At 42.3% G+C, this 53256-nt stretch carries 47 protein-coding genes, 1 tRNA gene and 1 pseudogene; 12 read left to right on the top strand and 37 right to left on the bottom strand.

Features of this window, described 5'->3' with window-relative positions; all coding sequences use genetic code 11:
- Nucleotides 1–229: 229 nt before the first annotated feature.
- Nucleotides 230–1525, top strand: a pseudogene (locus tag L4C32_RS10545) (MFS transporter); the annotation flags it as partial.
- 17 nt (nt 1526–1542) lie between these two features.
- Here the strand turns inward: L4C32_RS10545 and menE are convergent.
- Genes menE through L4C32_RS10515 form a run of 6 tightly spaced genes read right to left on the bottom strand, consistent with a single transcriptional unit; the run spans nt 1543 to nt 8616 of the window.
- Complete coding sequence (gene menE / locus L4C32_RS10540) at nt 1543–2934, bottom strand: o-succinylbenzoate--CoA ligase (protein WP_428196841.1); 1392 nt, start codon at nt 2932–2934, stop codon at nt 1543–1545.
- A gap of 3 nt (nt 2935–2937) precedes the next feature.
- The gene (gene menC / locus L4C32_RS10535) at nt 2938–3912 is read right to left on the bottom strand and encodes an o-succinylbenzoate synthase (RefSeq protein ID WP_428196840.1); all 975 of its coding nucleotides are present in this window, start codon (nt 3910–3912) and stop codon (nt 2938–2940) included.
- Nucleotides 3913–3926: 14 nt separating this feature from the next.
- On the bottom strand, nt 3927–4793 hold the full coding sequence (gene menB, locus L4C32_RS10530) for a 1,4-dihydroxy-2-naphthoyl-CoA synthase (RefSeq protein ID WP_428196839.1): 867 nt from the start codon (nt 4791–4793) through the stop codon (nt 3927–3929).
- Between the two features lies 1 nt (nt 4794).
- Nucleotides 4795–5586: a 2-succinyl-6-hydroxy-2,4-cyclohexadiene-1-carboxylate synthase gene (gene menH, locus L4C32_RS10525; protein WP_428196838.1), complete on the bottom strand. Its 792-nt coding sequence runs from the start codon at nt 5584–5586 to the stop codon at nt 4795–4797.
- Nucleotides 5570–7306: a 2-succinyl-5-enolpyruvyl-6-hydroxy-3-cyclohexene-1-carboxylic-acid synthase gene (gene menD / locus L4C32_RS10520; protein WP_428196837.1), complete on the bottom strand. Its 1737-nt coding sequence runs from the start codon at nt 7304–7306 to the stop codon at nt 5570–5572. The genes menH and menD overlap by 17 nt, the downstream gene beginning before the upstream one ends.
- Entirely contained in the window at nt 7303–8616 is a 1314-nt protein-coding gene (locus L4C32_RS10515; protein ID WP_428196836.1) for an isochorismate synthase, read from the bottom strand. The genes menD and L4C32_RS10515 overlap by 4 nt, the downstream gene beginning before the upstream one ends.
- 298 nt (nt 8617–8914) lie before the next feature.
- Here L4C32_RS10515 and L4C32_RS10510 point away from each other — a divergent pair, with 298 nt between their 5' ends.
- Together L4C32_RS10510 and yfbR are read left to right on the top strand one after the other, a co-directional pair.
- Nucleotides 8915–10129 carry a pyridoxal phosphate-dependent aminotransferase gene (locus L4C32_RS10510; protein WP_428196835.1) on the top strand — a complete coding sequence of 405 codons (1215 nt, stop codon included), beginning with the start codon at nt 8915–8917 and terminating at the stop codon, nt 10127–10129.
- A 63-nt stretch (nt 10130–10192) separates the two neighbouring features.
- Nucleotides 10193–10777 (top strand): 5'-deoxynucleotidase, encoded by a 585-nt coding sequence (gene yfbR, locus L4C32_RS10505; protein ID WP_428196834.1) that lies wholly within the window; start codon nt 10193–10195, stop codon nt 10775–10777.
- On the opposite strand, the gene L4C32_RS10500 is transcribed toward yfbR, so the two are convergent.
- Complete coding sequence (locus L4C32_RS10500; RefSeq protein ID WP_428196833.1) at nt 10774–11406, bottom strand: tRNA-uridine aminocarboxypropyltransferase; 633 nt, start codon at nt 11404–11406, stop codon at nt 10774–10776. The genes yfbR and L4C32_RS10500 overlap by 4 nt on opposite strands.
- 13 nt (nt 11407–11419) lie before the next feature.
- On the opposite strand from L4C32_RS10500, the gene rrtA reads away from it, so the two are divergent.
- Nucleotides 11420–11968, top strand: coding sequence for a rhombosortase (gene rrtA, locus L4C32_RS10495; protein ID WP_428196832.1), 549 nt, complete (start codon nt 11420–11422; stop codon nt 11966–11968).
- On the opposite strand, the gene L4C32_RS10490 is transcribed toward rrtA, so the two are convergent.
- The 14 genes from L4C32_RS10490 to L4C32_RS10425 form a co-directional block, all read right to left on the bottom strand.
- The gene (locus L4C32_RS10490; RefSeq protein WP_428196831.1) at nt 11947–12255 is read right to left on the bottom strand and encodes a ComEA family DNA-binding protein; all 309 of its coding nucleotides are present in this window, start codon (nt 12253–12255) and stop codon (nt 11947–11949) included. The two genes, rrtA and L4C32_RS10490, sit on opposite strands and share 22 nt — an antisense overlap.
- A gap of 137 nt (nt 12256–12392) precedes the next feature.
- Nucleotides 12393–14267, bottom strand: a complete 1875-nt coding sequence (ppiD, locus tag L4C32_RS10485; RefSeq protein ID WP_428196830.1) for a peptidylprolyl isomerase — start codon at nt 14265–14267, stop codon at nt 12393–12395.
- Nucleotides 14268–14454: 187 nt separating this feature from the next.
- Entirely contained in the window at nt 14455–14727 is a 273-nt protein-coding gene (gene hupB, locus L4C32_RS10480) for a nucleoid-associated protein HU-beta (RefSeq protein WP_428196829.1), read from the bottom strand.
- A gap of 173 nt (nt 14728–14900) precedes the next feature.
- Nucleotides 14901–17273 carry an endopeptidase La gene (gene lon, locus L4C32_RS10475; RefSeq protein WP_428196828.1) on the bottom strand — a complete coding sequence of 791 codons (2373 nt, stop codon included), beginning with the start codon at nt 17271–17273 and terminating at the stop codon, nt 14901–14903.
- Nucleotides 17274–17410: 137 nt separating this feature from the next.
- Complete coding sequence (gene clpX / locus L4C32_RS10470; protein WP_428196827.1) at nt 17411–18691, bottom strand: ATP-dependent protease ATP-binding subunit ClpX; 1281 nt, start codon at nt 18689–18691, stop codon at nt 17411–17413.
- Between the two features lie 89 nt (nt 18692–18780).
- Complete coding sequence (gene clpP, locus L4C32_RS10465) at nt 18781–19404, bottom strand: ATP-dependent Clp endopeptidase proteolytic subunit ClpP (protein ID WP_428196826.1); 624 nt, start codon at nt 19402–19404, stop codon at nt 18781–18783.
- A 122-nt stretch (nt 19405–19526) separates the two neighbouring features.
- Nucleotides 19527–20831: a trigger factor gene (gene tig, locus L4C32_RS10460; protein ID WP_428196825.1), complete on the bottom strand. Its 1305-nt coding sequence runs from the start codon at nt 20829–20831 to the stop codon at nt 19527–19529.
- Between the two features lie 423 nt (nt 20832–21254).
- Nucleotides 21255–22046, bottom strand: coding sequence for a M48 family metallopeptidase (locus L4C32_RS10455; RefSeq protein ID WP_428196824.1), 792 nt, complete (start codon nt 22044–22046; stop codon nt 21255–21257).
- Nucleotides 22047–22048: 2 nt separating this feature from the next.
- Entirely contained in the window at nt 22049–25366 is a 3318-nt protein-coding gene (locus tag L4C32_RS10450) for a type I restriction endonuclease subunit R (RefSeq protein WP_428196823.1), read from the bottom strand.
- Nucleotides 25366–26109, bottom strand: coding sequence for a retron system putative HNH endonuclease (locus tag L4C32_RS10445; RefSeq protein WP_428196822.1), 744 nt, complete (start codon nt 26107–26109; stop codon nt 25366–25368). Before L4C32_RS10445 ends, L4C32_RS10450 begins: the two co-directional genes overlap by 1 nt.
- A complete protein-coding gene (locus L4C32_RS10440; protein ID WP_428196821.1) occupies nt 26109–27476 on the bottom strand; it encodes an AAA family ATPase in 1368 nt (455 codons plus the stop codon). The genes L4C32_RS10445 and L4C32_RS10440 overlap by 1 nt, the downstream gene beginning before the upstream one ends.
- Before the next feature lie 100 nt (nt 27477–27576).
- Nucleotides 27577–28818, bottom strand: coding sequence for a restriction endonuclease subunit S (locus L4C32_RS10435; protein WP_428196820.1), 1242 nt, complete (start codon nt 28816–28818; stop codon nt 27577–27579).
- Entirely contained in the window at nt 28808–30385 is a 1578-nt protein-coding gene (locus L4C32_RS10430) for a type I restriction-modification system subunit M (RefSeq protein WP_428196819.1), read from the bottom strand. Before L4C32_RS10430 ends, L4C32_RS10435 begins: the two co-directional genes overlap by 11 nt.
- Before the next feature lie 20 nt (nt 30386–30405).
- On the bottom strand, nt 30406–30981 hold the full coding sequence (locus tag L4C32_RS10425; RefSeq protein WP_428196818.1) for a restriction endonuclease subunit S: 576 nt from the start codon (nt 30979–30981) through the stop codon (nt 30406–30408).
- 176 nt (nt 30982–31157) lie between these two features.
- On the opposite strand from L4C32_RS10425, the gene L4C32_RS10420 reads away from it, so the two are divergent.
- Nucleotides 31158–32798, top strand: coding sequence for a TIGR04141 family sporadically distributed protein (locus tag L4C32_RS10420; protein ID WP_428196817.1), 1641 nt, complete (start codon nt 31158–31160; stop codon nt 32796–32798).
- A gap of 115 nt (nt 32799–32913) precedes the next feature.
- On the opposite strand, the gene L4C32_RS10415 is transcribed toward L4C32_RS10420, so the two are convergent.
- Nucleotides 32914–32990: transfer RNA gene (locus L4C32_RS10415), tRNA-Arg, on the bottom strand.
- Nucleotides 32991–33244: 254 nt separating this feature from the next.
- On the opposite strand from L4C32_RS10415, the gene folD reads away from it, so the two are divergent.
- The gene (folD, locus tag L4C32_RS10410; RefSeq protein ID WP_428196816.1) at nt 33245–34099 is read left to right on the top strand and encodes a bifunctional methylenetetrahydrofolate dehydrogenase/methenyltetrahydrofolate cyclohydrolase FolD; all 855 of its coding nucleotides are present in this window, start codon (nt 33245–33247) and stop codon (nt 34097–34099) included.
- Between the two features lie 45 nt (nt 34100–34144).
- Here the strand turns inward: folD and L4C32_RS10405 are convergent, their stop codons facing one another.
- Both L4C32_RS10405 and L4C32_RS10400 read right to left on the bottom strand, forming a co-directional pair.
- Nucleotides 34145–35107: a lytic murein transglycosylase gene (locus tag L4C32_RS10405; protein ID WP_428196815.1), complete on the bottom strand. Its 963-nt coding sequence runs from the start codon at nt 35105–35107 to the stop codon at nt 34145–34147.
- A 9-nt stretch (nt 35108–35116) separates the two neighbouring features.
- On the bottom strand, nt 35117–35392 hold the full coding sequence (locus L4C32_RS10400) for a YcgL domain-containing protein (RefSeq protein ID WP_428196814.1): 276 nt from the start codon (nt 35390–35392) through the stop codon (nt 35117–35119).
- Between the two features lie 201 nt (nt 35393–35593).
- Between L4C32_RS10400 and minC the strand changes: the two genes are divergently transcribed.
- Genes minC through minE form a run of 3 tightly spaced genes read left to right on the top strand, consistent with a single transcriptional unit; the run spans nt 35594 to nt 37356 of the window.
- Entirely contained in the window at nt 35594–36256 is a 663-nt protein-coding gene (minC, locus tag L4C32_RS10395) for a septum site-determining protein MinC (RefSeq protein WP_428196813.1), read from the top strand.
- 21 nt (nt 36257–36277) lie between these two features.
- Nucleotides 36278–37093: a septum site-determining protein MinD gene (gene minD, locus L4C32_RS10390; RefSeq protein WP_428196812.1), complete on the top strand. Its 816-nt coding sequence runs from the start codon at nt 36278–36280 to the stop codon at nt 37091–37093.
- Nucleotides 37093–37356 (top strand): cell division topological specificity factor MinE, encoded by a 264-nt coding sequence (minE, locus tag L4C32_RS10385; protein ID WP_428196811.1) that lies wholly within the window; start codon nt 37093–37095, stop codon nt 37354–37356. Before minD ends, minE begins: the two co-directional genes overlap by 1 nt.
- Before the next feature lie 50 nt (nt 37357–37406).
- On the opposite strand, the gene rnd is transcribed toward minE, so the two are convergent.
- The 8 genes from rnd to yoaA form a co-directional block, all read right to left on the bottom strand.
- The gene (gene rnd / locus L4C32_RS10380) at nt 37407–38525 is read right to left on the bottom strand and encodes a ribonuclease D (protein ID WP_428196810.1); all 1119 of its coding nucleotides are present in this window, start codon (nt 38523–38525) and stop codon (nt 37407–37409) included.
- A gap of 39 nt (nt 38526–38564) precedes the next feature.
- Nucleotides 38565–38783 carry a DUF2970 domain-containing protein gene (locus tag L4C32_RS10375; RefSeq protein WP_428196809.1) on the bottom strand — a complete coding sequence of 73 codons (219 nt, stop codon included), beginning with the start codon at nt 38781–38783 and terminating at the stop codon, nt 38565–38567.
- An 85-nt stretch (nt 38784–38868) separates the two neighbouring features.
- The gene (gene fadD, locus L4C32_RS10370; RefSeq protein ID WP_428196808.1) at nt 38869–40545 is read right to left on the bottom strand and encodes a long-chain-fatty-acid--CoA ligase FadD; all 1677 of its coding nucleotides are present in this window, start codon (nt 40543–40545) and stop codon (nt 38869–38871) included.
- Between the two features lie 144 nt (nt 40546–40689).
- Nucleotides 40690–41550: an alpha/beta fold hydrolase gene (locus L4C32_RS10365; protein WP_428196807.1), complete on the bottom strand. Its 861-nt coding sequence runs from the start codon at nt 41548–41550 to the stop codon at nt 40690–40692.
- Nucleotides 41547–42101, bottom strand: coding sequence for a Slp family lipoprotein (locus L4C32_RS10360; RefSeq protein WP_428196806.1), 555 nt, complete (start codon nt 42099–42101; stop codon nt 41547–41549). The genes L4C32_RS10365 and L4C32_RS10360 overlap by 4 nt, the downstream gene beginning before the upstream one ends.
- A gap of 51 nt (nt 42102–42152) precedes the next feature.
- Entirely contained in the window at nt 42153–42473 is a 321-nt protein-coding gene (locus L4C32_RS10355; protein ID WP_428196805.1) for a chromosome partitioning protein ParA, read from the bottom strand.
- 17 nt (nt 42474–42490) lie between these two features.
- Complete coding sequence (tsaB, locus tag L4C32_RS10350) at nt 42491–43192, bottom strand: tRNA (adenosine(37)-N6)-threonylcarbamoyltransferase complex dimerization subunit type 1 TsaB (protein WP_428196804.1); 702 nt, start codon at nt 43190–43192, stop codon at nt 42491–42493.
- Nucleotides 43193–43241: 49 nt separating this feature from the next.
- A complete protein-coding gene (yoaA, locus tag L4C32_RS10345) occupies nt 43242–45167 on the bottom strand; it encodes a DNA repair helicase YoaA (protein WP_428196803.1) in 1926 nt (641 codons plus the stop codon).
- A 140-nt stretch (nt 45168–45307) separates the two neighbouring features.
- Between yoaA and purU the strand changes: the two genes are divergently transcribed.
- Nucleotides 45308–46141, top strand: a complete 834-nt coding sequence (gene purU, locus L4C32_RS10340; protein ID WP_428196802.1) for a formyltetrahydrofolate deformylase — start codon at nt 45308–45310, stop codon at nt 46139–46141.
- 45 nt (nt 46142–46186) lie between these two features.
- Here the strand turns inward: purU and L4C32_RS10335 are convergent, their stop codons facing one another.
- On the bottom strand, nt 46187–46777 hold the full coding sequence (locus L4C32_RS10335; protein WP_428196801.1) for a VOC family protein: 591 nt from the start codon (nt 46775–46777) through the stop codon (nt 46187–46189).
- Nucleotides 46778–47003: 226 nt separating this feature from the next.
- Here L4C32_RS10335 and argS point away from each other — a divergent pair, with 226 nt between their 5' ends.
- Entirely contained in the window at nt 47004–48734 is a 1731-nt protein-coding gene (argS, locus tag L4C32_RS10330; protein ID WP_428196800.1) for an arginine--tRNA ligase, read from the top strand.
- Nucleotides 48735–48803: 69 nt separating this feature from the next.
- Here argS and lpxM read toward each other — a convergent pair whose 3' ends face one another.
- Nucleotides 48804–49745, bottom strand: coding sequence for a lauroyl-Kdo(2)-lipid IV(A) myristoyltransferase (gene lpxM, locus L4C32_RS10325; RefSeq protein ID WP_428196842.1), 942 nt, complete (start codon nt 49743–49745; stop codon nt 48804–48806).
- Nucleotides 49746–49814: 69 nt separating this feature from the next.
- Here lpxM and L4C32_RS10320 point away from each other — a divergent pair, with 69 nt between their 5' ends.
- Nucleotides 49815–50243: an HIT domain-containing protein gene (locus L4C32_RS10320; protein ID WP_428196799.1), complete on the top strand. Its 429-nt coding sequence runs from the start codon at nt 49815–49817 to the stop codon at nt 50241–50243.
- Between the two features lie 73 nt (nt 50244–50316).
- On the opposite strand, the gene L4C32_RS10315 is transcribed toward L4C32_RS10320, so the two are convergent.
- Genes L4C32_RS10315 through L4C32_RS10305 form a run of 3 tightly spaced genes read right to left on the bottom strand, consistent with a single transcriptional unit; the run spans nt 50317 to nt 53053 of the window.
- Entirely contained in the window at nt 50317–50559 is a 243-nt protein-coding gene (locus L4C32_RS10315) for a FeoC-like transcriptional regulator (RefSeq protein WP_428196798.1), read from the bottom strand.
- Nucleotides 50556–52832 (bottom strand): Fe(2+) transporter permease subunit FeoB, encoded by a 2277-nt coding sequence (gene feoB / locus L4C32_RS10310; protein ID WP_428196797.1) that lies wholly within the window; start codon nt 52830–52832, stop codon nt 50556–50558. The genes L4C32_RS10315 and feoB overlap by 4 nt, the downstream gene beginning before the upstream one ends.
- Nucleotides 52829–53053 carry a FeoA family protein gene (locus L4C32_RS10305; RefSeq protein WP_428196796.1) on the bottom strand — a complete coding sequence of 75 codons (225 nt, stop codon included), beginning with the start codon at nt 53051–53053 and terminating at the stop codon, nt 52829–52831. The genes feoB and L4C32_RS10305 overlap by 4 nt, the downstream gene beginning before the upstream one ends.
- Nucleotides 53054–53256 lie beyond the last annotated feature (203 nt).

Below are 53256 nucleotides of genomic sequence, written 5' to 3'. Positions count from 1 at the left end.
GTTTAACACTGTGAGTAAGCATAGACATAAAATTATTTTAAAACCCCGAATCAGATCAACCATTTCAATATTTTYTAGCTAAAAAATGACAAAAAAGCGATCCCAGCTACTCTACAAAGTCTATCACTGCAAAACACTTGACCAAATCGAGCTACGCAATCACACTGAGCAGTAGTGATTGTGCTCAATAACAATCAACCTATTGTTAATAGAAGGAATCTAAAACAGTATGAGCTCTCAAGAATCAGGCCCTTTGCTCCGCTCTCGTCGATTTCTTCCCTACTTTATTACTCAAGCAATGGGCGCATTTAATGACAACATTTTTAAGAATGTTCTGTTGTTACTTGTCGCCTATGCCACACTAGAGCAACAGCCTATCTCCTCAACGCTTTACATCAATATGGCGGCAGGTCTCTTTATTCTTCCTTTCTTTATCTTCTCGGCCTCTGCTGGTGTACTGGCTGACCTACACGAAAAATCTGCACTGATTAGAAAGATTAAGTTGGCTGAGATCATTATCATGAGTATCGCCGCTTTTGCTTTTATCTCTCAAAGCTACTGGTTACTGCTTTTTTTGCTTTTCTTAATGGGCAGCCAATCCGCTATTTTTGGCCCAATTAAATACGCAATACTTCCTCAACACCTACAACAATCTGAGCTGGTACAAGGTAATGCATTAGTCGAGACGGGGACTTTTCTCGCCATTCTATTAGGGACTTTAGGAGCGGGTATCATCGCGTCTTCACTTTACAGTAGTTATATCGTTGCTGTTTTGTGTGTCTTATTTGCAATAATTGGCTATATTTCCAGCCTTTTCATTCCAACGGCAACCTCAGATAAAATAGCTGAAAAAGTCAGTTTTAATCCGATATTGCACACCAAAAATACCTTGAAGATAGCCCATTCTGATAACCTGATATTTCTCTCTATTATGGGCATCAGCTGGTTCTGGTTTTTAGGCGCAAGTTATTTAACTCAATTTCCAAATTTTACCAAGATCCATCTGCATGGTTCCGAGGGGGCCGTATCGATATTGCTTGCCCTCTTCTCTATTGGCATCGCTATCGGATCCCTGTTGTGTAATAAGATATCGAAGGGAAAATTGGAGCCTGGAATCGTACCGTTAGGCAGTATTGGTATCACTATCTTTGGGGCCAACCTCTACTGGTTTACTCCAGAGCAAACCAGTGGCATGCTCAATGCCGCTCAATTTATCACCTCTATTGAGCTGCTTCCGCTGTTCATCAGTTTATTGTTATTGGGTGTATCTGGGGGGATATATATCGTGCCACTGTATACCATGATTCAACAGCGAGCGAGAACCGATCAGCGAGCTCAGGTGATTGCAGCTAATAATATTTACAATGCCATTTTTATGGTAGTAAGTGCGGTGTTGGCCATTGTTTTTTTACACCAATTACAGCTATCTATCCCATTATTCTTTGGTGTTCTCGCGTTAGGAAATATCGTTATTGCTGGTTTTCTGTTTTACCAAACACCGACCTTTAATGAGCGCTTGTTTACTCTGCTAAAGATGAAACCCTAACGCTGTGTTAACAGCCAAGATTTAACCTTGTTTCGGTTCACTTTCACTTCGGCTAAGGCCAGCTCGTCGGGCAATGAATAGTATCGTTCTGGCCACTTTATCTTATCTAACTTTCCGTCTAAAAAGTGATTCACCTGCTCTCTATCAAGCTCAATACTGCTCTCAATTACGGCAACAGGTCGATGGCCATACTCTTTATGATCAACGGCGATAACTATCGCGCGGTTTATGCTAGGATGAGAGAGAAGCACAGACTCAATCTCTTCTGGATGGATGTTCTCGCCACCGGATATGAACATATTATCTTTTCGACCAATAATAAACAGCTCACCTTTTTGAGCGCGAGCAAGATCCTTTGTGGCAAACCAACCATCATCATCAACCATTGACAGAATTTTGTTTCCAACTAAGTAACCCAAGCAGAGTGATTTCCCTTTGACTTGAATCTCTTGATCTCTTAAACGTATCTGTCGGTTAGGAATCACCTGCCCAACCCCTGCGGTAGCATCAGCACGTTTCGCTACTACGGTGGACGCCATCTCAGTTAAGCCATAACCAACCCAACACTCAATACCCTGTCGTTTGGCTTGTTCCACCAGCTCAACAGGAATGGCCGTACCACCGAGTAAAACCTGCTTTAAACGAGCGTGCCCATCTATTGGTATATCCTGCAATAAACGTTGCAGCTGAGAGGGTACTAAAGAGGCGTGAGTGACTTGAACAACAGTGTTGAGTAGTTCACCCTTCTTACACAAGACAAGTTCACCACCTGCCATTAACCAGCGCCAAACAATCGCCAAACCAGAGACGTGTGACAGAGGCAACGACAGCAACCAAGCGTCTTGCTTAGTAAAGTCCATCATGGTGAGTAGGCCCACTGCTGAATAAAGGTGATTATTGATGCTATGTACCACCGCTTTTGCCTTTCCGGTTGAACCCGATGTAAACACTACCGTTGCCACCCGTGCAGGCTGCCAGGTAACAGGAATCACACACTGAGTGGCTGAAATCAGCTCCAATCGCTGACACCCTTTAGGCGTAACTCTATCAGTCTGTTCTAACCATAAATACGTCGCGCACAGTGTCTCAAGTTTTTCAGCTAGCGGTTTATCAGCCACTCGTGTTGGCAAAGCAACGAATCGAGCGCCAACTCGCAATGACGCTAAATGTAACCAGATCAATTCAATACGGTTATCTGCAATCGCAACCACAACATCATCTCGTCGCACCCCTTGCTTAATAAGCCCAGCAGCAAAACCTTCAATTTTGCATGATAGTTGTAACCAAGTAACGTTAGTGTCGCCAAAAGAGAGAGCGACCTCATTAGGTCGCTCTTGAGTCCAGTGCTGCCACGGCCATGTCGTAAAGGCGTGCTCAATCTCTGCCATCGATTAACTATTCCAGAATAAGGTAAGATCAGATAAAGGGGTTAAAGGCAGCGGCGACGTAGGCCATGGAGTCTCTAATTGCTGTTGAAACAGATCAATAGTATCCAAACCTGGAATCACATCTGGGGTCAGCCAGTGTGCCACTCGTGCTAGTTGATTTAAACCCAAACTGCTTTCAATACTGGAACTGATCACAGCCACTAATCCTTGCTGATGTGCTTGTTCAATCAACTGCTGACACTTTTCAATTGAACCGACCAGTGTTGGCTTGATAACAATGGCTGCCACCCCTTGCTGTGCTTTTACTTCAAAGTCCTCATCACGTACCGTCTCATCCCACGCAATGGCAATACCCGTCTCTTGTGCAAACTCGAGGCTATCTTGCGGTTTTTTACACGGTTCTTCTAAGAAGGCAATTTTAGTGCGGTGATGCGGCTGAACATATTTGGCAAACTGACGCGCTTTTACCGGTGTCCAACCACGATTGGCATCTAGACGTAGGGTCAGATCAGGAATGGCATCAAAAAACATATTCGCCACCATACCATCGCGTACCGCTTCATACATGCCGACCTTAATTTTGGCTACTTTCGTCCCCGTCATTTGGTCAAGTTTGATTACCAAGTCATCTGGGTCCCCTGTGCAGAGAGGTGCTGTGGCATAGTTCGCCTCATCCGGCAGCCCACCGACAAGCTCTAATCGCGCCATGCTGATACCAAAAGCGACAGAAGGAAGTGCATCTGATAGATCGAACTCCTCTCCGGACACCCAACGCTCGAGCTGTTGAATGGTTTGCTCACCCGCCTGCTCTGCGGTTTCGTGACTAAACTCAGGTAACGGTGCAATTTCACCTCGACCCACAGTGTCATTGTCTTGTAACTCAACAATCCAACCTTCACGAGTGGTTAAACGCTGGTTACGCAGAATCACACCGCTGTCCATCGGCAGTTGATATTGATACAGTTTTGCACTTCGCATAGTGTTGGCTCTTATTAAGGATTACGAGGAAATTTATCGAAGTTTGGTCGACGCTTTTCATTAAATGCGTTACGCCCCTCTTGTCCCTCTTCCGTCATGTAGAACATCATGGTCGCGTTACCTGCAAGCTCTTGCAGACCCGCTTGACCATCACAATCTGCATTTAGCGCCGCTTTCAAACAACGCAGCGACATAGGGCTATGCTGTAAAACTTCACGACACCATCTAATGGTCTCTTTTTCTAAATCTTTCACGGGAACTACCGTGTTCACTAACCCCATGTCCAGTGCTTCTTGTGCATCATAGAAACGACATAAGAACCAGATTTCACGTGCTTTCTTTTGGCCAACGATACGCGCCATATACGAAGCACCCCAACCGCCATCAAACGAGCCGACTTTCGGTCCAGTTTGACCAAACTGAGCATTTTCAGCCGCAATGGTAAGATCGCACATCATGTGTAGAACATGTCCACCACCCACTGCGTAACCCGCTACTGCGGCAATCACAGGCTTAGGGCAAGTACGAATTTGACGTTGAAAATCCAGCACATTAAGGTGGTGTGTTCCAGAGTCATCTTTATAACCACCATAGTCACCACGGATCTTTTGATCGCCACCAGAACAGAAAGCGTCCTCACCTAAACCCGTTAAGATAATCACCCCAACATTTTCATCATATCTTGCGTCAGCGAGTGCATTAATCATCTCTTTAACTGTCCCAGGACGAAATGCGTTTCTCACCTGTGGTCGAGCAATCGTGATTTTCGCAATACCATCGGCTGATTTATGGTAATGAATGTCTTCATAATCAGCGGTGCAATCGGTCCAGTTGATCGCGGCATATAACTCTTCTTCTGAAATTCCTACGGTTCTTGCCATGTTAGTCACCTACTTGTGCTAAATAATGTAAAAGCTGCTGAGAAAACAGCTCAGGTTGTTCAATATGTACGTTATGTCCAGCAGACTCAATAATAGACAACGCTAATTGACTTTTAGTCGCGATCTGTTGAAATTTTTTATCCTTACCGCCACACACATAGTGCAATGGAATAGAGCTTCTCTGCAGTTGCGGCAGTAAATTCTGCTGCTTAGCCAACGATGCCGCTTCAAGCATCTCAGCCACACACTCACCTCGATTGTATTGCCGCTTTCGGATTAGAATCTGTCGTTGTTGACCCGTTAACGAACCGAATACAGGCTGCTGATACCACGCCTGTAAAACCTCGTCTATCGGTCTATCTCTAAAGTGTTTGGCCCATTGTTGATCGCTGTGGAGTCGACTCTCTCTTACCGTCTCATCAAGGCCAAAATGGCCAGCTTCAAGCATCACACCAACCATTTTACAACGCCATAAACGATTAGGGTGAACCACAATATTCATTAATACTCTGGCACCGAGTGAATAACCCACAAAAACAGCCTGGCTAATTCCTCTTTGCGCTAAAGTCTGTGCAATGCATGTTTGAATATGATCAAAATTATCACCACGGATGGCGCGGCTATTCCCATGCCCAGGCAGATCGATAGCAATACATTGATGTGTTTGACTCACGTGATGAATCACCGCTGACCAATCTTTTGAACTACCTAAAAAACCATGCAGAAAAACGACGGTTGGATGATGGCGACTATTTCGCCCTCCTTGTCCGAAGGTGCTAGAGAATAACGGCATCTTGTACCACTGAAAAGAACGATTTTAGCTCAGTACCCGCTTGCCCTGGCGGCGTCTTAATCTCAACCAATCGAGTGTGATTATCCGTGGCTTTTAATCCATCATGAATGGCCTCAAGTGCGGATGATAATGTCTCTGGCTGAAAGTAGCTAATACCAAACATTGCTGCGGCATGGGAAAATTCGAAGCCATGCGGCATACGATAGAGTGACTCTTTCTGCTGCTCATTCACGGGTAACAGATCGAAAATAGCCCCGCCATCATTATTGGTCACCACAATCACTGTCGGGCCATCACTCTTAACCAAAAGTGGCAGAGAGTTAAGATCATAAAGAAGTGATGTGTCCCCAATTAGGCAGAGCAGAGGTTGTTTTTTTGCAGATTGAATCCCAGCAGCCGTCGCCACTAACCCATCTATACCTGACGCGCCTCGATTAGAATAGACTTCGCAATCTGGTAAATTGGACACCATATCCACTAAGCGGATGATCAAGCTATTTCCGATAAAAAGATCGGTACCCATATCGAGCACACTTTCAATGCCCGTGGCAAAACTTAACTCGGTGAGTTTCTCTGAATGTAAATTAGCAGACACACAAAGCGCTTTAACTTGCTGGCTGCCCTTCTTTAACTCATCGGCCCACCCCATTGAGGAGTGATCAAATATCGATGCACTGTCGAACCAATCTCGATGGCTCTCAGCCCACGCTATAATGTCATGATGATACCGACGATGAGGTTGATGAGATGCAACCAGTAACCCTGAATGTGGGGCCACTAAATAATGATGTAACCATGGCTGTTTCTCAATAAACTGCCCAAGGCGTTTGGATACGACTCTGGCACCGAACTGCAGTAAAGACTCTGCCTGTTCGAATTGACTGCGACAGACTGAATTTTGTAACCAGAGATCATAATGTGCCCATTCCGAGCTACCACCAGCCTGAGGATCAAGTAGTAGTGGCCATTGCAAACGCTCAGCGAGTGCTCTTACGGCAATTAACTCATTACGTGTCAATTGGCCAGCAACAATTACTCCACGTGTTTTCACCATTTGATGCCACTCATCGTCAATCAGAATGGTCTGTTGAGGTTCACTGATGTTGACAAAAGGTTGATCGGATTTCTGCCAATGCGTTAATGGCGATAAATAGCCAGAAAAATCGACATCCTCACCATACAGAGGTTCAGGGTAAGGGCAATTAATGTGTATCGCCCCTCCCTCACGATTCTGCTCTGACATCAATTGATCGACACTGCTTAATAGCCAACGAGGAGTTATGGTTAATGTTGGACTTGGTAAGTTGCATGCAGCAGTGACATGCGAGGAAAAGATGCCCAGTTGGGTAATCGCTTGGTTGGCGCCACAGTTAATCAGATCCACGGGACGATCTGACGTTAACAGCACTAACTTCTCTCTGGTTAAGCCAGACTCGACCACACAGGGCAATAGATTCGCCACCGCTGTTCCAGAGGTCACCACAATCGCCACTGCACTACGCTCAGTTTTAGCTATACCAAGTGCAAAAAAACCAAGACCTCGCTCATCAAAGTGGGTATGTAAGGTCACCTTGCTATTTTCAGATGCGGCGATGGCTAATGGGGTAGAACGAGACCCTGGCGCTAAGCAAAGGTGTTTGACTCCACTACGGGTTAACTCTTCAACAATCAGTGAGGCCCATAATCGATTTAAGCTCGCCTGTTCTGTTTTCCAGTTCATGCGCTACGCGGCTCTGACAAATTCAGTTCTGGCTCTAACAAGCTATAAAGTGTCGAGGTTTTCCGATCCAGCTCTTGCCACTCACTGTCGGCTTTAGAGCCAGGTACAATTCCAGCACCTGCAAATAAGTGCAGCTCACTCTCTTTAACGAGTGCGCTTCGAATAGCGACACAAAATTCACTTTGATGCTCACTCAAAAAACCGACGGCACCGCTATACCAACCACGAGCAAACGGTTCATGATCGGCAATAAAGTTAAGTGCAGCTTCTCGGGGAAGACCTGCAATTGCAGCAGTAGGTTGTAAGCTATCAAGCAGTGATGCATCACCAAAGTCACTGTTCAACTGTCCTGAAATATCACGTTTTAAATGCTGAACTTTACGCAGTTTTACCAATTCGGGCTCTTTGGTAACATTCACTGTTGAACAGTGGTGGTTCAGTCGGCTAACGATATCTTCAACAACTAAATGATTCTCATAGCGGTTCTTTTCATCATTAAATAACCATGAGGCCAATTTTTGGTCTTCTTGTCCATTGATACCACGACCAATAGTGCCAGCTAACGCTTCAGTGTGAATGTCACTGCCATTTCTCACATAAAGCCTTTCAGGTGTTGAACCAATAAAACAGTGTTTGTGATCCAGAGCCATCATAAAGTGGAAGCTGTCTGTGTTCGTGGCACGGCTGGCTTTTAAGAGTTGAGAAGATGAGAGTGGATGACTTAGGGTTAAGGTTGTTTTTCTCGCCAGTACTACTTTCTCAAAAATTTTGTTGCTGATGCCATCTAATGCTTTATTGACCATAGTTGACCAATCGCTGAATTCTGGAGCGTGTTGCTTTGAGATAATATTACATTTTAGGGCGTTAAGCGGCATTACGTTGTCTGTTAATCTGCTTAACCTGCTCAGTAGTTGACTATTATCATCACAGAGGTTCGCCACTAGCTGCCAGCTATTATTAACACGGCTTACTTCAAACTGTGGAAGAAAGAAAAATGAGGACATACAACGTTTATTACGGGCGGTTCTGCCATCAAAGGAGCGTCCACCCCAGATACGTTGGTCTTCACCTAAGGCACTTTGGGCAACGGAGGGATCAGTAAACGTTCGTACTTGACCAAGCGCAATCGTCTCTTGTTGAGCATTACGAGATTGCCAATAAAACTTTGGGAAAATAGGCTGAGCATCAAACCAATCGATCAGATCTTTATCTGCTGGCCAATTAAGGTCGACCCCCACACGAACGTCGGAGGGTTTCGCATTTTCAATATTTTCTTTTAAGGACTGAATCGCGTTATGCAAAGCGGACAAATCTACCTCTCTCAGCTTTCCTTGCCACCTTGGCTAAAGTAATTCCTTACTTCGATTATTCTCTTAATCACACAAGAGAATATTGTTTGGTATCAATTAAAAATCAATTGAACAGACCATTCTACATTAAACCTCAAAACTGGCAAAAGTTTATGCTCAATAGTAGAAATGATCATTATTTAGTATAAAACTCCTCCATTGAATATTTATCCCTATTATTTACTAAAAAATCGTTCTCAGCTGCATGAGAATAGTGTAATTTGTAAGTTAATAGATAAACAGTTATCAGGGTTAATTAATGAAAAATATCGGGATGTCATCCAAACTCAATAATGTCTGCTACGATATCCGTGGTCCAGTATTGAAACATGCTAAGCGATTAGAAGAAGAAGGGCATAAAATTCTAAAGCTCAACATTGGAAATCCCGCCCCATTTGGTTTTGATGCCCCAGATGAGATATTAGTCGATGTGATCAAGAATCTACCAACGTCACAAGGGTATTGCGATTCAAAAGGAATTTACTCTGCTCGTAAAGCTGTGGTCCAACACTATCAAAAGCGAGGCCTACTTAATTTAGATGTCGAGGACGTCTATATAGGTAATGGCGCTTCAGAACTGATTGTGATGGCTATGCAAGCACTGCTTAATAATGATGACGAGATGTTGGTCCCTTCCCCTGATTACCCACTTTGGACCGCAGCAGTATCGTTATCAGGTGGTAATCCTGTCCATTACCTATGTGATGAAGAGTCTGACTGGTACCCTGATTTAGACGACATTAAAAGCAAGATCACGTCAAAGACTAAAGGCATAGTATTAATCAACCCCAATAACCCAACTGGGGCCGTCTACAGCCGAGACTTTTTGCTCGAAGTGGTTGAAATTGCTCGTCAACATGACTTAATTATCTTTGCTGATGAAATCTACGATAAAGTCCTCTACGACGGTGCAATCCATACCTCGATAGCAACGTTATCGGAAGATGTATTGACCGTCACCTTCAATGGGCTCTCCAAAGCATATCGCGTGTGTGGTTTTAGAGCGGGTTGGATGTTTATCTCGGGTCCTCAACAGAATGCTAAAGGGTATATTTCTGGTTTAGAGATGCTCTCATCGATGCGTTTATGTGCCAATGTCCCCATGCAGCACGCTATTCAGACCGCGCTAGGTGGCTATCAAAGTGTTAACGAATTACTGCTACCCGGCGGGCGACTGCTAGAGCAACGAGATCGTGCCTATGAATTAGTAACACAGATACCTGGCGTCAGTTGCGTAAAACCGAAAGGGGCAATGTATCTATTTCCTAAGCTCGATCCTAAGATGTATAACATTCAAGATGATCAAAAATTTGTATTGGATTTTTTGATTCAAGAAAAAGTACTCTTAGTGCAAGGAACTGGATTCAATTGGCACAAACCCGATCACTTCAGAATTGTCACCCTGCCACGAGTCGATGACTTAGAGATGGCCATTGGACGTCTTGAACGCTTTTTGCATAACTACTCTCAGTAATTCAACGAAAAGGGGCCTATATTAAGGCCTCTTTTGCATTCATCATCTAAGGTTATCTCTACTATGAAACAGAGCCACTTTTTCGCACACCTTGCAAGAATGAAGCTTATCCAGCGCTGGCCATTAATGCGCAGTATCTCTAAAGAGAACATTTCTGAACACAGTCTGCAAGTCGCCTTTGTCGCTCATGCCCTTGGCCTGATTAAAAACAAAAAGTTTGGTGGCAGTGTAAACCCTGAACGTTTGGCTCTACTCGGTATGTTTCATGATACCAGTGAAGTGCTCACCGGTGATTTGCCAACGCCAATCAAATACTTTAACCCCGCCATCGCCCAAGAGTATAAAAAGATCGAAGTCGCGGCAGAACAAAAGTTACTCTCTATGCTACCGGAAGAGTTTCAAGAAGATTATCAGGATCTATTAATCAGTAGTGCCATCAATCAAGAGGATACGGCCATAGTGAAACAAGCTGACTCCTTGTGTGCTTATTTAAAGTGTATGGAGGAACTCGCCGCAGGTAACCATGAATTTGAACAGGCGAAGAGTCGTTTAGAAGCGACCCTTGAGAAAAGACGCAGCCCTGAAATGGACTACTTTTTGGCAACCTTCGCGAATAGTTTCAGTTTGACGCTAGATGAAATCAATTAATCTGATTGGCTGCCATGGTGCTTTTCAAACAGACCTGGCGGCATATGATTAATTTGAAATTCAATCATGGCATTAAAGGCGGTCATTAAAGGCAAAAACTGTTCGGCTCTTTCTGGTTCTAACACTTGTAAAGCATGAAAACCCGCCTCTACGGTCGATAATCCATTTTCACTTGGCGCTTTTCTAATACGATAGTGTCCAATCAAAGCTTCATCCAAATGTACTGACGGGATATGGTGTAAATTACTAGATAGCTGCCATATTTTATACGCTTTTCTCCATGTACCATCAATCAAGATTATGCGTGTTTTAGTGATCGAATTTACCTGCGGTTGTTTGAAAGCGGTTTGGGTTAATAATTGACTTCCCTCTGTGGGGTATAGCAGTAAAGTCTGGCTTCCCTCTTCACTCAACAACGCATTCAATGATGGGTGCTCAGTGAAATCCTCTCCCACAAAACAGTAACTATTGGCTAGCGATAAATTTACGATTTTTGCGGTACCAATTGCTCGCTTAACTTCTGAAGGGTGTTGTAGGATAATCAATTCAGTCTCAGACACAATTTTCTGAATATTGCTACAAATACAGGCCATATTCGCCTTACCACACTGATTACAATATCGACTCACGAGGTTACCTTTTTTGCTGCGTTTATTACTTTTATTATTAGCCCTGATGGTGGCCTTTCAAATCCCAACAGTGAGTGAAATGGTACTGTGGGACAGAGCGTTGATCCATCATGGCGAGTTATGGCGAATCGTAACAGGAAATTTCACTCACACCAACTTTGCGCACCTATTAATGAACTCAGGCGCCCTGATTATCTTTTATCTACTGTTTAAAGAGTACCTGAACAACCAAATCTTGTTGCCACTGTTATTGTCTACTTCGCTGGTTGTAGGGTTATCGATCTTTTTAACTGATATTGATCTCTACTTTGGCCTCTCTGGTGTGATACACGGATTACTCGCTTGGGGAGCCGTAAAAGATATTCAATATGGTCGACAGAGTGGTTACTGGTTACTCGGCGGTATTATCGCTAAAGTTATCTGGGAACAACTGTTTGGTGCTTCATCTTCAACCATGGTTCTTATTGACGCTCGAGTGGCCATCGAAGCACATTTAGCAGGGCTAATCTACGGCATCGTCTTTGCCCTGCTAATGTGGAGTTATAAGCGAATTCGTGGCTGATTTTTGTTAAACAGTGACGGTCCAATCCCTTTCACTAGCATCAAATCTTCGGCTTTGGTAAATGCACCGTTTTGATCTCGGTATTCAACAATCGCTTTTGCTTTACTTGGCCCGACGCCGATCAATAACTGATCAAGTTCCTCGGCATCCGCTGAATTAATATTAACCACAATCTCAATTCCTTGGTATGTATCAACGGCAGTATCTTCAGCTATCGCTATCGGTGTAGTCAGGAATAAAACGGCGGTTAAAAGTAATGTAAATAGAGGTTTAATAATCAAAAACATAGTTGTCGCTCCTTGGGTTATGATTCCCATTTAGCGTATCCTATCATCTTGAATGAACGCAGATGTTCTTACGTTATAGGGCAGAAAAAACGACGGGCTGCACATGGCAGCCCGTCGGTATTACATAGAAGTTACAATCAATTTGTAGATGTTTCTAAAATTGGGTAGCTAATACTCTCTTCACTTCGTAGTACTTCTAGCACGGCAGACAGCTCTTGTTGCGCTTGGTTACGTGCTAAACGTGCAGATACTTGCGGCTTCATCGAGTCATTCGCCACTGACAGTACACCATCAAGTGCGATAACAACGATATTGCTACTCTCATCTCTCGCTTCAACGTAAACACTACTGTTCTCTAGCGGCTTCGTAATCTTAAACACTTCTGGAGCTAAGGTATCGCTGCGTGAAATAGTACGAGCTTCAGTGAACGATAACGCATTGTCCGTTAAGAATTGCTCTCCAGCATCATCCGATTGTAAAGCAGCCACAGTATCCGTTGCTAACGCTTGTGCTTGTTTTTCAGCAAGATCACGGGCTAGTTGGGCTTTCACTGCTTCGCTAACATCAGTCAAAGGCAGTACAGCAGCTGGGCGGTTATCATCAACACGAACAACAACCACATGCTCAGGTGCGATCTCAATCACTTCAGAGTTCAGTCCATCTTCTCTTACTTCTGGGCTAAAGATAGCTTGAATCACCGCAGGAGTAGATAACCCTTCAGGTACTGAAGAGCGTGAGAAGAAATCTGACTCTTTAATCTGAGCGTTAACCGCTTGTGCTGCATCATCTAATGAATCTGGCATTTCAAAAGCGACTTCTGCTAACGTCGTCTGTAGCTCATAAAACTCACCAGCCGCTTTTTCATCTTGCAATGTCGCAATGATACTTGCTTGAACATCCGTAAGTGGTTTGGTTATTGGCGCTTCTACACCATCAAGTTGAATAATGTGGTAACCAAAGGCAGATTTAACTAACTCAGTACGATCATTCACATTCGCGAGTTCAAAAGCCGCTTGTTCAAAAGCAGGATCCATCACCCCACGCTCAAACCAATCAAGCTCACCACCTTTTTCTGCACTGAACGTATCATCAGATACTTCAGTTGCAACAGCAGCAAAATCTTCACCACTATTAATGCGGTCTAGTACTGCTTGAGCTTTTTCTTTATCGTCACCTTGAATCAGTATATGACTAACACGACGCTTCTCGAGCGTAGAGTATTTGTCCTGGTTCTCAGTAAAGTATTTTTCAACCTCTTCATCAGAAACAGAAACCGCTGATCTCAATGCCTCTCCAGAGAGCTCAATATAAGAGATTTTAACCTGATCCGGTCGCATAAAGCGTGACTGATTCTCATCATAAAAGGATTGAATCGCCTCTTCAGTGACATCGGCTTGTTCAGCCAGCTTGGCAATATCAAAAGTAATCGTTCTGATTTCACGCTGCTGAACTTCAAGTTCGTTCAAGTGATTCACTTCATTCTCAAGAGTGAAATCACTGCTTTGTAACGCCATAATAAGTTGATTACGCGTCATGTCTTGACGCATTGTCTCAGCAAAACCTTCTGGCGTATATCCGGCACGACGAAGAGCAGAAGCATACACTTCTTTATCAAACTGACCTGCATTTTGAAACGCTGGCATCTTAACAATTTCAGAACGCACTTGAGCATCACTCACGCGCAGCCCTAACTCTTGTGCACGTTGATTCAACAAAATATCATTGATCATACGGTCCAAAATTGTTTTGCGAAATTGTTGTACGTATTGAGGATCACCAAGAAGAGTCGAAAAATACTCCCCAAGTTGAGATTGCATACGGTTACGCTCATTCTGGTATGCTTGTTCGAATTCATTGCGGCTAATCTCTCTATCACCCACTGTTGCTGCTACTGGCTGAGAGCCAGAGCCTAGGTAACTACCTACGCCTGCAAAAACAAATGAAAAAATAATTAGACCCAGAATAATTTTAACTGCGAGGCTACTAGCGCCTTCACGTAATCGTTCCATCATAATCTGCCATATCTCCTGAAAATGAAGGGCAAGGTTGTAGCCAAGTATACTGACTTAAATACAAAAAAAAAGCGCATCTCAAACGATGCGCCAATGACTCATCACGACTATTTTACTAGCCTTGCGTTCATTTTTATAGACTTTTCTAATAGTGATTAGTTCAGACTATTATTTTTAAACTGGATTCTTAATTACATGCTTCTTTAAGTGCTTTACCAGCTTTAAATGCAGGAACTTTTGCTGCTGCAATTTGAATCTCTTCACCCGTCTTCGGGTTACGGCCTGTGCGAGCTGCACGATCACGTACGCTGAAAGTACCGAAACCAACTAATGCTACTTGGTCTCCGCTTTTTAAAGAATCAGTAACGGCTTCGATAAATGCGTCGAGTGCACGACCTGCTGAAGCTTTTGATACATCTGCGTTTTCTGCAATTTTGTCGACTAATTGTGATTTATTCACTGTTTTACCCCTAGTTCATTTTCTGACATTTTTAAATCAGTTCATTATTGTCCGTAATATTTTTATTAGTCCTTTATCCTAGCCCAGCTAAGTATTAAGTAACTACATCACTAACTTAGCTTTCAAGGTAAACGCTGACAAGCATTTTAAGCCTGTCAGCGCCTTTATCATCGTTATTTTTGCAGCGTATCACTGTTTTGAGTGCTTACCAGCTCAATACCGAGAGGGTTGTCTTGTAAAGCAATCACTAAAACTTCGTCAATCCACTGAACGGGATGAATTTTCAGATCAGCAATAACGTTTTCTGGAATCTCTTCTAGATCACGTTCATTCTCTTTTGGTATGACAATAGTTTTGATTCCACCACGATGTGCGGCGAGAATTTTCTCTTTTAGTCCACCAATTGGAAGTACTTCACCTCTTAGTGTGATTTCCCCTGTCATCGCTACTTCAGCTTTAACTGGGTTGCCCGTTAAGCTTGATACAAGAGCAGTACACATTGCGATACCTGCACTTGGACCATCTTTAGGTGTTGCACCTTCCGGAACATGAACGTGGATGTCACGTTTTTCATAGAAGTCACTGTTGATACCCAGTTTCTCTGCACGGCTACGAACCACTGTCATTGCCGCTTGGATAGACTCCTGCATAACATCACCCAGTGAGCCGGTATAACTAAGCTTGCCTTTACCAATCATTGACTCGGTCTCAATAGTGAGCAGATCGCCCCCTACTTCTGTCCAAGCTAAACCAGTCACTTGACCTACTCGGTTGCTGTCATCCGCTTTACCAAAATCACAGCGCTGCACGCCCAAGAACTCTTTCAGATTGTCTTGGCAAATCGTGACCGTTTTAAGATCTTTCTCTAACAGGATCTTTTTCACCGCTTTACGGCACAGTTTCGAAATTTCTCTCTCAAGACTACGAACCCCAGCTTCACGAGTGTAGTAACGAATAATGCCGATAATCGCAGAGTCTTCAATGGTGATCTCGTGAGGTTTCAATCCATTGCGTTCAATCTGCTTATTAAGTAAGTGACTCTTCGCAATGTTTAGCTTCTCATCTTCGGTATAACCGGAAAGACGGATCACTTCCATACGGTCCAGCAACGGACCTGGAATATTCATTGAGTTTGAAGTAGCAACAAACATCACATCTGAAAGATCGTAATCCACTTCAAGATAGTGGTCACTGAATGCATTATTCTGTTCTGGATCGAGTACTTCGAGCAGTGCAGAGGAAGGATCGCCTCGCATATCTGAAGACATCTTGTCAATTTCATCCAACAAGAATAGTGGGTTTTTCACTTCCACTTTCGCCATTTTTTGGATCAGCTTACCTGGAAGTGAACCAATATACGTACGTCGATGACCTCGAATCTCAGCTTCATCACGAACTCCGCCCAACGCCATGCGCGTATATTTTCTGCCAGTGGCTTTCGCAATAGACTGGCCTAATGAGGTTTTACCCACACCAGGAGGCCCAACAAGACATAAAATAGGTCCTTTGAGTTTATTGACTCGGCTCTGAACCGCCAAATACTCAAGAATTCGTTCTTTAACACGCTCTAGACCATAATGATCCGCATTTAACACCTCTTCTGCTTTCGCGAGGTTCTTTTTCACTTTTGAGCGTTTTGACCATGGGACACTGATCATCCAATCAATATAGCTACGGACTACCGTCGCTTCAGCTGACATCGGAGACATCATTTTCAACTTTTGCAACTCTTGCTCAGATTTCACTCTGGCTTCCGCTGGCATTTTAGCTTCTTCAATCTTCAGCTTTAACGCTTCAAACTCGTCTGGAGCATCATCAAGATCCCCTAACTCTTTTTGAATCGCTTTCATCTGTTCATTTAGATAGTATTCGCGCTGACTCTTTTCCATCTGCTTTTTAACACGTCCGCGAATGCGTTTTTCTACTTGAAGAAGATCAATCTCAGATTCCATCATCCCCATCAAGAACTCTAAACGGTCATTGATTTCGATGATCTCAAGTACATTCTGTTTATCGGCTAATTTGAGTGGCATGTGAGCCGCAATGGTATCCGCTAAACGTGCAGCTTCTTCAATACCATTGAGTGACGTGAGCACTTCTGGTGGGATTTTTTTATTGAGCTTAATGAATCCTTCGAACTGATTAATGGCAGTTCGAACAATCACTTCTTGCTCTCTTTCATCTAATTCAGGGGTAACAAGGTACTCAGCGTCTGCAGAGAAAAAATCACCTTCGATAAAGCGCTCGATTTTTGCGCGTTGCTGCCCTTCAACCAGAACTTTTACCGTGCCGTCTGGTAACTTCAACAGTTGAAGAATCGTGGCAACGGTGCCGACAGAATACAGATCGCCGACTTCAGGTTCGTCAGTAGCCGCTTCTTTTTGGGCAACTAATAGTATCTGCTTGTTTTGATCCATTGCTGCTTCAAGGCAGCGAATTGACTTCTCTCTGCCAACAAACAGTGGAATGACCATATGCGGGTATACCACCACATCTCTAAGTGGCAGAACCGGAATTTCAATGCGTTCGGAACGCTCTAGGTTCATATTATTCTCTCTTCCTTCAAGGCTCTTCAGATTATATGGGGGCTAACTCGTAAGTTTCAACGGTATTAATCACTTAAAATGAAAAAGGAGGCATCAGCCTCCTTTTTTAATTCAATATCGTGTAAAAACCGTTCAGATTACTCTGCTCCAGCCGCTTTAGATTCTGAATTTTCGTAGATCAACAGTGGTTCAGACTCACCATTAATCACCGAACTGTCGATAACCACTTTAGTAACATCATTGGTTGATGGCAGCTCATACATAGTATCAAGCAGTACACCTTCAAGAATTGAACGTAAACCACGAGCTCCTGTTTTACGTTCCATCGCTTTTTTAGCGATAGCCGTTAAGGCATCTTCACGGAATTCCAGTTCAGCACCTTCAAGATCAAAGAGTGCAGCATACTGTTTTGTCAGCGCATTCTTTGGTTGACTCAAAATCTGAATCAACGCTTGCTCATCCAATTCAGTCAATGTTGTCGTGACGGGAAGACGACCGATAAACTCAGGAATCAATCCATACTTAACCAGATCTTCAGGTTCCACTTTCTTAAACAGGTCACTCAGTGTCGTCGTTTCGTCTTTAGAACGAACATCCGCACCGAAACCAATGCCAATACCAGTAGCTACTCGCTGATCAACCACTTTATCAAGCCCGGCAAATGCACCGCCACAAATAAAGAGAATCTTAGAGGTATCTACCTGCAAAAACTCTTGTTGAGGATGCTTACGTCCACCTTGTGGTGGTACTGAAGCAACTGTACCTTCGATCAGTTTCAATAGCGCTTGCTGCACACCTTCACCAGAGACGTCTCGGGTTATAGATGGATTGTCAGATTTACGTGAGATTTTATCGATCTCATCGATATAGACAATACCGCGTTCCGCTTTTGCTACATCATAGTCACACTTCTGTAGTAGCTTTTGAATGATGTTCTCTACGTCTTCACCAACGTAACCCGCTTCAGTAAGCGTAGTCGCATCAGCCATAGTAAAAGGTACATCGAGACAGCGTGCTAAGGTTTCAGCAAGCAGTGTTTTACCACTCCCTGTAGGGCCGATCAGCAGAATATTACTTTTGCCTAGCTCTACACCGTCCGCCGTTTTGTCGCCATTACGTAAACGCTTATAATGATTGTATACGGCTACAGCGAGTACCTTTTTCGCATGATCTTGTCCAATAACATAATCATCGAGATTTTCACGAATTTCACGTGGTGTCGGCAGTTCGCTGTTCTCTTTTGTCGGAAGCGCATCTTTCACTTCTTCACGAATAATATCGTTACAAAGATCGACACATTCGTCACACACATAAACCGATGGACCGGCGATCAGTTTACGTACTTCATGCTGACTTTTTCCGCAAAATGAGCAGTACAGTAACTTACCGTTATCATCATCTTTACGCTTATCTGTCATTCGCTAACCTCTTTCTAAGCAATGCTTTTGTCTCTTTATTTGAGTCTATAACAAATATGGTTAATTTGCTGCCTCAAATATTTTAATCTTTAGTCACGAGTCGTTAGAATCGCATCAACCAAACCGTAATCAACTGCTTCTTGCGCAGTCATAAAGTTATCACGATCCGTATCTGTTTCAATCACTTCTAACGGCTGACCAGTATGTTCTGCCAGCATGGCATTTAATTTCTTTTTAGTCGCTAAAATATTTTCAGCATGAATCTGAATATCTGAAGCCTGACCTTGATACCCACCGAGAGGCTGATGAATCATCACACTCGCGTTTGGCAAACAGAAACGTTTTCCCTTAGCACCACCGGCTAATAGGAACGAGCCCATTGAACATGCCTGTCCCATACATACCGTGCTCACATTCGGTTTAATGAACTGCATGGTGTCATAAATTGACATGCCTGCGGTTACAGAACCACCTGGAGAGTTGATATAGAGAAAAATATCTTTCTCTGGATTCTCAGATTCAAGAAAAAGAAGCTGGGCTACAATCAGGTTAGCCATGTTGTCTTCAACTTGACCCGTTAAGAAAATAACACGCTCTTTAAGAAGGCGAGAGAAGATATCGAACGAACGTTCTCCACGTGGAGTCTGTTCTACTACCATAGGAACTAGAGCATTCTGAATAGAAGACATGGTACTTTTTTCTTGATTGTTCATTACATGCACCTATTAATTGATTCTAAGCCTAAAAATAAATGGCCCGGATGAAAAACTTCACACGGACCATTGATAGCAGACCTGTTGATTCTAAGTCAACGTCTACTTTAACAAAACAGCAATTATGCTGGCTGCTGCTGATTCATAAGCTCTTGAAAGCTTACTTCTTTATCAGAAACAGATGCTTTTGCTAGAATCGCATCAATTGCTTGCTCTTCTAATGCAACATTGCGCATGTTGTTCATCATCTCTTCGTTGCCTTCGTAGTATGCAACAACTTCCGTTGGGTCTTCATAAGCAGAAGCCATGTCAGCAATCAGTGCTTTCACTTTGTCTTCGTCTGCTTTTAGCTCTTCGGTTTTGATTACTTCACCAAGAAGAAGGCCAACCACTACACGGCGCTTAGCTTGCTCTTCGAAAAGTTCTGCTGGAAGCTCAGGTGTGTTTTTAGCGTCGCCACCAAAACGTTGAACCGCTTGCTTACGTAGAACGTCAACTTCTTGTGCAATTAGCGCAGAAGGAACGTCGATGTCGTTGTTTTCAACTAGACCGTTAATCGCTTGCTCTTTGATGCGAGACTTAACAGCTTGTGCTAGTTCACGCTCCATGTTTTTGCGTACTTCAGCTTTAAGACCGTCGATAGAACCATCTTTAACGCCAAAACGAGCAACAAACTCTTCAGTTAACTCAGGTAGCTCACGAGTTTCAACTTTAGTTAGTTTGATTTCAAACTGAGCTGATTTACCTTTTAGGTTCTCAGCGTGGTAATCGGCAGGGAAATCAACGGTGATAGTGAACTCTTCGCCCGCTTTCTTACCAGCAATACCTTCTTCGAAACCAGGGATCATACGACCTTGGCCCATTTCAAGTGCGAAGTTTTCAGCTTGGCCACCTTCAAACGCTTCACCGTCAATAGAACCGTTAAAATCGATAGTTGCGCGAGAGTCTTCCGCAGCAGCTTCTTCAGTCTCAGCCCAAGTTGCTTGTTGCTTACGCAGTGTTTCAAGCATTTCAGTGATGTCTTCGTCTTTAACTTCAACCGCTGGTTTTTCAACAACGACTTTATCAAGATCTTTCAGTTCAACTTCTGGGTATACTTCAAACGTTGCAGCAAAAACAAGATCTTTGCCTGCTTCAGTTTCAACGGGTGCAAATGTTGGCGAGCCTGCTGGATTGATTTTTTCTTGAACAATCGCTTCGATGAAATGACGGTGCATAACTTCACCCATTACATCATTACGTACTGCTTTACCGTACATTTTAGCAACCATGCTCATTGGGACTTTACCTTTACGGAAGCCATCAAAGCGACGGTTTTTCGCGATATTGCGTAGCTCAGCTGTTACAGCATCTTCGATGTTAGCAGCAGGAACGGTAATGTTTAAGCGGCGCTCTAGGCCTTCAGTTGTTTCAACAGTAACTTGCATTTTAATAAACCTCAAACTGACTCAGAATTCTGAGCTGCATGCCAGACGGTTCTGGCTGCATTCATGTGTTACGGAAAAAACCGTAACCCCAATAATTCGTGATACTACGTATCGAGAGACACTATCCCAAATAGAACAGTGTTAAATGAACTAACCATATTAGATTAGGGGCGACATTGTAGCCATATGGTCAACATCTGTCGAGTTTGACCCTTAATATCGATTAGTTTTATTTCCTTTTCTGTGAAATTGGGGCGGAAAACCCTCATTTCAACCCAGAAACACTTTTATTTAACTATTTAAACGAAAAAAGTCCGTAAGATTGCTCTTACGGACTTTTCGATTTTGGTACTTACCAGTAATAGAGAGGTTTTGCTTTTCAATTACCACACTGCATTCGCAGTGTGGATTCTCTATTTAAAGCTATTCATTCAAATACAATTCTGCCATTCCATCAAGCTGAGACTTAACTTCTTTCCAGTCAGGCATAACGCTTGTTAATAACCGCCAAAATCGGTCGCTGTGGTTATGTTCTGCAATGTGGCAGAGTTCATGGAGAATCACGTAGTCGATACAGTCCCGTGGCGCTTTTATAAGGTGAGGATTTAGCATTAGATTTCCTTTAGCTGAGCAACTTCCCCATTGCTTTTGCATCGGCATAACTCGAAAGCTAGGGATCTCATCAACCCATGTAGCTTTAGGAAGTAATTCAGCTAGACGTTGATGGAAAATCCGCTCTGCACGTACCTTATACCAATTACGAACGAGAGCTTTGACCATTGCAGTCTTATCGTCATTAAACCTTGCGAGCGTAACCTGTAGCTTGCCCCCTACCATCTTTGCGGAAGCAATACCGTCACGATCTTCGACAACCTTCAGGACATAGCGTTTACCCAGATAAAACAGCATCTCGCCACTGATATACTGCTTCTGCTGAACATACTCTTGATGAGTTCGAAACTCATTAAGGTTCTGGTAAATCCAATTAGCTCTCTTCATAACTGCATCATGAAGTTCACTCCTTTCGGCATCCTCTGGGGCGTACACGATGACTTCACAACTTGGTTCAACACTGATCGTAATCTTACGTTTCTGTTGTGGTACAACTTTATTCGGTGCTACAACTCTACGAACAACCTCGTAATCAACAGCCTCATCACCATACACAAAGCTATATTCTTCTTTGTTTCGCTCTTTTGATGAAATAGAAGTCACGGTTAATGCTCAGCCATACCATAGCCATTGATACCTAAACGAGTAATCTTGATGATTTCTTCAATGATCGTTTTGGCATTGTTCATTCCAATGGCTTTAAACAAAACAGGTAGTAACGACTTACGGATCTGGTTTTCTATTTCACTAGGGTTAATTGAAAACTCAGCGACAGCTTTGGTTACGACCGCATCAATTTGCACCGCATAGTCAAAGCGTTCTTTTTCACTTAGAACCACGCCATCAACCAGTTTTAACTCAAAGAGACCATAATAAGCCTGTACGAAGCGTCTAGCCTTAGAGTCTAAGTCAGAAAAAAGCTCGTTAGGCATAGTATCCACCCTACGCTCTTTTACTTGTTGTTCAAAATCAGCGAACAATAGGTACTGTTTTACTGGAGCGTCAAACATATCTTTTGTTTGTTCGATAGCTTTCTTTAATAGCTTTGAAAAGTATTCTTTCGCATAAGGGTCATCTTCAAGATCTTGATCAATCATTCTTCGGATTCGCCCCGTAATCACATCCTTTTTGTTAGAAGCTTCTTGATCCGTCATTTGCTCAGGGTTTGCATCTTTACCCATATTTCCAACAAGGTAAGCGCCTTCAGCTTCTTTAATTTCAACCCCACCAATATGTTTATCTAGCATGGTGCGAATACCGTCTGAATACTCATCGTAATCAATGGTTTCTTCTGCTTCTTGACGAACTACTTTTCTCAATTCAGACATTGATTTCAGCGTTTTCTTATATAGAACCCGTCTATTTAGTGCTGTCTTAGGATCAATCGTATCAAAACTCTTATCTTCAAAATAAGTGGCAGACTGAAGCGCTACTTTCAAACAGTTAGCAAAGGCTGATAGCGCATCATAGAAGTCATGACGTTTCTTCAAATTGAGGTCAGTTAGCTGTCCATCTATCAATTCAATATGAGGAGTGAAGACGCTGATCATTGCTTGATGATCGCCCGTGTTCTTAACCTCATTAAAGAATGACCATAGCTCAGAATATAAGCTAGGCAGTTTCTTATATTCCGTATCCATACCGTGATACAAGCCTTTGATATCTTCAATATCGTAGCCACCCAAGGTTCTTTCAGCTAATTGTTGGTAGCTCTCTATGGTGGTATCTAACTCGGTGAGCACTCCAAAATAGTCAATCAAATATCCGAACTGTTTCTTTTCATGGAGACGGTTCACACGAGCAATAGCTTGAATCAAATTATGCTCTTTTAGGGAACGGTCGATGTAAAGAACAGTGTTCTTTGGCTCATCAAAGCCTGTTAGCAGTTTATCAACCACTATCATCAAGTCGGGACCATCAACTTCAGCGAACCAGTCCACCATGCGAGCGGTGTACTTTTTCTCGTCTTCACTGCCAACATTATCCTTCCACCACTTTTGAACAATATCGATATCTTCGTCTTCAATAGTATTATGAGCTTCTCTGGTATCAGGAGGAGACATAACGACTGTTGATGTCACTTTGCCAATTTTATCTAAGAACTGCTTATACTTGATTGCTGTAGTCTTATTTCGGCAGGCTAACTGCCCCTTTAAGCCCTGACGCTTAAAGTTTTGGAAGTGGTCTGAGATATCGTGAGCAATAAGCTCCAATCGACCTTCGGTTTGATAAACCTGCCCTTTCTGAGAAAACTTTTTCTTTAGATCGGATTTTTGCGCTTCCGTGAGTTTTTCTGTAATACGGTCAAACCAAGCATCAATCGCTTTATCATTGGTGCTTAGATCAGGAACTCGTTCCTCATACAATAAAGGCGTAACCGTCTTATCTTCAACCGCTTGCTGCATTGTATAGGAGTGAATGATCTTGCCGAACTTATCTTCGGTTTTATCATCTTTTAACAGAGGAGTTCCTGTGAATGCGACATACGCTGCTTTCGGCAACATTTGCTGCATACGGATATTGTTCTCACCATTCTGGCTACGGTGTCCTTCATCAACCAATACAATGATATCTTCGCTTTCGTTATAGCAGTCGGGCTGCTTTATTGCGGTACGGAACTTATCAACAATTGAGAAGATAATGCGCTCGTTACCCTTTCCTATTTGCTTAGCGAGATGACTACCCGTTGTCGCCAGTGCCGCTTTCTTATCTTTTTCTGATAATGCTCCACCTGATGCGAAGGTTCTGGCTAACTGAGCTTCTAAATCCACTCTGTCAGTGACGACTACAACACGACACTTAGCAAGTTCCTTAAACCAAATAAGCGCTTTGGATAAGAAGACCATAGTGAACGATTTACCTGAACCTGTAGTATGCCAAATCACCCCACCATTTCGAGCACCTTTTCGTTTACCCGATAACGTGTCATCAAATGATGTCACACGCTCAATAAGAGCTTTAATACCAAACACTTGTTGGTAGCGAGCGACTATCTTTCCTACCTTCTTATCAAAAAGTGTATACAAGCGAGTCATCTCTAACAGACGGTCATGACGTAACAAAGAAGCCAGTAATCTATCTTGATCGGTAACTTGTAAATCAGCACCTGCGATAAGACTAAGGTAATCACGTTTGACCTGTTCTGGCCGATGACCAAAAATTAGATCTAGCTGCTTTTCTGTCAGTTTCTTATTTTTAAGTTGATTAAACTTAGATTCTTTAATCTCTTTTTCTTTCCACTTCGCCCAAAACTTAGAAGGTGTACCACAAGTACCATAACGTCCATCATGACCATTCACGGACAGCAGCAATTGGCTATAGGCAAACAGATGAGGAATCTCATCACTTTTCTGATTACGTAAATTCTGAGAAATACCTTCTGCTACTGTTGGTTTACCTGAGTGCGATGAAGCTGGTCGTTTCGCTTCAATCACAACCCACGGGAATCCATTAACAAAACAAACGATGTCAGGGATACGCTTGCCCGTACCATGTGCATTCGTCACTTCAAATTCTTCAGTAAAGTGATAGCTGTTATTTTTAGCGTTTGTCCAATCAATGATTTGAATGGTTGGGCTTGCTTTCTTGCCCCCCACAAATTCGGTAATTCCAATGCCGTAAGTTAAAGCGTTATACAGTTTTTCGTTTGCTGCTCTTAAACCAATATTCATCGCTGGCGTTAGCTCTTGGATGATTTTATCGATAGATGCAGGCAGAAGTTTTCGCTCTTCTCCTTGAAAAGAGTATGTCTTTCTCTGTAGAGCTTTACGAAGAACATCAGGAAGGATAACGGTAGAGAGATTCCCTCTCATCTCATTACACTGTGTAGGCGGAATGAAGGTATATTTTAGATTGGTAAGGAGTGTTAACGCTGGGATTTTAGCGCTCTGCTCTTCTTTAAAATTTGGTAAAGGGTGAGACATTATGCACCTGCAACTAACGTTCGAACTGCTGAAGGGAAAGAAGCTATCTGTCCATTACGTTCGCTAATTTCATCTCGAACGATATAAATTTGGTCATCTAAGTCATCCAGTTCTTCAATGTCATCCAACACTTCTTTCATGCGCTTGTAGCGTTGGTTTTTAAGGTATGGATGGTTAAGATTAAGTAACTTAATAGTGTATTCCGCTCGTTTAACCTCATCCTCTTCCAAACCATTCGCAGGCTTGATCTCACCGCTATGTTCTATGTGTACAAAATAGCGCTGGCAGTCCGTTTCAGTCGGTGAAATGAATAATACTTCATCAAAGTTATTCTCTTTCTTATGCCCACCAAAATACAACTTATGACTATCATCAGCCTCAGGGGCATTGTTTACAAAGAACTCCTCTTTGAAGCGTTTTAGATCATCTGAATCCAAAACACTAATAATGAGATTTTCATATTCAAACGTTAGCTGAGGAAACAGTGACTTCGGTTTTATATGTTCAATATGACAACCACCATTTTTAGAAGAAGCTAAAGAGCTAAACTCATCAATATTGAATTCAGTGTAACCACATAATTTGTATTGTTGTGTTAAGAGTTTCCTCTTCGCTTGCTTCTTTTTGTTACTAGGAAACCTGCCCCAGCGAGACTTCGCTTCAGTAGCATTTTGAGGTATCCCTTTAGCCACCTCTTTAGCCAGAGCGTTATTTCCAAGTTCGGTCTTTTCGATAGCCTTCACTACGAACACATCCCCTTTCTACGAATCTTACGATCCACTTTCCTTAGCTCAGCGTGATCCTTACCATAGTACTTATCTAGTTCCAATTCTGCTCTTAGATACTTACCAACTTTAGAAGTATGAGTTCCCATATCAACCATCTCCAAATACTGTTCAAGCTTAATCACTCTTTCAATTCTTGGCGTTGGGTTAACGTTCATAACTTCCTTAAGAATGTCACTACTCGCAACACCATATGTATCACCAATAACAGGGACTCGAACTCCGTTATCAATAATTTCAATAGAGTCTTTTTTAACGGTAGATAGAACTTGAGGGCTATGCGTAGTTACAACAAATTGAACGTTAGGAAAGGTCTTTTCTAGATTTGTAATAACGGTTTGTTGCCATCTTGGATGAAGATGGGCATCAATTTCATCAATCATAACAATACCACTGCCAAGTAATGGGCTTTCAAGGCTTGGATTTAATATTGCTAAACGTCTGGCGATATCACCTACTAAAGCAAGCATACATTTCTCGCCTTTAGATAATTGAGCTACATCTAAAGCTTCATTATCCTTAGTAATAGACATGTGTAGCCTTGGCTTACGTTTAACATGTAAATCCGAATACTCAGGCATGAATATTGATATAGCTTCTTTAACTGCTTTTAATTGAGGATCTTGTTTTTCCTTTAAAGCAAGAACAGCTTTTTGATATGCTTCTTCACCAATCGTAGCTCTGATATCTTCAAGACCTGACTTTGACACCCCTGATTCATTCTCTATGTCTTCTCTGAAACGGAACCATTTGAAAAAGCCGTTAAAACTTGAGCCTTTTGATAGAGAATCACCATAGGCATCCAACTGAGTGTATTGAGCTTTTTTCGACATGTTTACATCAATATCACCGACCGCTCTATCATCAGGATAAAATACCATTAGTGGAAATGATGCATCATCATTATCTGTATAATTTGAACGATAGAAGTTTGCGAGTTCACTTAATGCAATCAACTCACTATTTATCTGTTTTTCTTTTCCCCCCCTAGTTTTAGCTAAATACCATGATGATTCAGGGGCATATACTCCTGTACGACTGCCGTCTAACTCAGGGTGCGAGAAAAAAGTTGTTATTGCTGATGTTGTGGTTTTATTTTTTATCTTCTCTTCTAAGATGGTGGCGGTTGTACCGTTTTCTCTTCGAATGCGAGCAACTAACCAATTTAGTGATGTGGCAAGGGAATCAAGAATCGTTGTCTTACCTGCACCATTATTACCCACAATAACAGTAACATTTGAGCCAACTAACTCCGATGTCGCTAGAGGAAGTTCTAGCTCAGAAAAACGACCGTAGTTCTCAAGCTTTAGCTTGGTAATCTTCATCTTAATACCTAACTTATTCTAATAATTGACTTATTCTAACATGGATAAAACTAAGTAGAACCAACAGCACCCTCGCTAAGAGGGTGTTGATTTCTATCTTTTAAGCAGCATCTACCACAACTCGTCTTTTGCCTGTCAGTAGTTGTTGCATTAGTGCTTTTTTCTCTTGCTTGAAGTGTGAAAGTTTAGTTTCCAACACTTCAATTTCTTTATCGGCAACAGTAAGAACTGAGGCAATTTTTTGTTGTTCTAGGTAGGGTGGTACCAAAATTTCGAAGTCTTCAAGAACTTTGATACTTAAATTAGGTGGATCTGTACCCAGTAACCCTACATTAATTCTATAGGCAAATTGGTCACTACGAAGTACTTGAAAGATAAATTCCGAATCGACATTGTCTTTACACACTATTTTAGCGACCCTTTGATTGAGTAAAGATGTATCACTATCTTTGGTTAGCCTCGCTACTTTTAATCTATTTCCTAAAGTTGGTCGAGTAAGAGCAACAACAATATCGCCTTTAGTTAATACAAACTTTTTGTGTTCAGACAAGAAATATTCTGGCAGAAAGCTATCTGCATCCCACTTAATTTCACCAATACCAACATTTGCGATTTTTAACCATTTAGCGCCAGAATCTTTTGCATCTGTACTCTTAAATGCAAAACCGCTAAATAACTTAAACAAACTTACTGGAGATTTAGATCCCCACTCCCCCTGAAACACCTTACCTGTTTCAGGATTAACCAAACGTTTCTTACCCGTCAAAAGCTGTTGCATCAGGGCTTTTTTCTGCTGCTTACTGGTTTCAATCAGCTTTTCTGTAGTGCTAATCGTTTTGTCCCATGTAGAGAGGATTTTGGCGATTTTTCGTTGTTCTGAAAGTGGGGGGATTGGTAAGACAATTTTTCGAAGAGAGCCTAACGCTATTTCTTGGAGAGCTGAACCACCAGACTTTCTCGCCAATTCATTCTTTATTTTATTTGAACGAAGCGTCCATAATAAATAATCACTATCGACACTTTTTATTGGCGAAAGACGAGCAAGCCCTCTTGTAATGTTGGCTCCTATAAGTTCTGATGTAACTTTTTTTACTAAGCCAATCTCACCTCTTAAAGCCATCATCAACTCACCCTCACATAGAATTGTCTTCTTATAAGATTTATGGATTTCGTCAGATGTCTTGATCATATCGATAGGATTTAAAGTATTCTTTGATAGATCTACAACCCTTACACAAGGAACCCCACTTTCAAGGTTCTCTCCTGTTTGAACAATCCCGTATGAAATAGTCTTACTACAAATATCCTTTAGAGACTCATTACTCCAACCATTAGGCACCATAACCTAGCTCCTCTAGGTAGCCCGCCATCTCTTTTTCAAGTTCAGCAAGCTCGCCTTGTAGCTCTAGGCGCTCTTTACGTACAGCGATTAAATCGATCTCTTCCTCTTCCTCGAAGGTATCAACGTAACGTGGAATATTGAGGTTGTAATCGTTCTCGGCAATCTCTTCCAATGTTGCTAGGTAAGAGTATTTATCCGTTGTTCCACGTACTTTGTACGTCTCAACAATCTTCTTAATGTTATCGTCAGTAAGTAGGTTCTGATTCTTACCTGATTTAAACTCACGAGAGGCATCAATAAACAATACTTTGTCATCGGTCTTTTGCTTTTTGAAGATCAAGATAGCAGCAGGAATACTCGTGCCAAAGAACAGCTTTTCAGGTAAGCCAATGACCGCTTCTAACAGATTCTCTTCAATAAGCTGCTTACGAATTTTGCCTTCACTTGAGGCACGGAAAAGTACACCGTGAGGCACAACCACCCCCATTCGACCGCCATTACTTGTAGGAGAAGCTGGCTTAAGCGTCTCAATCATGTGTGAGATAAAGGCATAGTCACCCTTGGTTTTTGGTGGAATGCCTCTGCGGAAACGACCGTGAATATCACCTTCGGCATCTTCATGACCCCACTTATCCAGAGAAAATGGTGGATTTGCGACTACGATATCAAAATGAAGTAGGTCTTCTTTGCCCTTTACCTTCAGTTTCGGGTTACGGATGGTGTCACCCCACTCAATGCGATGGTTGTCTTCACCGTGCAGGAACATGTTCATTTTGGCTAATGCCCATGTTGAGTTGATCGACTCTTGCCCAAACAGTGCATAACTCTTTGAACCACCGAATGATTTGCGAACTTGATTACCGCACTTAAGCAGTAGTGATCCAGAACCACATGCAGGGTCACATATTGAATCGCCCTCTTTTGGCTCAAGTAGAACAGAAAGAAGATCTGAAACTTCTGGTGGTGTATAGAATTCACCTGCGGTTTTCCCACTCCCTGCGGCAAAGTGCTTGATCAGGTATTCATAAGCATTACCAATCACATCTAAGTTGCCCACGCGACTAGGTTTAAGGTTAAGGATATCCTTACCAAAGTCTTCTAACAGGTGACGTAACAATGTGTTCTTTTGCTTTTCATCGCCAAGCTTATCAGTATTGAAGCTAATGTCTTGGAACACGTTCTTAAGCTTAGTGCCATTTGCTTCTTCAATTGCGTGTAGCACTTGGTCAATGCGAGTACCATTCCCTGGAGTGTCTTTACGTTCAAAAAGACTGTAAAAGTTCGCCTTAAATGTCTCTTTAACTTCATTGTTATCACCAAGAATATCAACCATTGGCAACTGAAAACTTTCGTTTTCCATCATCGCAGTGATCAATTCAGGTTCATCACCATACTCCGCTTTGTAATTATCATAGTGGTCTTGCCATACATCGGAAATGTACTTTAAGAAGAGCATGGTTAAGATGAAGTCTTTGTAGGTATCTGCACTGATAATGCCTCGGAAAGTGTCACAAGCACCCCATACTGCACTATTGATTTCATTTTGGCTGATTTTAATGTCTGACATTATTCGTATCTCTAGTAATTCTAAATTTGGTTTAGCATCTGAGTTGCGATGGAATCCAACTCTATATGCCTTAATTCGATCAGGCGTTGATAAGCTTGCTTTTCTTGTTCTGCACACTTAACTAGCTTCATCAGCACCCTTTGCTTTTCTAACGAAGGTATTGAAAGTGGTGTTTGCTCTAGTACAGCCCTTTTTATACTGACTTGCGCAGTACCTTCCGCTGACTGTAATAAATACCTTTGAACTAACGACTGGTTAATTTGCCAAACTAAAAATTCTGGCATCACTTTATCGCTATTAATCCGAAGCTGAAAAAAGTGAGGAGAGCATACTGTTGGCTTATCTAAATTTTCTATGTGTGAGGCGAGATTTCTCCCCCCTCTTGCAGCAAAGATAATATCGCCTTTCTGTAACCATTCAGGCTCTTTGCGCCCTACGACCTCAGTTTTGACCAAATTATCCCACTGAATAAGACCTTGTTCATCTTGGTCTCTTACTTGGATGACATAACCATTTCCTTCATCCGACTCTTTTATCGAACCCCGAAATGGATGCCCTGCTCTTATCTCAGCAATGTCTTGTAGTTTTAACTTCATAAGCACTTGCATCATTTTAGTTGATGCAGAAGATATTAAGACATAAAAACAAACCCGTCAAGTGCATCAATCAAAATGACGCAATTAAAATAAGACTTGACGCATGATATCCCACCGATCAAGAATGAATGCATCATTTGAAATGACGTAATTAAAACAATAAAAAGGATATTAACTTGACCAGTACATCTACTTCTATTTATCTATTAAAAAACTCTCTCCCGTCCACTGTAGTTCCAATCAACACGAGTGGATGCTCCGAGTACGTTCTTAACCTCGAGAGTGAAGAAATTGAAGCAAGGCTCTTTATTAAACAACCAACTAGCAACAAACCAGCTTTCGCTAATCTTTTCTCTGAGCAACCAAACTTTAGTGATATGAACTTTGGTTCTAATCAGTCAACTGGTGCAGTCGTATCTATTGATGTTGCAGGTCGAACATTTTATCTAACCTTTGGTCAAGGATTTCATTTACTTGACAAAACATACTTCGAGCCAAACTTTGGACTTCGTGTTGCCTTAAATTCAATGGACACCGAGCAGATCAAAAGCGTAGATACAGCTTCAAACAAAACTATCCCACTTAATACTCGAAGTCAGAGCGGATTAGGCTCAAAAGTGAATACCTTTCCGATCGATGTTGATGAAGATATGCTCCAAGCAATCGTAGGTAAGTCTGCCGAGTCCGTTTTTAATAGTCGTATATCAGGTAAGCGATATGCCCTAGGGATGATGCTGACAGCAGACTTAAAACTGTTACCTACTGTCTTGAAAAAAGCCTTAGCTTACTTTAAAGCACCACTAAAGCCTGAGTTACAGTGGGTTGAAAACATTGTCGAAGTAACCAATGACAAACAAGTTGACAATCTTAACGATGAGTTAGTCAAACGCCTTTCGAAGCTCAATCAAAAAAGCTTTTACTTCATTGAGCCAGAGGTCATAGAGATGGACTCAATCGTAGGTTATAGCTATGAGCCACGCAGCACCCAAAATACAACGATGCTATCGATTTCAAGCTACCTAAGCGTAATTCTTGGTAACGAAGTACAACTCGAACTCAAACACTTGAAAGAGAAGTATAAAGTCTATGCTAAAAATGAGGATCACGTAACAGTCAAAACGTGGCAAGGTTACGAGTGCATATACGGTGAGCTAACATATAAAGGTGAGCACTTCGCAATTCGTAGTGGCATCTGGTACAAGCTAAATAAGGACTTTGTAAAGGAAGTGAATAATGCCATTAGCAATATCCCTACCTATAGCTATCCTTTACCAGTTTATGACCATAAAAACGAAGGAGAATACAACGCTGCTGTCGCTAAAAATAATAGGAATATTGAGCTGCTAGATAAAAAGAACATTCACATTGGAGGTGGGCATAGTAAGTTTGAGTTCTGCGATCTTGCCAACACCAACAACGGTAAAGATAAAATATTCGACCTAATTCATGTCAAACACTACAAGAGTTCATCAGATCTAAGCCACCTGTTTAGCCAGGGTCTTGTTTCAGGTGAAATTTTTCGTTCAAGTGAAGAGGCTCGTGAGAAAATTTATACGAACCACCCAAATGTAATGCCATTGAAAAACTCAAAACAGCTTCCTAACACCAGTGACTACCGCATAGTCTTTGCAATCTACGGTGTAAAACAACTACCTTCAAAGTTGCCTTTCTTTTCAAAAGTGAACTTAAGGAATGCCTATAGACGCTTACATGTCACTCTAGGTTATGGAGTAGCCTTAGCGCATATTGATATATCAAAGAAAAAGTTAGCTGAGATGAACAAGAAGAAAAAGTCTAGTAAAGATAAAAAGAAGTGAAAGGGCTACACATTATTACATTGAGCAACACGCTTACCCGACTATTTAGCCGACTACAAATTCCAGAAACGACAAAGGCCTGATAACTTAAAAAGTTATCAGGCCTTATCAAATTTGGTACGCCCTGCAGGATTCGAACCTGCGACCACATCCTTAGAAGGGACGTGCTCTATCCAGCTGAGCTAAGGGCGCGTTGTTGTGCCGGAATTATACGAACTCACTGTTTAAGGTCAATGATTTTATCCATTTATTTGCAGTTATACGGTTCAAATGCACAAAAACAGACCATCTCGCCTACTTTTTGAACGACCAAATGAAAGCGAATATAATCGAACGTAAAATGATTTTAAATAGACTTATAAAGCAAACGTTTGCTTTGTGGATGTTGTTCACACTTTCTGGCACAATACGCTCAGTTTCTCGCCTGACCAATTCAAAGGAAATGTATGACCGCCCAGATTATTGATGGTAAGTTGATCTCACAAACTGTCCGTACGGAAGTAAAAGCAAGGGTAGCAGCACGTGTTGAAGCGGGTTTAAGAGCACCAGGTTTAGCCGTGATATTAGTGGGAAGCGATCCTGCGTCTCAGGTCTATGTTGGTAGCAAACGCGCTGCATGTGAAGAGGTTGGATTCGTCTCAAAATCATTCGACCTTCCTGCTACCTCAACGGAGTCAGAACTTCTCGATATGGTTGAGAGTTTAAACCAAGACCCGACCATTGACGGCATACTGGTTCAACTGCCATTACCCGCCGGTATAGACTCCACCAAAATTCTTGAAAAAATTGACCCTGAAAAAGATGTTGATGGATTTCATCCTTACAACGTAGGTCGCTTATGCCAGCGCATTCCTAAATTGCGCTCATGTACCCCAAAAGGCATCATCACACTGCTTGAACGTTACAACATCGATATTAGAGGCATGCACGCCGTCGTTGTTGGCGCCTCAAACATTGTTGGTCGTCCAATGACGTTAGAGTTACTACTCGCGGGATGCACAACGACAACCTGTCATCGTTTTACCAAAGATTTAGAGTTCCATGTTCGCCAAGCGGATCTGGTTGTGATTGCTGTTGGTAAATCTAACTTTATTCCTGGTGACTGGATTAAAGAGGGAGCGACAGTGATTGATGTCGGTATCAACCGATTAGAATCAGGTAAATTGGTTGGGGACGTTGAGTATGACGTGGCCAAAAGTCGAGCTAAACACATTACACCAGTACCTGGTGGTGTGGGCCCGATGACGGTAGCGACATTGATCGAAAATACCTTATTGGCTTGTGAGCAATTTCATAGCTAATCAGTAAAATACATCAAAGAAAAAGGCCCTTAATGGGCCTTTTTGCTATCTTTTAATCGCATCTGCCAGATGGCTAACCGCTAACGCAAAGTAGTGTGAGCGATTCCAATGCATTAAGGCTTTATAGTTACCATACACCATATAAGCACGCCCTTTTTCATCATCCGGTTGAATGATCCAAGCTTGAAGGTCGACTTTAGGTAGCGCTTTTCCAGTCACACGGCGTACACCAAGTTCTTGCCACTGTGCAATGGTTTTTCCCTTCTCTTTATCTAACCCCTGCAATGAGTGGTCAAACTGTTTGGGTAGCTGAATTTGACGTCCCCAGGTGTAGGTATCATCCCAACCCACCTGTTTTAAGTAGTTCGCCGCAGATGCAAACACATCACTAGTATTGTTCCAGATATCTTTTTTACCATCGCCGTCGCCATCCACTGCATACGCTAAAAACGAGGTTGGCATAAATTGACACTGGCCCATCGCTCCGGCCCATGAGCCCTTCATCGCTTTAGGAGCAATATGTCCCTCTTCCAAGATGGTCAACGCCGCCATCGTCTGCTTTCTAAAAAAAGCCTCACGACGACCGTCATAAGCTAGGGTGGATAACGCTTCAATCACGTTGTAACCCCCAGTCAAATGACCAAAATTACTCTCGACGCCCCAAAGCGCAACAATAAAACGAGGCTGAACGCCAAACTCAGTGCCAATGCGATTAAGTTCACTCTCATGTTTACTGTAGAGACGTTTCGCTTGTGTCACTTTCCACTTCGGCACTGCTCTAGGAATATATTGGTCTAACGTGAGTTTTTTCTCTGGTTGGTTTTTATCTGCTTTTACCGCTTTTTCTTTATAGGTGACGCCATCAAAAGCTTGTTCGATAATCGGTTCAGAGATTCCAGCTGTACGTGCTTCTTGTTTCAGTTCAAGAATATATTGGTCAAATGTTGATGCATATGACGATGAGATAATGCTAAATCCAAGTACTGCTGCCAACCCAATTTTTTTCATATTTCGCCTCTATTTTTGCTGCTCTTTTTGCTCTTTATACTTTTCTAACAGATTTTCAGGAATCGGTGGGACTTGTAAGAAGAAGCCATCTTTGAGTAGTGATGCTTTCACCTTCTCAATATCCACCAAGGCTAATGTTCTTCCTTCCATCTTAATCACCATCACAAATGAGGGCTTTCCAAAGGTTTTCATTAACTCTTCAGGTACTTGAGAGAAATCATCTTTCTTGGTGATATAAAGGTATGCACCCTCTTTTTTTGAACTTTTATAAATCGAACACAACATTATTAAGACACCTTTTTGGCAACGACTGGTTACCAATAAATCATTATTTGAAGTTTCTACCCGTCAATATCGACTATGGCTGCCAAAAAAGAGATTCTGACAGTAAGTTAACTTGCCGTGATCACCAACTGAATATACCATGCTACGGTATTCTTATACTTTCAAGTATCTTTTTCTTCAAATTCAGTAGTATTTATCTTAATGACCAAAGCCGCCGATTTAAAAGGGAGTAATTTTACCCTTTCTGTTCTTCATTTACCTGATGAGAATATCTCTCATGCATTACAGTTGTTAGAGCAAAAAGTCTCCCAAGCCCCCTCATTTTTTACCTCAGCTCCTGTGGTAATTAATATTGAGCAGGTCTCTAACCATATTGACTTCACTCAACTAAAAACTGGCGTTGAACAGGCCGGTATGATTGCAGTGGGGATCACTGGGTGTAAAGACAATCGCATTCTTGCCCTTGCCCGAGAGGCGGGGTTTGCTGTGATGACCTCTTTTAAACCCCATCACAATAACCAGACTGAATTACTGCCAACTCAAGTTGTCAAAACACCCATACGCTCGGGCCAGCAAATCTATGCTCGTCATTGTGACCTAGTAGTTTTAAATAATGTCAGCCCTGGCGCTGAAATTATTGCTGATGGTTCTATTCATATTCATGGCACCTTAAGAGGCAGAGCGATTGCTGGGGCGAGTGGACAAAAAGGAGCCAAAATTTTCTGTAACAATTTGCAATCTGAACTGATATCCATCGCTGGTAATTATTGGCTAAGTGATAAAATCGATGACCAGCATTGGAAAAAAAGCGTCATGGTCTCAATGATCGATGACCATTTAAGCATTGAAACACTCTCTATATAATTATTATAAGGAATTTAAGAGATGGCACGTATTATCGTGGTTACCTCAGGTAAAGGTGGAGTGGGCAAAACCACCTCAAGCTCAGCAATTGCTTCAGGGCTTGCGCTAGCAGGAAAAAAAACCGTTGTTATTGATTTTGATATTGGTCTTAGAAACCTTGATCTGATTATGGGCTGTGAACGCAGAGTGGTTTATGACTTCGTCAACGTCATTAACCAAGAAGCGTCGCTGAACCAAGCGCTTATCAAAGACAAACGTGTGAGTAATTTACACATTCTTCCCGCTTCTCAGACGCGTGATAAAGACGCTCTCACCAAAGAGGGCGTGCAAAAAGTGTTGGCTGATCTTAATGAGATGGGCTTTGAGTTTATTATTTGTGACTCTCCAGCTGGCATTGAGCTAGGTGCATTCATGGCACTCTACTTCGCAGATGAAGCTATTGTAACAACCAACCCTGAGGTCTCCTCAGTACGAGATTCTGACCGAATACTGGGTATTTTAGATGCCAAGTCTTACCGCGCCGAAAATAACCTTGAACCCGTAAAACAGCACTTACTGCTTACCCGTTATTCCCCCGAGAGAGTAAATCTGGGTGAAATGCTAAGTGTTCAAGATGTTGAAGAGATCTTAAATATTCCTCTTCTTGGGGTTATCCCAGAGAGCCAATCTGTCCTTAATGCATCGAATAAAGGGGTTCCAGTCATTTTTGATAGTGAAACCGATGCTGCTATTGCTTATAAGGATGCGGTTGCTAGACTTCTTGGTGACGACGTTCCCTTTAAGTTTTTAGAAGAAGAGAAAAAAAGTCTATTCAAACGCATTTTTGGAGGTAAATAATGGCTCTACTTGAATTTTTCAGATCAAAGAAAAAAGTCACTGCCAATATTGCAAAAGAGCGTTTACAGATCATTGTGGCTGAGCGTCGAAAAGGCCCTGCTCCCACCTATCTTCCTCAACTTAAAGAGGATATTTTAAAGGTGATCAGTAAATACGTAAATGTGAATCCTGACCATGTCACTGTTGCTTTTGAACAGACCGAGGAGGATATCTCTGTATTAGAGTTGAATGTCACCCTCCCCGATGAAGAGAGTCACCGATAGACCGCATAAAAATAGCCAGCGTATTCGCTGGCTATTTTTATTAGCATGACTTATTCGATGACGGCTGACAATTTTTGTTGCAGCAACGCTTTACGCCATCCTGACAGAACATCTGGTGTACCACTTGTACCTTCAGGGTGTTTCCATTGTGATGAAAGAAATTGATTCAACTGTTTCTTGGAAGCGAGAAACTCAGTGGCTAACCCGCACTCTTCAGAGACCACTTTCACCTGATCTTTTAGCTGTTTGAATATCTGTTTATATTGAGGGAAATCGACTAATCGACTAATTTTATCAGGATAATCACTTTGATTTACTTGATCAGCTTCCAGCATAAGATTCATCAATTTATTACCGTGTCTCTGCACCTCTCTAAAGTCAAACTCTTCTTTAAGCATTTGATCTTTACTACGAATATCATAACGAGCCATTTTCCAAAGTGAGAGTTCTTTCACGACAAAATTCAAAGCTAAATCTCGCTTTCTCGCCTCTTCTAAACGCCATTTAGCCAATATTCGTAACTGCGCAAGCTGATTCGGTTGAAGCTGCCACGCATTTTTTATGTCTAAATAGGCCTTATCTGGATTTTTCACACTCTGCCTTTTAGACATAATCAGTGTCGTCTCTTGCTCCACCGCGCTCCACCAGCCAGCATCAATGACCTGCTGCTTTATTAGCTCAAACATAGGGAGTAAGTAATAAACATCTGCTGCGGCATAATCTTGTTGTTTGCTGGTTAATGGTCTGGCTAACCAGTCTGTGCGTGATTCACCTTTATCGAGCTCAACATCGAGAAAGTCTTTTACCAAACTGGCAAATCCTGCTGACATGCCATAGCCCAAAAAAGAGGCCATGATTTGAGTATCTAGCATCGGCGACGGCATACAGCCGGCATAGTGCTGAAATACTTCTAAGTCTTCACCACAGGCGTGCAGCACTTTTGTTACGTCAGGATCTTTTAATACCTGCCAGAAAGGGGACATATCATCGATCTCAATCGGATCAATCAGAGCCAGAATTTCACCATCATAAATTTGAATCAACCCCAACTTAGGGTACAAAGTACGAGTACGTACAAATTCAGTATCGACCATTAGGTAACTTTTTTTACTGACGATCGCACACACTTCTAACAGTCGGTTATGATCGGTAATGATTTCAAAATTCAAATTAATTTTCTCTATGTATATGCGCTACGGAGTGTGTAGCTAAGACAGAACAATATTCACGATAGAGATAAGGGTGAACACCAATAGTGCAGCCATTAGAACGCCTACGACGACATAGTACTTAAAGTGGCCCGCATTGAAATCTTGTTGACGCTTCTTTTCCGTTTGAACACCAAACATCGCAGCAGCAACACTTTGCAAAACACTCCAAATACTGGGTGCTTTTGATCCCGTACTCTTAAACTCTGATGGGTCCATAAAATACCTTTATCAGTGAATATCGTAAGCATAATGTTAACACTAGAGTAAAAAAGAGGCTAGCACAGTGGCTAGCCTAACAACATTACGATTTAACTTGATGCTCATCTCTTAAGACTCGGCGTAATATCTTGCCGACATTGGTTTTGGGTAGCTCATCTCTAAATTCGACCACACGTGGAATTTTGTAAGCGGTCAAATGCGATCGACAGTGAGCGATTAACTCATCTTTGGTTAACGAATCATCCCGCTTCACCACACAAATTCGCACCGCTTCTCCAGTCGCATCATTCGGTTGCCCTACTGCAGCAACCTCAAGAACCTTATCGTGCAACGCGACAACATCTTCAATCTCATTTGGGTAGACATTAAAACCAGACACAATGATCATATCTTTTTTACGATCAACGATGTGCAAAAAGCCCTGGTCATCAAACTTCACAATATCACCGGTTGATAACCAACCATCGTCAGTAAGAATATCTCTCGTCGCCCCTTTCCGATTCCAATAGCCACTCATGACCTGAGGCCCTTTCACTTGTAACTCACCAATCTGATCTTGTGCTAACACCTGGCCCTCTTCGTCTACGATTCTAATATCAGTAGAAGGAACAGGAAGACCAATTGACCCGTTATACTGTTCTAAATCATAAGGGTAAGCAGCGACTAATGGTGAACTCTCTGTTAACCCGTAACCCTCTAATAGATGATTTCCGGTTACTTTTTTCCACTTCTCCGCAACCGAGCGCTGTACAGCCATGCCTCCGCCAACGGACAAGTGAAGATTCTCAAAATTAAGCTCATGAAAATCTTCATTATTTAATAGTGCATTAAACAGCGTATTCACTCCGGTAATCGTAGTGAATACGTGATTTTTCAGCTCTTTAACAAACGCTGGGATATCTCTAGGGTTGGTGATCAACACATTGAGTCCACCAATCTCAATAAACAGCAGGCAATTCACGGTTAGCGCAAAAACATGATACAGCGGCAATGCGGTGATCACGATTTCTCGTCCTTCAACCAATACCGGGCCATAAGCCCCTTTCGCTTGCAGTAAATTGGCCAACATGTTGCGGTGAGTCAGAATCGCCCCTTTTGCTACTCCTGTCGTACCACCAGTGTATTGTAAGAAGGCAATATCTCCCCCTTTCATAAAAGGTTTGATGTACTGCATTCTTCGGCCACGTTGCAGTGCTTTTCGCATCGAAATTGCACCAGGAAGATGGTACTTAGGCACCATTCGCTTTACATATTTCACCACAAAGTTAACCAGAGTCCCTTTGGCTCTAGGTAGCTGATCACCTAAATTAGTGAGAATGACATTTTTAATCTCGGTCTTTTCAACCACCGCTTCTAAAGTGTGAGCAAAATTGGAGACGATCACGATGGTTTTAGCGCCAGAATCAATCAACTGATGCTCTAATTCACGCGGGGTATAGAGAGGGTTAACATTCACAACCACTAGACCAGCACGCAGAATGCCAAATAGGGCGATTGGGTATTGAAGTAGATTAGGCATCATTAATGCGACACGGTCGCCTTTTTTCAGCTTCAATTCATTTTGTAAATAGGCAGCAAACGCTCGACTGCGCTCTTCCAATTTACGGAAAGTCATCACCGTACCCATATTGTTATAGGCGGGTTGATCGGCAAATTTATGAACCGAAGTTTCAAACATTTCTAACAGCGATTGATATACGTCTGGGTTGATCTCTGCTGGTACATCCTGCGGATAACGCGAAAGCCACATTTTTTCCACGCTGTTTCTCCTATATTTATCTATTTATTATTCTATTAACGGTCATAATCACAAGCTGAGTAGTTACTCTAAATTAGAGTATAAGRGACTCATAATTATGGTCAAATATAAAATTTAACTCTGTACGCCATACGATGTTAATGGTTAGTTAACAGAATTTACATACTCAACAATACGCATAGCGGTAAGCTTAGGGTTTTCCAAGTGGCAATGATGTCCACCCGGCATCGTTTCAACACTTAYATTTTTAAAATGATTAATTCTCGTCTGCATACTCTTTAGTCTTGAGTACCCTTTTTCACCCAAAATAGCTAACACAGGGCACTCTATATGACTAACAATGTCTAAAGCATGAGCCTCAGACATCCGATAAAGCGAGTCGCATTTTAATTTAGGGTCATGGCTCCAACGTATCGTCTCACCATCAAAATAGGTTCCTCGGTCAACTATAGGTTGTAATAACGTTTCAGGGAGGTGGTTGACTTGGCTTCTTAAAAACAGAGCTTCTTTTCTGTTTTTAAGTGCTCTAGAGGGTTTTAGCCTGACTCGACTACGACTTAATACTCCATCCCTTAATCGTTTAGAAGCCGTTGTGCTCGGCTCACTTAATGGCCCTAGCCCTTCGATCATTAATAATGCAGTGACTTTTTCAGGAAAAGCGGCACAGTAACAGCTTGCCACCAACGCCCCTAAAGAGTGCCCAATAATGACCAATTTTCGACTCGGTAACCGAGCAATTATCTGATGTAACAGGTCAACATAATCCACAAAATGGTAAAAGTTATTAGCCCCTCTAAAAGTCGATAACCCATGCCCAGCCCAATCAAAGCTAACACAATAGTGATTATCACTTAATTCAAACAGAGCATTCATGGTGGTTTCAAAGGTGGCACAATTGTCCTGCCAGCCATGTAAAAGCAGTAATGTATATTCTGAATCAGGTCTGCCAATGGTGCGCATTGCAACCTCTCCACCATCAAGAGCCATCGTCGATTCGGTTATCATTGTGCTGTGACTTCTTGAGTGATTTTGCCTGTTGCGCGACCACCGTGAGAACGAAAGCTTCGGCAATACAGTCCATAACAAGGAGAGTGATAAGAGCCTACATCATTAATGATGACTCGCTCCTCGACCTTCCATAGTTGGTGTCCGTACCCTACAATCACAGGAAAACGTTGAACAAACTCTCCGACTTTCCCCTCTTCATCAGGGGCACTGTGGCCAATAACCGTAATTAATCGGCCTGCTGAATAGGTCACAGGATCCACAAAGCCATCAAAGTAAGCGACAAAACGGCCTTTAGGCTCGGTACTAATACTGGGTTTCCCAATAGAAGAAATTGGAAGGTTAACGACTTCGATTCGAGTTTTATCTTGTAAGTTCTCTACAAGAGCAATCACACCACCTAACCGAACATCGCCACCAGAACCTTGATCATTCACCAACCGTTGTAACGTCGTCATCGGTTCAGGGGTCTGGGATTGTAACGCCTCAGGAAGCGAGGTGCAGGCGGATAAAAAAAACGACAATAACACAATAAATAAGCGGTAATTCATAATTAACTCGTTGTTTTAAGAGAGATAAACTTGATTTATCATGGGGTGAGATTAGGTATAAATATCGACCCCCATTAGTCGTGAAAGTTCATCTCTTTTCTCTTGATGAAAAACGTTCATGTATTGTTCTAAAGCTTGTCGAGACTTTCCTTCTGGCAGATCATACTGAATATGGGCTTGAGCATGCTCTTTTTCGCTCAACGTTAAATCATGCCGAGTTCCAGATTCAATACCACGCACAACCGCAGTAGCGACCTTCGTCGCTTCAGTGTTTAGCGGCCTATCAGTTGCAATAGGCACGACTGATTTTTGCTGTTTTACGCTCTGTGTGTTCGGCGTAATCGCCGGTGGCATACCTTGAATCGAAACCATAATGTCGACGTTATTCCTTATTCCCTACCTGGCAGTTTTTTCCACGTCACTTTATCGCGTAGATAGACTGGGCTGGCATTTTCGGCCTCAACCGCTTCATTTCGTTGAAACGCAAACTGAGCTAACATGGCCATATCTTGAGCTTCAGGATATAAAACCCCGCTCTCAGTGGTGGTTAATGCTAATCCACTGAGCACTTCTGGGTATGCAGCCCATCCAGTGCCAACCGTCAGCCATTCACTCTCTATATCTTTAGTTTTAGCTAATAGTTCTTCAGGAGGCAAGACACATTCAGCAAAACTTGGCGCCCAATCACCATCACTTTGGCGTTGGTACATTCCCCAATATACTTCTCCCATGCGGGCATCAATTGCCGCAGCTACCTGTGTGGCTTGATGATGCCTATAACCAGCTTGCGACATAGCAGCAAGTGTTGATACACCAATCATTGGAAGATCAGCGCCATACGCTAAACCTTGAGCGATACCTATGCCAATTCTTACCCCAGTAAAGCTACCAGGACCACGTCCAAATGCTAAAGCATCCAGTTGAGAAAGAGATAAACCGCTCTCAGATAATACTTGATCAACCATGGGAAGAATCTTAATGGTATGCTCACGTGGAGCAACCTCACATCGAGTTATCACTTCACCATCCATTACGATGGCAACAGAGCAGTTTTCAGTTGCTGTATCAACAGCTAAAATTGTTGCAGACATTGGAGCCTCGGACAAATTGTAGATTTCTGTATGAATATAAATTTAGGTGTTACGTTTTTTCGCTCTCATTACTCGCTAGGAAATCAGAAACCAAACTAAGATCTCGTGTCCTAGGTATAGGAGGAAGGCTATGCAAAAAAACCGAACCGTACTGTTTGGTGACTAAACGGTTATCGCAGATAATTAACACCCCTTTGTCTTTCTGATCACGGATCAAGCGCCCAACTCCCTGCTTTAAAGTGATCACCGCATCAGGGATCTGAACTTGAGAAAAAGGTTCCCCCCCTTTAAGACGACAGTCTTCAATTCGCGCCTTTAACAGCGGATCATCGGGAGCAGTAAACGGTAATTTATCGATAATAACACAGCTTAAGGTGTCTCCCCTAACATCTATCCCCTCCCAGAATGCCCCTGTCGCAACCAAAAGCGCATTACCCAATTCCATAAACTCAGCCAACAATCTTTGCTTAGACGTTTCGCCTTGAACCAATACGGGGAGGTCTAACTGTTCTCTAAAACGCTCGGCGAGCTTTTTCATCATTTGGTGCGAGGTACACAAAAAGAAGCATCGCCCTCCATTTTTGATAATCACTGGCAGCAACATCTCCACCAGTTTCTCGTCCATGCCAACGCTGTTAGGTTCTGGCAAAAATCTTGGTACGCATAATAGCGCTTGATTTTGATAATCAAAAGGGCTGGGCAGAGAAAATTGCTGTGCAGGAATCAATCCTAATCGCTGAGTGAAGTGACTGAAGTCATCTTGTACTGCCAACGTCGCAGAAGTGAATATCCAGCTTCCTTGCTGCTGTTCAATTTGATCTTTGAATTTTTCAGCGACAGAGAGCGGAGTGATGTGCAAGGTGAAATGGCGTGGTGTGCACTCAAACCAGTAAGAGTACCCCGTTATTGATACATCACAAACCCTCTCTAAACGGGCTTTTAATAGCGATGCTCTATCAAAAGCAGTATCAAGCAGTTGACTACGACCTAATGCAATTTTTAATACGTCATGCACCAATTCTAATGCATCTTTCAAACGTAAAAGCTCTCGTTTAATCGGTTCAGATTTTAAGGCATCTCGCCAGTTACCGCGAAAACCAGGATCGCCTAACACAATGCGTAAATCCATAGCTGATTGAGAGAGGCGGTCTGCGATTTTTTGCAGTTGTCGCATATCTCGCGCTTCAGTCCGATAGCCAATCTCTATGTCTTTGGCTAAGTCCACCAACTGCCGACTTGACAGGCTCTGTCCAAAATAGTGACTGGCGATATCGGGAAGCTGATGCGCTTCATCAAAAATAAAGACATCCGCCTCAGGGATCAACTCACCAAATCCCGTCTCTTTAATGGCAATATCTGCTAAGAACAGATGATGATTCACCACTACGATATCTGCATCCATGGCTTTCGCTCGCGCTTTATTTACAAAACAGTCGCCAAAGCTTGGGCACTCTTTTCCTAAACAGTTGTCATTACTTGAGGTGACGGTTGGAATTAATGGGCTGTCTTCGGCAATCGCATCACACTCTCCTAAATCGCCAGATTTTGTCGATGAGGACCAGCGACGAATTTTAACCAATTGAGAGAGCAACGTTGGATCTGAGTTACTGTCATGACTCTCAATCATCTGTCGACTTAAGCGATCATGACAGAGGTAGTTGGATCGTCCTTTTAACAACGCGACTCTGCCAGTAAACGCTAAAGCATTCACCATTAAAGGTAGGTCTCGGTGAAAAAGCTGTTCTTGCAGATTTTTTGAACCGGTACTGATTATGATTTTTTTACCACTGATCAGAGCGGGGGCAAGATAAGCAAAGGTCTTTCCCGTTCCTGTTCCCGCTTCAACCACCAACTGAGACCCATTTTTAATGGTGTTATGTACCGCGTTGGCCATATCGAGTTGAGGTTGGCGAGGCTGGAATCCTGGGATTACTTTTCCTAATGCGCCCGAAGCTGAGAATATTTTTGAAATCATAAATTATGTTTATTCATACAGTAGTGAGCGGGTAAGTATGCCAAGTTTAAGATGTGCAAACAAGCGAGAAAGCTTTGACCTGCGCCTTGTTTATAGGTACAACAATAAGAGACACAAAAAAAACATAGCCTGGATGAATAATGGAAAGAAAAGTACTCCTCACCGACTGCCCCGACTCTCGTGGTCTGATCGCTCAAATAACGAACATCTGTTACAAACATCAACTTAACATTATTCATAATAACGAATATGTCGATAATACTTCTGGTCAATTCTTTATGAGAACCGATCTGGAAGGCTATTTTAATGATGAAGTATTGCTCGCTGATCTCGATAGAGCACTACCTGAAGGGAGCCATCGCGCTTTAATCAGCTCTTCACGAAAAAAAGTGGTCATCATGGTGACTAAAGAGTCTCACTGTTTGGGTGACATTCTAATGAAAACCTATGATGGCAGCTTAAATATTGAAATCGCTGCTGTGGTCGGAAATTACGATGTTTTGGCCAGCTTAACGGAAAAATTTGATGTTCCATTTCACCATGTCTCTCATGTGGGTTTAAGCCGAGAAGAGCATGAACAGAAAATGTTGGATATTATTCACCGTTATCAAGCTGACTATATTGTACTGGCAAAATACATGCGCGTATTAACCGAGCAGTTTGTCGCCTCATTTCCACACAAAATAATCAATATTCATCACAGCTTTTTACCCGCCTTCATTGGTGCAAAACCGTACCAACAAGCCTATGATCGTGGGGTTAAAATCATCGGAGCAACCGCGCACTTTGTTACTAACGACTTAGATGAAGGTCCGATCATTAAACAACAAGTCATTCCGGTTGATCATAATTTCAGTGCCCAAGATATGGCACAAGCGGGGCGCGATGTTGAAAAAACCGTGCTCAGTAAAGCACTGAACAAAGTGGTTAATGACCATGTGTTTGTTTATGGAAACCGTACGGTAATTCTATAAGAATTAACGAGTTAAAACGCCTTTGTTTTGACTCGTTTATTTCACTTACTGCTGTTCACTCTCAATAACCTTCTTTAAAGAGTGCGGGTGCAGTTTAATGCAGACGCCATTTTTCTTAAAGGCGATAGTGGGATTAGATAAACGTTCATTCTCCCCTTGAGGACTGTTTAATTTTACCTTAATGCCCTTTTTCTCTAATTCACTCCACTGCTCTTCCAGTTTAGGAAATACGGTTAATACATCATCCAAAAACGTCTCAACGGTCACAGCAGTTGATGGAATTACCCATTCAATATGCTCCCACCCCTGTTGTTCATACAGCTTCTCTCCTGGATAAGGCAGTTCAAGACACTCAACTGACCATTTGCCAGCCTTAACAGGTTCATCAAAACCCAATACGATAATAGGCCTGCCGTTGATCATTGCACTTGACCACTCTTTAGCAAAAGAGAGCCATTGTTGATGAGACTCTTTGGCCGTATTAAAGTCATTAATTCTTACTGCTATGTGATCGGCTTGGTAATCGTCTAATTCAATGCCAAGCTCATGAATTAATCCATCAATTTTTTTCATGAAAATTGGCAGTGAATGCAATAAATGTTCCGATGAGAGAGACTGTACTTCTAAGTTATTCATATTTTTCTCTTCTAAATGCGATCAAATGGGAATGAGATACTGAATAAGATAATCAGCGTCAAATTTGGACAGAAAAAAAACAATTCTGTTCAACTTTAGGATGTTAAAAGGAGATACTTTACTGGTATTATAGGGCAATAATTCTGACCAATATATCCCAACAGTCGTCAGAAATTGATTCTAGCAATTCTGCTTTTTAAATTTAAGTTGTCCAAAGGAAAAGCGTGTGAATATTCAAGCACTATTAAATGACAAGGTTTCTCAGGCTCTCGAAGCCGCAGGTGCGCCAGCTAATAGCCCAGCAGCGGTTCGACAATCTGCAAAAGTTCAATTTGGTGATTACCAAGCTAACGGTGTTATGGGCGTTGCTAAAAAATTAGGCACGAATCCACGAGAGTTTGCACAAAAAGTTATTGATGCTCTTGACCTTGACGGCATTGCATCCAAGGTTGAAATTGCCGGTCCTGGATTTATTAATATCTTCTTATGCAGCAAATGGCTCTCTGCACAAACAGATGCCGCGATGTCTGACTCTCGTTTAGGCCTAAATGTAGAAAAACAGCAGAACATTGTTGTTGATTACTCAGCCCCTAACGTCGCTAAAGAGATGCACGTTGGTCACCTACGTTCAACCATCATTGGTGACTCTGTCGTGCGTACGCTGGAGCACTTAGGTCACAATGTTATTCGCGCCAACCATATCGGTGATTGGGGAACACAATTTGGTATGTTAATTGCCAATTTAGAACGTGTTCAACAAGAGCAAGGCGAAGTGTCGATGGAACTTTCTGATTTAGAAGCTTTCTATCGCGAATCTAAAAAGATGTATGACGAAGATGAAGAGTTTGCTGCTCGCGCTCGTAACTACGTGGTTAAATTACAAGGCGGCGACGAATACTGTGCCAAAATGTGGAAAAAACTGGTTGATGTCACTATGGTGCAGAACCAAATCAACTACGACCGTCTAAATGTCTCCTTGACCCAAGAACATGTCATGGGTGAGAGTAAATATAACTCAATGCTTCAGGGCATTGTAGACGATCTCAAAGCACAAGGTTTAGCGGTTGAGAGTGATGGCGCAAATGTGGTTTACCTTGACGAATACAAAAACAAAGATGGCGACCCAATGGGTGTTATCGTGCAAAAACGCGATGGTGGCTTCTTATACACCACCACCGATATTGCCTGTGCTAAATATCGTTATGAAGATCTAAAAGCCGATCGTGTGTTGTACTTCATCGATTCACGTCAGCACCAGCATTTGATGCAAGCGTGGACCATTGTTCGTAAAGCTGGCTATGTACCGGAAGACGTGACGCTTGAGCACCATGCGTTCGGCATGATGCTAGGTAAAGATGGTCGCCCATTTAAAACCCGTGCTGGTGGTACCGTGCGTCTTGCAGATCTTCTTGATGAAGCTCAAGAGCGTGCAACTGCCCTTATTGAATCAAAGAACAAAGATTTATCTGCTGACGAAAAATCACACATTGCCACTACCGTTGCAATGGCTGCAGTTAAGTATGCTGACCTGTCTAAGCACAGAACGACCGATTACATCTTTGATTGGGACAACATGTTGGCCTTTGAAGGTAACACAGCACCTTATATGCAGTATGCTTATACCCGTGTTGCGTCTATCTTCACTAAAGCAGGCATCTCTGAAGCAGACTTAACTGGAACCATCTGTATTGCAGATGATAAAGAGAAAGTACTTGCTGCTAAGTTACTTCAATTTGAAGAAGCAGTTCAATCTGTCGCTCGTGAAGGTCAACCGCACTTAATGTGTAGCTACCTGTTTGAGCTTGCTGGAAACTTCTCTAGTTTCTATGAGGCTTGCCCTATTCTTAATGCAGAAGAAGCAACGAAACAGAGTCGTTTGAAACTGGCTCTACTAACGGCAAAAACCATTAAACAAGGTTTAGATCTGTTAGGCATTGAAACCTTAGAACGTATGTAAATTCTTGGTTATTAAAAAAGCCCTGTCATTTTGAAGTGATAGGGCTTTTTTTATCTACGCTCAACCTGGTTAGTACAACTGACTGCCATCTGGCCTTGAGCGCAGTAAGTTTAACAGCCACATATACTGCTCAGGACGATCTTGTACTAAGGTTTCAATGGCTTGATTCATCGCTCTTGCATCGGTCGCTTCATCGCCACTTGGTAAATTCTCAATGGCAGGTAACACATGAATTTCATAGATGCCGGTTTCAGAATTATACGCTGGCAACATAGGAACAACTTTTGCTTTTGATAACTTCGCCAGTTTACCAAATCCTTTCAGTGTTGCTTTTTGCGTACCAAAAAATGGAACAAAAACACTCGCTTTTGGTCCATGGTCTTCATCAGGGAGATAATAAGCAAGGTAGCCTTCTTTAATCGAACGAATCAAAGGTTTAATCCCCGCACTTCGAGCATAAATCTTTCCGCCATACTGAATTCTTTGTAAGTGCATAAGCCAATCAGTAATTGGGTTTCTTTGCGGCTTCATCATAGTCGACACTTGATAACCACGTGAGGCGAGTAACACCCCGGCAAAATCAAGAGCCCAACTGTGAGGACCTAAAATAATGATATTTTCACCCTGGTCGAGTAGTGAAAACAAATGCTCACCACCAATAAACTTGCCTCTCTTTTCATTAAACTTACGGCTGCGCACCAGTCGCTCTGAAAAGCCAAGCATAACTTGAGCACCTGTAACGTAAGATTTGAATAAAATATCACTTCGTTCTTCAGCACTTTTTTCAGGAAAGCAGTGTTGCAAATTTAGCTGAGCACGTTTCATGCCTCGACTGGGACGTTTTAAAACCTGCTTCACAACCCAAGCCGCCAGTGAATCTCGAATTCGAAACGGAACAAAAGCTAAAAAGAAAGCCAAGACAATACCGAGCCAAGTAGGCCAGTATTTTGGATGTAGAAAAGACCACTGAAAAGTGGGTGAATAGAGTGATTTGTCTACTTTTTCTGTCATGCTATAAGTGTCTACATATTTAGATAGAATACTATGGTATAACATTCAGAAACCTTAAGGAACTGGCTAATGACTTTTACCTTACACCCACGATTATCCGCCGATACAGATAGGCTTGGCGAACTGCCTCTTACTTTAGTCCTACTAAGTAAAGAGCATGTTGGCCCTTGGATCATTTTAGTCCCCAAGGTGCCTGAACTAAAAGAGATACACCATCTTCCAGAGTCATCACAAATCCAGTTGATTAAAGAGTCGAGTTTTATCGCTCAACTGCTTGAGAGTCATTTTTCTCCAGATAAAATTAACCTTGGTGCTCTGGGTAACCTAGTACCACAACTGCATTTGCATCACATTGCACGATTTACTTCAGATATCGCCTGGCCTGGCCCTATTTGGGGGAATACGGACGGCAGTAAACGCACGATCCAACAACAACAGCAACTGATCAAGCAACTACAAAAGCACTTAGCAGAGAATAGTGAGTTCTCAATAGATTGATCCAGACAAAAACACCCTATTCGCTCTACCACGAATAGGGTGCTTGAGTAATCCATTTTCAGGACACCGTACATTACCTGAGCACGGTCACCGACAGCTCATCACTGCCATTACAGCGGTACCAAACCTCATCTGCCTGTTGACAGTTCGCTGAATCACCAGAGCCAAGCAGTTCACGGCTAACCTCTCCTCGTTGAATCCAAACATCAAGCATGGCATCTACACCGTCTTGACTCATCCCAAACTGTTTAACCAACTCAGTTCGACTCACTCTACCGTGCATCTGAATATAAGATTTCAACTCAGTAAGAATCATACCGCAACACTCTCTAAGCGTTCGCTCTTCTCCCCTTGCAGCTTCAACATGTACACCGTGGCTGCCATAATCGCAATAAAGAAAGCGATCCAACCAGCGCTCTGCTGAGGGTGATCAGAGAAGTGAGCGATTTGATAAAAAATAGTCGCAAAGACGTAGGCTAACAGCATGGTCCAAGAAGAGATAAACAGAGCGTACTTTTTACCAAACTCCCTTACATAAGCTCCAACTGCGGCAACACAAGGCGTGTAGAGTAAAATGAAAATCAAATAAGAGAATGCTGCAGCGCCACTGACAAAGTGAGACTTTAGATTACCAAATATCGAATTATCAACCTCTTGATCAGCCGCTACAGATTCGGAATCTGTCAGATCCCCCACATCAACACCTAGCGGGTCAGAATAGTTTAATCCAGTTAGATTGTCAGGGATTGACATCACCGCATCCGTTAGACTTGCCATTAAATCAAACGTCTCAACGTCATCATTCGACGGTGAATAGAGGCTATTCAGTGTACCAACAACCGCTTCTTTAGCGAAAATACCCGTAATAATGCCTACGGTTGCCTGCCAATTATCTTCCTTAACACCAATTGGGGACAACAGTGGCGTAGCATACTGTGCAGCTTGTGAAAGCACCGAGTGTTCACTGTCTTCATTTCCAAAGCTTCCATCCGTTCCGAGAGAGTTAAAAAAACTGAGAATAGTCACCACCACCACAATCGTTTTACCCGCGCCTAATACGAAGCGCTTTAATTTCTGCCATGTTTTGATCAGCACGTTTTGCAACGTTGGTAACTCGTAATCAGGCATCTCCATTAAAAAATTATCACTGCGTCCTGGATAGAGGGTATTTCTAAGCAGTATACCGGTGAGTACTGCGACCACGATGCCAAGAATATAAAGACCAAACACCACATTTTGACCATCTTGAGGAAAGAATGCTGCAGCAAACAGAGCATAAACAGGAAGGCGAGCACCACAAGACATAAACGGAGCCATCGCCGCCGCCAGTTTACGCTCTCGCTCTTGCTCTAAGGTTCTCGTTGCCATGATGGATGGCACATTACAGCCAAAACCCAATACCAGTGGCACAAACGCTTTACCAGGCAAACCAATTTTTTGCATCACCTTATCAAGCACAAATGCCGCCCTCGCCATATAACCAGAGCTTTCTAAAATGGCTAAAAATAGATAGAGACAACCAATAACAGGGATAAAGGTAGCAACCGTTTGAATACCGCCACCTACACCGTCTGCAATTAGCGTCACTAACCATACGGGAAGGTGTGCATCAAGAAGAGCGTGAGAACCATCAACTAGCAGCGCTCCAACACCGATATCAAAGAAATCAATAAATGCCCCACCTATGTTTATCGAAAACATAAACATCAGGTACATCACTAAGAAAAAGAAAGGAATACCGACAAATTTATTCAACAACACCCGATCAATTTTTTCACTCAAGCTATGGCTTACTTTACCATCTTGTTTACGGAAACGTTGGCAAACTCCATGAAGGAAGGTGTAACGAATATCAGCGATATGAAAATCAGACTCAATGGTGACTGACAGTTTATTTTTAATATTCTCAATTCGGTTACGCTCATCTAAAGCCAGCGTATTTAATACTAATACGTCGCTCTCTAACGCACGAATGGCTAACGATCTTGCTGTTGCAATTTGATCGTTAAAACCGGTTTCTATCTCTAAAATCGCCTCTTCGATATCACAACCATAATCGAGCATAAGTTCATTCATCTGAATGCCCTGCACGATCAGCTTATGCAGCTTCTCTTTAAATTTCAGTACTTGTTGTTTGTTATTCGCAGACAGAGTCAAGATAGGACAACCAAGCGTTTGCTCAAGTTTTTTAACATCTAATGTCTGACGCTGACGTGTTAATACATCCATCTTATTGAGCACAATCACCATAGGGCGACCTAACTCACGCAGTTGAAGCGTCATATAAAGACTACGTTCTAAACATGAAGCATCCACGACATTGATAATCACATCGGCAGGGCTAGTAAGAACCGCTCGAGCGGCAATACTTTCATCTAAACTATTAACGTCATTGCCACTATCAAGCGAATAGATTCCGGGCAGATCCGTTAATAAAAAATCGTTACCTGAACAGCTATATTGTCCGGTTTTTTTCTCAACAGTAACCCCTGCCCAATTTCCCACTTGCTGTTTGGAGCCAGTCAATCCATTAAAGAGGGTGGTTTTTCCACTATTTGGGTTACCAACGGTCAATATTTGATAGTTCATACTTCAACCTCAATCAGTTCCGCTAGCTGTTTTCTAAGTGCTAATGATGTTCCTCGTACACTGATTTGAAGTGGGTCTCCCATAGGAGCACGTCTGATTACAGCAACCTGAGTTTGAGGTAATACCCCCATCACCATTAATTTCTTTCTAATATCTGCTGAGAGAAGTGACATATTTGTTACGGTGACGACGGCACCGTCTTCTAATTCGATCAATTTCATAACTTAACCACAAATGATAACGATTAGTATTTCATTAAATACTACTCTTACCACTCTATCCTGTATTGAGCCACGTCAAGGTTGCCCTTGAAAATTAAAATTTCGAAAATAATTTTTATTGTGATTAAAATTGAATTGCATCTTTATGAAGCAAAATCACTGTTTTAATGCAAAGCTGCACACTGGTTTAATTATGTTAATAA

The organism is Aliivibrio kagoshimensis (assembly GCF_050337105.1).
Classification (GTDB): Bacteria; Pseudomonadota; Gammaproteobacteria; order Enterobacterales; family Vibrionaceae; genus Aliivibrio_A; species Aliivibrio_A kagoshimensis.
The sequence above is the reverse complement of the archived record's forward strand: the minus strand, read 5'-3'. Positions and strand labels throughout refer to the sequence as shown.

Bases quoted from the DNA above. Each gene is read 5' to 3' on its own strand.
- L4C32_RS10510 (WP_428196835.1), top strand. From the start codon at position 8,915: ATGAAAAATATCGGGATGTCATCCAAACTCAATAATGTCTGCTACGAT.
- menH (WP_428196838.1), bottom strand. From the start codon at position 5,586: ATGCCGTTATTCTCTAGCACCTTCGGACAAGGAGGGCGAAATAGTCGC.
- minE (WP_428196811.1), top strand. From the start codon at position 37,093: ATGGCTCTACTTGAATTTTTCAGATCAAAGAAAAAAGTCACTGCCAAT.
- L4C32_RS10360 (WP_428196806.1), bottom strand. From the start codon at position 42,101: ATGAATTACCGCTTATTTATTGTGTTATTGTCGTTTTTTTTATCCGCC.
- L4C32_RS10405 (WP_428196815.1), bottom strand. From the start codon at position 35,107: ATGAAAAAAATTGGGTTGGCAGCAGTACTTGGATTTAGCATTATCTCA.
- L4C32_RS10400 (WP_428196814.1), bottom strand. From the start codon at position 35,392: ATGTTGTGTTCGATTTATAAAAGTTCAAAAAAAGAGGGTGCATACCTT.
- minD (WP_428196812.1), top strand. From the start codon at position 36,278: ATGGCACGTATTATCGTGGTTACCTCAGGTAAAGGTGGAGTGGGCAAA.
- L4C32_RS10335 (WP_428196801.1), bottom strand. From the start codon at position 46,777: ATGAATAACTTAGAAGTACAGTCTCTCTCATCGGAACATTTATTGCAT.
- clpX (WP_428196827.1), bottom strand. From the start codon at position 18,691: ATGACAGATAAGCGTAAAGATGATGATAACGGTAAGTTACTGTACTGC.
- lon (WP_428196828.1), bottom strand. From the start codon at position 17,273: ATGAACCTAGAGCGTTCCGAACGCATTGAAATTCCGGTTCTGCCACTT.
- menB (WP_428196839.1), bottom strand. From the start codon at position 4,793: ATGGCAAGAACCGTAGGAATTTCAGAAGAAGAGTTATATGCCGCGATC.
- L4C32_RS10435 (WP_428196820.1), bottom strand. From the start codon at position 28,818: ATGGTGCCTAATGGTTGGAGTAATGAGTCTCTAAAGGATATTTGTAGT.
- feoB (WP_428196797.1), bottom strand. From the start codon at position 52,832: ATGAACTATCAAATATTGACCGTTGGTAACCCAAATAGTGGAAAAACC.
- purU (WP_428196802.1), top strand. From the start codon at position 45,308: ATGGAAAGAAAAGTACTCCTCACCGACTGCCCCGACTCTCGTGGTCTG.
- L4C32_RS10320 (WP_428196799.1), top strand. From the start codon at position 49,815: ATGACTTTTACCTTACACCCACGATTATCCGCCGATACAGATAGGCTT.
- L4C32_RS10425 (WP_428196818.1), bottom strand. From the start codon at position 30,981: ATGAAGTTAAAACTACAAGACATTGCTGAGATAAGAGCAGGGCATCCA.
- menD (WP_428196837.1), bottom strand. From the start codon at position 7,306: ATGAACTGGAAAACAGAACAGGCGAGCTTAAATCGATTATGGGCCTCA.
- L4C32_RS10490 (WP_428196831.1), bottom strand. From the start codon at position 12,255: ATGTTTTTGATTATTAAACCTCTATTTACATTACTTTTAACCGCCGTT.
- clpP (WP_428196826.1), bottom strand. From the start codon at position 19,404: ATGAACAATCAAGAAAAAAGTACCATGTCTTCTATTCAGAATGCTCTA.
- yoaA (WP_428196803.1), bottom strand. From the start codon at position 45,167: ATGATTTCAAAAATATTCTCAGCTTCGGGCGCATTAGGAAAAGTAATC.
- ppiD (WP_428196830.1), bottom strand. From the start codon at position 14,267: ATGATGGAACGATTACGTGAAGGCGCTAGTAGCCTCGCAGTTAAAATT.
- L4C32_RS10315 (WP_428196798.1), bottom strand. From the start codon at position 50,559: ATGATTCTTACTGAGTTGAAATCTTATATTCAGATGCACGGTAGAGTG.
- folD (WP_428196816.1), top strand. From the start codon at position 33,245: ATGACCGCCCAGATTATTGATGGTAAGTTGATCTCACAAACTGTCCGT.
- yfbR (WP_428196834.1), top strand. From the start codon at position 10,193: ATGAAACAGAGCCACTTTTTCGCACACCTTGCAAGAATGAAGCTTATC.
- L4C32_RS10450 (WP_428196823.1), bottom strand. From the start codon at position 25,366: ATGTCTCACCCTTTACCAAATTTTAAAGAAGAGCAGAGCGCTAAAATC.
- minC (WP_428196813.1), top strand. From the start codon at position 35,594: ATGACCAAAGCCGCCGATTTAAAAGGGAGTAATTTTACCCTTTCTGTT.
- lpxM (WP_428196842.1), bottom strand. From the start codon at position 49,745: ATGACAGAAAAAGTAGACAAATCACTCTATTCACCCACTTTTCAGTGG.
- L4C32_RS10305 (WP_428196796.1), bottom strand. From the start codon at position 53,053: ATGAAATTGATCGAATTAGAAGACGGTGCCGTCGTCACCGTAACAAAT.
- tig (WP_428196825.1), bottom strand. From the start codon at position 20,831: ATGCAAGTTACTGTTGAAACAACTGAAGGCCTAGAGCGCCGCTTAAAC.
- menC (WP_428196840.1), bottom strand. From the start codon at position 3,912: ATGCGAAGTGCAAAACTGTATCAATATCAACTGCCGATGGACAGCGGT.
- menE (WP_428196841.1), bottom strand. From the start codon at position 2,934: ATGGCAGAGATTGAGCACGCCTTTACGACATGGCCGTGGCAGCACTGG.
- L4C32_RS10375 (WP_428196809.1), bottom strand. From the start codon at position 38,783: ATGGACCCATCAGAGTTTAAGAGTACGGGATCAAAAGCACCCAGTATT.
- L4C32_RS10355 (WP_428196805.1), bottom strand. From the start codon at position 42,473: ATGGTTTCGATTCAAGGTATGCCACCGGCGATTACGCCGAACACACAG.
- L4C32_RS10440 (WP_428196821.1), bottom strand. From the start codon at position 27,476: ATGAAGATTACCAAGCTAAAGCTTGAGAACTACGGTCGTTTTTCTGAG.
- L4C32_RS10430 (WP_428196819.1), bottom strand. From the start codon at position 30,385: ATGTCAGACATTAAAATCAGCCAAAATGAAATCAATAGTGCAGTATGG.
- tsaB (WP_428196804.1), bottom strand. From the start codon at position 43,192: ATGTCTGCAACAATTTTAGCTGTTGATACAGCAACTGAAAACTGCTCT.